Source organism: Candidatus Thermoplasmatota archaeon, assembly GCA_035540375.1.
GTDB lineage: Archaea > Thermoplasmatota > SW-10-69-26 > JACQPN01 > JAJPHT01 > DATLGO01.
Genome location: DATLGO010000045.1, coordinates 1 through 50,944 on the forward strand (window position 1 = coordinate 1; position 50,944 = coordinate 50,944).

The 50,944-nt window shown below is 68.8% G+C and carries 51 protein-coding genes; 28 read left to right on the top strand and 23 right to left on the bottom strand.

The window, feature by feature from the left end:
• The coding region (locus tag VM889_04845; GenBank protein ID HVL47863.1) for a DUF2269 family protein at positions 1-514 on the top strand (514 nt) is incomplete at its 5' end.
• Here the strand turns inward: VM889_04845 and VM889_04850 are convergent.
• Positions 515-1,525, bottom strand: coding sequence for a TRM11 family methyltransferase (locus VM889_04850; protein ID HVL47864.1), 1,011 nt, complete (start codon positions 1,523-1,525; stop codon positions 515-517).
• 51 nt (positions 1,526-1,576) lie between these two features.
• Between VM889_04850 and VM889_04855 the strand changes: the two genes are divergently transcribed.
• From VM889_04855 to VM889_04870, 4 genes are all read left to right on the top strand, one after another.
• Positions 1,577-2,296: an MBL fold metallo-hydrolase gene (locus tag VM889_04855; protein ID HVL47865.1), complete on the top strand. Its 720-nt coding sequence runs from the start codon at positions 1,577-1,579 to the stop codon at positions 2,294-2,296.
• 38 nt (positions 2,297-2,334) lie between these two features.
• Entirely contained in the window at positions 2,335-3,624 is a 1,290-nt protein-coding gene (locus VM889_04860) for a hypothetical protein (protein ID HVL47866.1), read from the top strand.
• A 107-nt stretch (positions 3,625-3,731) separates the two neighbouring features.
• Positions 3,732-4,877, top strand: a complete 1,146-nt coding sequence (locus tag VM889_04865) for a hypothetical protein (GenBank protein ID HVL47867.1) — start codon at positions 3,732-3,734, stop codon at positions 4,875-4,877.
• 21 nt (positions 4,878-4,898) lie between these two features.
• Positions 4,899-5,318: a helix-turn-helix domain-containing protein gene (locus tag VM889_04870; GenBank protein ID HVL47868.1), complete on the top strand. Its 420-nt coding sequence runs from the start codon at positions 4,899-4,901 to the stop codon at positions 5,316-5,318.
• A 105-nt stretch (positions 5,319-5,423) separates the two neighbouring features.
• On the opposite strand, the gene VM889_04875 is transcribed toward VM889_04870, so the two are convergent.
• The 3 genes from VM889_04875 to VM889_04885 all read right to left on the bottom strand — a co-directional run bounded on the left by VM889_04875 (position 5,424) and on the right by VM889_04885 (position 8,398).
• Positions 5,424-6,779, bottom strand: coding sequence for a hemolysin family protein (locus tag VM889_04875; protein HVL47869.1), 1,356 nt, complete (start codon positions 6,777-6,779; stop codon positions 5,424-5,426).
• Between the two features lie 111 nt (positions 6,780-6,890).
• Positions 6,891-7,793, bottom strand: coding sequence for a thiamine-phosphate synthase family protein (locus VM889_04880; protein HVL47870.1), 903 nt, complete (start codon positions 7,791-7,793; stop codon positions 6,891-6,893).
• A 134-nt stretch (positions 7,794-7,927) separates the two neighbouring features.
• Entirely contained in the window at positions 7,928-8,398 is a 471-nt protein-coding gene (locus tag VM889_04885; GenBank protein HVL47871.1) for an Lrp/AsnC family transcriptional regulator, read from the bottom strand.
• Positions 8,399-8,569: 171 nt separating this feature from the next.
• On the opposite strand from VM889_04885, the gene glnA reads away from it, so the two are divergent.
• Positions 8,570-9,913: a type I glutamate--ammonia ligase gene (gene glnA, locus VM889_04890; GenBank protein ID HVL47872.1), complete on the top strand. Its 1,344-nt coding sequence runs from the start codon at positions 8,570-8,572 to the stop codon at positions 9,911-9,913.
• Between the two features lie 359 nt (positions 9,914-10,272).
• Here the strand turns inward: glnA and VM889_04895 are convergent, their stop codons facing one another.
• Both VM889_04895 and VM889_04900 read right to left on the bottom strand, forming a co-directional pair.
• Positions 10,273-10,887: a hypothetical protein gene (locus VM889_04895; protein ID HVL47873.1), complete on the bottom strand. Its 615-nt coding sequence runs from the start codon at positions 10,885-10,887 to the stop codon at positions 10,273-10,275.
• A 38-nt stretch (positions 10,888-10,925) separates the two neighbouring features.
• Complete coding sequence (locus tag VM889_04900) at positions 10,926-11,261, bottom strand: hypothetical protein (protein HVL47874.1); 336 nt, start codon at positions 11,259-11,261, stop codon at positions 10,926-10,928.
• 134 nt (positions 11,262-11,395) lie between these two features.
• On the opposite strand from VM889_04900, the gene VM889_04905 reads away from it, so the two are divergent.
• Entirely contained in the window at positions 11,396-12,181 is a 786-nt protein-coding gene (locus VM889_04905; protein ID HVL47875.1) for an HAD family hydrolase, read from the top strand.
• Positions 12,182-12,263: 82 nt separating this feature from the next.
• Complete coding sequence (locus tag VM889_04910) at positions 12,264-13,121, top strand: hypothetical protein (protein ID HVL47876.1); 858 nt, start codon at positions 12,264-12,266, stop codon at positions 13,119-13,121.
• Positions 13,122-13,124: 3 nt separating this feature from the next.
• Here VM889_04910 and VM889_04915 read toward each other — a convergent pair whose 3' ends face one another.
• Positions 13,125-13,592 carry a protein-tyrosine phosphatase family protein gene (locus VM889_04915; protein HVL47877.1) on the bottom strand — a complete coding sequence of 156 codons (468 nt, stop codon included), beginning with the start codon at positions 13,590-13,592 and terminating at the stop codon, positions 13,125-13,127.
• A gap of 168 nt (positions 13,593-13,760) precedes the next feature.
• Between VM889_04915 and VM889_04920 the strand changes: the two genes are divergently transcribed.
• The 4 genes from VM889_04920 to VM889_04935 are packed head-to-tail and all read left to right on the top strand — an operon-like array spanning position 13,761 to position 17,633.
• A complete protein-coding gene (locus tag VM889_04920) occupies positions 13,761-14,354 on the top strand; it encodes a hypothetical protein (protein ID HVL47878.1) in 594 nt (197 codons plus the stop codon).
• On the top strand, positions 14,354-15,202 hold the full coding sequence (locus tag VM889_04925) for a hypothetical protein (GenBank protein ID HVL47879.1): 849 nt from the start codon (positions 14,354-14,356) through the stop codon (positions 15,200-15,202). The genes VM889_04920 and VM889_04925 overlap by 1 nt, the downstream gene beginning before the upstream one ends.
• A complete protein-coding gene (locus tag VM889_04930) occupies positions 15,199-16,719 on the top strand; it encodes a hypothetical protein (GenBank protein HVL47880.1) in 1,521 nt (506 codons plus the stop codon). Before VM889_04925 ends, VM889_04930 begins: the two co-directional genes overlap by 4 nt.
• Positions 16,720-16,766: 47 nt before the next feature.
• Positions 16,767-17,633 carry a hypothetical protein gene (locus tag VM889_04935; GenBank protein HVL47881.1) on the top strand — a complete coding sequence of 289 codons (867 nt, stop codon included), beginning with the start codon at positions 16,767-16,769 and terminating at the stop codon, positions 17,631-17,633.
• Here VM889_04935 and VM889_04940 read toward each other — a convergent pair.
• Together VM889_04940 and VM889_04945 are read right to left on the bottom strand one after the other, a co-directional pair.
• Positions 17,599-19,017: a tripartite tricarboxylate transporter permease gene (locus VM889_04940; protein ID HVL47882.1), complete on the bottom strand. Its 1,419-nt coding sequence runs from the start codon at positions 19,015-19,017 to the stop codon at positions 17,599-17,601. The two genes, VM889_04935 and VM889_04940, sit on opposite strands and share 35 nt — an antisense overlap.
• Entirely contained in the window at positions 19,014-19,637 is a 624-nt protein-coding gene (locus VM889_04945; GenBank protein ID HVL47883.1) for a hypothetical protein, read from the bottom strand. The genes VM889_04940 and VM889_04945 overlap by 4 nt, the downstream gene beginning before the upstream one ends.
• A 133-nt stretch (positions 19,638-19,770) precedes the next feature.
• Here VM889_04945 and VM889_04950 point away from each other — a divergent pair, with 133 nt between their 5' ends.
• The 7 genes from VM889_04950 (at position 19,771) to VM889_04980 (ending at position 29,206) form a co-directional block, all read left to right on the top strand.
• Positions 19,771-20,538: an NUDIX hydrolase gene (locus VM889_04950; protein HVL47884.1), complete on the top strand. Its 768-nt coding sequence runs from the start codon at positions 19,771-19,773 to the stop codon at positions 20,536-20,538.
• A gap of 68 nt (positions 20,539-20,606) precedes the next feature.
• Positions 20,607-22,484 carry a long-chain fatty acid--CoA ligase gene (locus tag VM889_04955; GenBank protein ID HVL47885.1) on the top strand — a complete coding sequence of 626 codons (1,878 nt, stop codon included), beginning with the start codon at positions 20,607-20,609 and terminating at the stop codon, positions 22,482-22,484.
• Positions 22,485-22,826: 342 nt separating this feature from the next.
• The gene (locus VM889_04960) at positions 22,827-23,612 is read left to right on the top strand and encodes a hypothetical protein (GenBank protein ID HVL47886.1); all 786 of its coding nucleotides are present in this window, start codon (positions 22,827-22,829) and stop codon (positions 23,610-23,612) included.
• Between the two features lie 1,578 nt (positions 23,613-25,190).
• Positions 25,191-26,084, top strand: a complete 894-nt coding sequence (locus VM889_04965; protein HVL47887.1) for an ABC transporter ATP-binding protein — start codon at positions 25,191-25,193, stop codon at positions 26,082-26,084.
• A 62-nt stretch (positions 26,085-26,146) separates the two neighbouring features.
• A complete protein-coding gene (locus VM889_04970; protein ID HVL47888.1) occupies positions 26,147-26,803 on the top strand; it encodes a hypothetical protein in 657 nt (218 codons plus the stop codon).
• Positions 26,793-28,292 carry a hypothetical protein gene (locus VM889_04975; protein HVL47889.1) on the top strand — a complete coding sequence of 500 codons (1,500 nt, stop codon included), beginning with the start codon at positions 26,793-26,795 and terminating at the stop codon, positions 28,290-28,292. Before VM889_04970 ends, VM889_04975 begins: the two co-directional genes overlap by 11 nt.
• Positions 28,293-28,444: 152 nt before the next feature.
• Positions 28,445-29,206 carry a trypsin-like peptidase domain-containing protein gene (locus VM889_04980; GenBank protein HVL47890.1) on the top strand — a complete coding sequence of 254 codons (762 nt, stop codon included), beginning with the start codon at positions 28,445-28,447 and terminating at the stop codon, positions 29,204-29,206.
• Positions 29,207-29,309: 103 nt separating this feature from the next.
• Here the strand turns inward: VM889_04980 and VM889_04985 are convergent, their stop codons facing one another.
• The 3 genes from VM889_04985 to VM889_04995 form a co-directional block, all read right to left on the bottom strand.
• Complete coding sequence (locus VM889_04985; protein HVL47891.1) at positions 29,310-30,614, bottom strand: multicopper oxidase domain-containing protein; 1,305 nt, start codon at positions 30,612-30,614, stop codon at positions 29,310-29,312.
• Positions 30,615-30,986: 372 nt separating this feature from the next.
• Entirely contained in the window at positions 30,987-31,277 is a 291-nt protein-coding gene (locus VM889_04990; GenBank protein ID HVL47892.1) for a translation initiation factor, read from the bottom strand.
• Between the two features lies 1 nt (position 31,278).
• Positions 31,279-34,125 (bottom strand): valine--tRNA ligase, encoded by a 2,847-nt coding sequence (locus VM889_04995; GenBank protein HVL47893.1) that lies wholly within the window; start codon positions 34,123-34,125, stop codon positions 31,279-31,281.
• A 111-nt stretch (positions 34,126-34,236) separates the two neighbouring features.
• Here VM889_04995 and VM889_05000 point away from each other — a divergent pair, with 111 nt between their 5' ends.
• Positions 34,237-35,898 (top strand): hypothetical protein, encoded by a 1,662-nt coding sequence (locus VM889_05000; GenBank protein ID HVL47894.1) that lies wholly within the window; start codon positions 34,237-34,239, stop codon positions 35,896-35,898.
• Here the strand turns inward: VM889_05000 and VM889_05005 are convergent.
• Complete coding sequence (locus tag VM889_05005; protein HVL47895.1) at positions 35,858-36,328, bottom strand: metal-dependent transcriptional regulator; 471 nt, start codon at positions 36,326-36,328, stop codon at positions 35,858-35,860. The two genes, VM889_05000 and VM889_05005, sit on opposite strands and share 41 nt — an antisense overlap.
• 235 nt (positions 36,329-36,563) lie before the next feature.
• On the opposite strand from VM889_05005, the gene VM889_05010 reads away from it, so the two are divergent.
• From VM889_05010 to phnE, 3 genes are read left to right on the top strand one after another with little or no spacing between them, the layout of a single operon-like run.
• Positions 36,564-37,562, top strand: a complete 999-nt coding sequence (locus tag VM889_05010) for a phosphate/phosphite/phosphonate ABC transporter substrate-binding protein (GenBank protein HVL47896.1) — start codon at positions 36,564-36,566, stop codon at positions 37,560-37,562.
• Complete coding sequence (locus tag VM889_05015) at positions 37,562-38,332, top strand: ATP-binding cassette domain-containing protein (protein HVL47897.1); 771 nt, start codon at positions 37,562-37,564, stop codon at positions 38,330-38,332. Before VM889_05010 ends, VM889_05015 begins: the two co-directional genes overlap by 1 nt.
• A complete protein-coding gene (gene phnE / locus VM889_05020; protein HVL47898.1) occupies positions 38,314-39,132 on the top strand; it encodes a phosphonate ABC transporter, permease protein PhnE in 819 nt (272 codons plus the stop codon). Before VM889_05015 ends, phnE begins: the two co-directional genes overlap by 19 nt.
• Positions 39,133-39,342: 210 nt before the next feature.
• Here the strand turns inward: phnE and phaC are convergent, their stop codons facing one another.
• From phaC to VM889_05045, 5 genes are all read right to left on the bottom strand, one after another.
• Complete coding sequence (phaC, locus tag VM889_05025; GenBank protein HVL47899.1) at positions 39,343-40,419, bottom strand: class III poly(R)-hydroxyalkanoic acid synthase subunit PhaC; 1,077 nt, start codon at positions 40,417-40,419, stop codon at positions 39,343-39,345.
• 2 nt (positions 40,420-40,421) lie between these two features.
• Complete coding sequence (locus VM889_05030) at positions 40,422-41,063, bottom strand: poly(R)-hydroxyalkanoic acid synthase subunit PhaE (GenBank protein ID HVL47900.1); 642 nt, start codon at positions 41,061-41,063, stop codon at positions 40,422-40,424.
• Positions 41,064-41,078: 15 nt separating this feature from the next.
• Positions 41,079-41,621: a hypothetical protein gene (locus tag VM889_05035; protein ID HVL47901.1), complete on the bottom strand. Its 543-nt coding sequence runs from the start codon at positions 41,619-41,621 to the stop codon at positions 41,079-41,081.
• 22 nt (positions 41,622-41,643) lie between these two features.
• Positions 41,644-41,955: an AbrB/MazE/SpoVT family DNA-binding domain-containing protein gene (locus tag VM889_05040; GenBank protein HVL47902.1), complete on the bottom strand. Its 312-nt coding sequence runs from the start codon at positions 41,953-41,955 to the stop codon at positions 41,644-41,646.
• 80 nt (positions 41,956-42,035) lie between these two features.
• Positions 42,036-42,653, bottom strand: coding sequence for a MaoC family dehydratase (locus tag VM889_05045; protein HVL47903.1), 618 nt, complete (start codon positions 42,651-42,653; stop codon positions 42,036-42,038).
• Positions 42,654-42,803: 150 nt separating this feature from the next.
• Between VM889_05045 and VM889_05050 the strand changes: the two genes are divergently transcribed.
• Both VM889_05050 and VM889_05055 read left to right on the top strand, forming a co-directional pair.
• A complete protein-coding gene (locus tag VM889_05050) occupies positions 42,804-43,601 on the top strand; it encodes a 3-oxoacyl-ACP reductase family protein (GenBank protein ID HVL47904.1) in 798 nt (265 codons plus the stop codon).
• 62 nt (positions 43,602-43,663) lie between these two features.
• Positions 43,664-44,152 carry a hypothetical protein gene (locus VM889_05055; protein HVL47905.1) on the top strand — a complete coding sequence of 163 codons (489 nt, stop codon included), beginning with the start codon at positions 43,664-43,666 and terminating at the stop codon, positions 44,150-44,152.
• Positions 44,153-44,190: 38 nt separating this feature from the next.
• Here VM889_05055 and VM889_05060 read toward each other — a convergent pair whose 3' ends face one another.
• Entirely contained in the window at positions 44,191-44,607 is a 417-nt protein-coding gene (locus VM889_05060) for a hypothetical protein (GenBank protein ID HVL47906.1), read from the bottom strand.
• A 609-nt stretch (positions 44,608-45,216) separates the two neighbouring features.
• Positions 45,217-46,014 carry a CBS domain-containing protein gene (locus tag VM889_05065; protein ID HVL47907.1) on the bottom strand — a complete coding sequence of 266 codons (798 nt, stop codon included), beginning with the start codon at positions 46,012-46,014 and terminating at the stop codon, positions 45,217-45,219.
• A gap of 83 nt (positions 46,015-46,097) precedes the next feature.
• On the opposite strand from VM889_05065, the gene VM889_05070 reads away from it, so the two are divergent.
• Positions 46,098-47,972 carry an Ig-like domain-containing protein gene (locus VM889_05070; GenBank protein HVL47908.1) on the top strand — a complete coding sequence of 625 codons (1,875 nt, stop codon included), beginning with the start codon at positions 46,098-46,100 and terminating at the stop codon, positions 47,970-47,972.
• On the opposite strand, the gene VM889_05075 is transcribed toward VM889_05070, so the two are convergent.
• From VM889_05075 to VM889_05085, 3 genes are read right to left on the bottom strand one after another with little or no spacing between them, the layout of a single operon-like run.
• Complete coding sequence (locus VM889_05075) at positions 47,895-48,230, bottom strand: RNA repair domain-containing protein (protein HVL47909.1); 336 nt, start codon at positions 48,228-48,230, stop codon at positions 47,895-47,897. The two genes, VM889_05070 and VM889_05075, sit on opposite strands and share 78 nt — an antisense overlap.
• On the bottom strand, positions 48,214-48,885 hold the full coding sequence (locus tag VM889_05080; GenBank protein HVL47910.1) for a YkgJ family cysteine cluster protein: 672 nt from the start codon (positions 48,883-48,885) through the stop codon (positions 48,214-48,216). The genes VM889_05075 and VM889_05080 overlap by 17 nt, the downstream gene beginning before the upstream one ends.
• Entirely contained in the window at positions 48,879-49,544 is a 666-nt protein-coding gene (locus tag VM889_05085; GenBank protein ID HVL47911.1) for an MBL fold metallo-hydrolase, read from the bottom strand. Before VM889_05085 ends, VM889_05080 begins: the two co-directional genes overlap by 7 nt.
• A 102-nt stretch (positions 49,545-49,646) precedes the next feature.
• Here VM889_05085 and VM889_05090 point away from each other — a divergent pair, with 102 nt between their 5' ends.
• Both VM889_05090 and VM889_05095 read left to right on the top strand, forming a co-directional pair.
• Positions 49,647-50,213 (top strand): hypothetical protein, encoded by a 567-nt coding sequence (locus VM889_05090; GenBank protein ID HVL47912.1) that lies wholly within the window; start codon positions 49,647-49,649, stop codon positions 50,211-50,213.
• An 88-nt stretch (positions 50,214-50,301) separates the two neighbouring features.
• Positions 50,302-50,944: radical SAM protein (locus tag VM889_05095; GenBank protein HVL47913.1), on the top strand; the 643-nt coding region annotated here is incomplete at its 3' end.

Sequence of the window (50,944 nt, forward strand, 5' to 3'; positions counted from 1 at the left end):
CCCTTCGCCCCCCGTGGACCCCACCACGGCGGCCTATCTCGTCCTGAAGTCGATCCACGTCATCGCGGCGTCGCTCTTCCTCGGCTACTGGGTGTTCGCGGCGTACTGGAAGGTCTCCACGGACCGCGCGCGCGACCTGCGGGTCATCGCCGCGACGTCGGACCGCCTCCTGCGGGCGGATCGGGCCTTCGTGCTCCCCACGGCGCTCGTCCTCTTCGTGACGGGCTACGTCATCGTGCGGCCGCTCGGGTACTACGGCGGCGCGATCGCGGAGGCGCCGTTCGCGCTCTACGGCCTCTTCATCCTGTTCGGCATCGTCGCGCTCTGGTACTTCGCGGTGAAGCCGGTCGGCGTCAAGCTCGCGGACATCGCGGACGGCGCCGTCGCATCCGACGCGCGCGAGCCGACCCCGGAGTACATCGCGTCGAGCGCGACGTGGCTCCTGCTCGTCGCCCTCATCGTCCTCGCGACGCTCGTCTCGGCCATTCTCATGGTGTGGCGACCCGGGTCGTGATCACGCCTTCCGGTGGACCGCGAACCAGCGCGTGAGGCTCTTGTGCACGCGCCACGGGTGCAGGAGTTCCAAATCGAGGTGGCGCTCCCCGACGCGCGCAAGCGCTTCGCTCGGGTACGTGGCCGCGACGCGGCCGCCCGGCGCGAGCACGTCCGCGGCGCCCGCGAAGAAGCGTTCGTACAAATCTTCGATGGGCTCTCGCTGCAGGCTCGCCGCGCGGCCGAAGGGCGGGTCGGTGACGATGGCGTCGACCCGCGGCGCGACTTCGCGCATGCGCCCCACGTCGGCCGCGACGTACGTCGCGTCGGCAGCGAGGCCGAAATGGGCGAGCGTGATCCGCGTGCCTTCGACCATCCTCGCGTCGACGTCGCTCGCGACGATGCGCGCTCCCACGAGCGCGGCTTCGAGGAGCATGCCGCCCGTGCCGGAGAAGGGGTCGTACACGAGGTCTCCCGGCTTCACGCGCGCGAGGTTCACGAGCGCGCGGACGTGCCTCGGATGCAGCGAGACGGGCGAGAAGAAGGGACGGTGCCTCACCGCGCGCGCGTCGAAGGGCTTGCGGTCGACGCGCTTCACGAGCGCGCCGACGTGGGCGTGTTCGCCGAGGACGATGCGCACCTCGACGTCGGGCGATCCGAGATCCACGACGCCCGTCTCGGCGAGAACGGCGCCCGCGGAGCGAGCGGTGTCCTCAAGCGGCAGTTCGGGGTGGAGGCCGAGCATGCGCGTCCCGCGCACCGCGAAGCGCGCCCCCTCGAGGTTCACCTGGGCGAGCGGGGGCAGGATCGCGCGCGGCGTCGCCGCGGCCGTGTACCAGTGCGCGCTCACCGCGTGGAGGAGCCCGGCGCGATCGGCGATGGCCTTCGCGTCGAGGTCGTCGGCGACGTCGACGAGGATCGCGAGCGCGTCGCGTTCAGCTTCGGTCCCGCCTCCAAGCACGTCGAGGATCGCGAGCGCCTCGGCTCGGGCGAGTTCGGGGTGCTCGCCGGAGAGCTCCAGGACGAGGCGCACGCGGCCCGAGCGTCTCGTCGACCTTAAAACCCGCCGCGCCGATCACGCCGCGTGCGGCTGACCGTCCTCGGGAACGCGGACCGCTACCTCGCGCCGCAGGCCGAGGGTTCGGCCTACCTCGTCGAGGCCGCGGGCCGGCGCGTTCTCCTCGATTGCGGCCACGGAACGCTCGCGCGCGTGCCGGAACCGGAAACTCTTGATGCGGTCGTGATCTCGCACTTCCACTACGATCACGTGATCGACCTCGCGCCGCTCATGAAGTGCCTCCGCGCGGGGACGACGCTCGTGGTTCCGCCGGGCGGCCGCGAAGCGCTCGACCGCTACGCGCGGGCGTTCGAATTCCGGGGGGCGTTCGATGCGCCGGGGCCCGTTTTCGAGGCAGCCGCGGGGGCGGAATTGGCCCTCGAAGCCGGGAGCCTGCTCCTCAAGTTCGCGGCCACCGAACACGGGGTCCCTTCTTTTGCGACCCGCGTCGAGGGCGACCGCCGGTCGCTCGTGTACGCCTCCGATACCGCCCGGTGCGCCGCGCTCGGCCGCCTCGCCCGCGACGCCGATGTCCTCCTCGCGCACACGCTCCTGCCGTCGGTCGAGTCGGGATCCGATCACGCCCGTCGCCATCTGACGGCGCGCTCCGCCGCCGACCTCGCGCGCGATGCGCGGTCGGGGGCTCTCCTTCTCAGCCACCGCTTCCACGAGGTGCCGCGCGCGGCCTATCTCGAAGCCGCGCCCTCCGCCCTCCTCGCGGAAACCGGGCGGACCTACGAGATCTAGCTCGCGAGCCTTATGCCGCGCGCGGGGCATCGCCAATCGTGGCGACGGGCCTTGCGGACCCCTGCAGCCGATGCGGGCGCACGCTTTTGGAGCTCCGCGCGGTCGTCGGCAAGGAGGCCTTGCGCGGGAGCGCGCCGCTTTGCAGCATTCCCGCCTGTCCGCTCGTCGGGCGCGTGGCGGGCCTCGCGTCGGCCATGCCGCCGGGCGCCCGGGATCTCCAGGGGCCGTCGCCCCCCGCGGTCTTCGTGGGGCGGCATGGTTATCCGAACGTCGCGGTCGGTCCGCTCCTGCCCCCTTCGCCGGAGCTCGATCCGCGCCTGTCGGCGACGCCCCGCGACTGGCTTGACCTCGACATCGCGGCGACGCTCGCGATGCGCGCGCGGCTCGTCCGCTCGAAATCGGTCGTCGCGGTCGACGCGCCGCGCGATGCCTCGCGCGCGCTTGACGTGGCGCGCGAGCTCGCGATGTCCGAATCGCCGGTCGACACGGAGGTGACGCTCGCGAAGCCGCGGGCGCTCGACCTCTCGCCGCGCGTCGACGGCATCGCGACGCCGATGGGTCCTAGCGTCGACGTGGTGAGGGCGCGCCTCACGGCGAGCCCGAAGGTTCCGCGCCGGGTCGACGCCGCGGTGGGCGACGTCCACGCGACGGCTTCGGACGTCGCCTGGGAGATGTACGACGCGGGCGTGAGCCCTTACCACATCAGCCGCGTGCTCTCGGTCGGGCTCCTCGGGGAGGCCGCGCGGCGCAGGCTCGTCCCGACGCGATGGAGCATCACCGCGACGGATGATCTCCTGGGCAAGGAGCTCATCGAATCGGTGAAAACGATGGAGACGATCGGCGGGATCGAGTACCGCGCCGCGTCCCTCCACGGAAACCACTTCCACGTCATCCTTCTTCCGCGCGCCTGGAGCTACGAGATGATCGAGGCGTGGGCGACGGGCCGCGGATTCGACACGGCCGTCGACCGCGAGGGGCACTCCGGACGGACCGCCTACGCATCGAACATCACGGGCGCGTACTACGCCGCGCGGCTTTCGATCCTCGAGCACTTGCGCGATCGCGCGCGGCAGGCCGCCGGCTTCGTGTATCGCGAGATCACGGAGGATTACTGGGCTCCGCTCGGCGTTTGGGTGATCCGCGAGGGGGTCCGGCTCGCGATGGAATCGAAGCCGCTCGCGTTCGGGGAGGTGCCGGCCGCGGTCGCGCACGTCCTGCGCCGTTCCCGGTGCCGCGATTGGCCGCGCGAGGCGAAGCTCCTCCAAGAGACCGCGACGCAGAGGACCCTCCGCGATTTCCTCGACGCCTCGGGCGCGCGCCGGTCTTGACGGGTCTGCCCATGGACCTTGCGCGGCCTCCCGGGAAGGTTCAAGCCTCCCGTCGTCGCCTCGTCAACAAGGCTCAAATACCGACGCCTTCGGTTGAGCCCTTGAACATGTCCCGCGCGCTCGTCGTCGTCGTGCTGCTCGCCGCCGCCGTCGCGAGCGCGGGCTGTCTCGGCGCGAAGTCGCCCGCGGCCGGCAGGCCCATCGAGGACGTGAAGCCGCAGACGACGCCGTCCACGCCGACGGCGCCCGTCGTACCGACGCGCCCGCCGCCGGAGGAGCGGTGGCACTTCCACAACTACTGGGGCTCGACTCCCAACATCACGCTTCTCGACGGCCCCGTCTCCATCCCGCTCACGCCGCCGAAGCGCGACGCGACGGGCGTGCGCGCGGGGGAGGTCTTCGTCGGTCTCGAGCATGGCAAGATCGTTCCGCCCGAAACCGGAGCGATCCTCGTCACGATCAACTGGAGCGCCGGCGGCTCGCTGCCCGCGCGTCTCAATCTGTCGTATCGTCCCGCGAACGCGGAGAACTTCACGAGCGTCGGCCCCGTGAAGCCCGGGAACACGACGTCCATCTTCGTGTGGGACGCGATGACGGACATCCCGCACCGCGGCCGCAGCGTCTGGACGTTCCACCTGACGGGCGAACCCGATCGCGCGGGCGGTCTCGCCATCGCGAACGGGACGGTGCGCATGAAGGTCGAAGCGTGGATCGGCCGCCCGATCTTCATCGATCCTCCGCATCTCGACCATTGGAACGGGAGCAAAACGCTCCCCGTCGTCGACCGTTCGCTTGAAGTCTCGGGGGCGAAGGTCGGCGACCGCGGCTACGCTGTCGCCGGCGAGAGCGGTCTGCAGAAGCATCTCGCCGAGTTTAGGGTGGTCGATGGCGACGTCGTCCCCGCGGGGACGAAATACGTCTACGCGCGATTGTCGTGGTCCGGCGCCTCGCCCGCAAGCGCGAAACCTCTCGCGCTCTCGTATGCCGAGGACAATGCGAACACGTCGGGCGCGCCGAAGCCCTTCGCCTCGGGCGACGACTGGCGCGCGTACCGCATCGAGGTCATTCCGCGAATGACGGATTCCCCCTATACCAACCAGTCCACGTGGGCCTTCCGCGTCGCGATCGACCTTCCCGCCGGAGCCTTCGAAGGCGTCGTGAAGCTCCAGGCTTGGGCGACCCGGGTCGAGAGCGACGAGCCGCCCGAGGGCGTGCTGCCGAAGGCCGAGGCGCGCCGCCTTCGCGCGGGCTGACAGGTACCAGACGGGTCCGCAGTGACGTTCCGCAAGGATTCACGTCCTTGCGGGCTTACCAGGCGACACCGCGAGGGTCTCAGCGGCCCGAGGTCGATCATCCTGGACGAACCCCAACTCCTGTCCGCGCTCAAGGAAAATGGTCTCACCGGCTACGCGTCGAAAGCGTACGTCACGCTCCTGCGCCTCAAACGCTCGAAGGTCATGCCGCTCGCCCGCATCAGCGGCATCCCCCGCAACAAGCTCTACCACGTGCTCGTCGACCTCGAAGCCGTCGGCCTCGTCGAGCGCCTTTCGGACGATCCGCTCGAGTACGCGGCGAAGCCTCTTCGACCGTACCTCGAGGCGCGCATCGTCCGGGCCCAAGCGCTTCTCGGCGCGATCGAGCGGATCCCCGTCCCCGTCACGGGCGATTCGCCGGTCGCGGCGCACGGCAACTGAGCGCGTCTCGTCGAAGCGACCCGCGAGGTTGGCGCCCCGGCCGCGACGCGGCCGGTCCGTCGGCGATGCCGGCGGCGCGGTTCTCACGCATCACCGGGCGGGCCGTCAAGGCTCGCCCGCTTCGGGCTCCTGCTCGCCCATCGTCATCGCTGGCGACGCAGGGCGTTTGACGATGCGGACGCGAACGATGCGTCGGTTCACGACCTTCTCGACCGTCATGGTGAACCCTTCGCCCTCGATCGCTTCGCCTTCCTTCGCGAGGCGGCCGAGCTTGATGGAGACGTAGCCCGCGACGGTCTCGTACGGCTCGTCCTCCGGAATCGAGAGGCCGAGCTTCTCGTTCACGTCGGCCACGTGCGTCCGCCCTTCCACGACGGCCGTCGACTCGTCGAGCACGCTGATCGGCTCGCGCCGGAGATCCGTCTCGTCGAAGATGTCGCCGACAATCTCCTCGAGGACGTCCTCGAGGGTCACGAGACCGGCCGTGCCGCCGAACTCGTCGATGACGATCGCCATGTGGACGCGGCGCTCGCGCAGCTCGGAGAGCAGGTCGTCGAGCTTCTTCGTCTCGGGGACGAAGTACGCTTCCTTCATGAGATCGCGCACGTGGAGCTTGCTTCCCTTGCCTTCGAGGAGGGCGAGGAGAATCTCCTTCACGATGACGATGCCGACGACGTTGTCGACGCTGCCCTGGTAGACGGGCAATCGGGAATAGCCGGAATCGAGCACGAACATCCGCACGTGGTCGAGCGTGGCGTCGCCGGGAACGGCGACCATGTCGGGGCGCGGGACCATGACCTCGCGCGCCGTGATGTCGCCGAACTCGATCACGGAGTGGATCATTTCCTCCTCTTCCTCCTCGAGGATGCCCTCCTCCGTTCCGAGCGTGATGAGCGTCTTGAGCTCCTCCTCCGACCGGAAACGCGATTCGCCCTCGTCCGGGTCCGTGCCCGTCGCGCGGAACGCGGCCCTCGAGACGCGCTCGAAGAGCCACACGGGCGCCGCGAGAAGGTCGACGAGGACGCGCATGGCCGGGGCGGCAAGGAGGCTCAGGCGCTCGGCGTACCGCACGGCGAAGGCCTTCGGAAGGACTTCGCCCGCGGCGACGAAGACGACGCCGGCCACGATGATGACGAGGATCTCACCCCAGGTTCCGACCGCGCCGAAGGCGGCCACGGTGGCGACCGCCGTCGCGGCGATCACGAGGAGCGTCTTCGCGGCGATGACCGCGAGCACGAAGCGGCTCGGCTTCTCGAGAAGCTTCTCGACCGCGCCGATGCGCGGGTGCTCCTCCTCGACGAGTTGGCGTCGGCGGATCTTCGAGAAACCGATGAGGGCTCCCTCGCTCGCGGCGAGGATGGCGTGGAGAAGCACGAGGGCCGCGAAGATCGCGGCGTCCGGGAGCAGCCCGCCGACGTTGACGGCGTCCAGCTGGGCGATTGCAAGGGGGGGTGTCGGCATGGAGGCCTTGGAGATCGCAAGAACGGCATTCCGGGAAAGCCTTTGCCTTCGGGGACCCCCGGGGGAGTCGCGCCGCCGCTCCCCTGGAGCCCTGCGGCCCGGGTCGTCGGATCAGGCGAGGAGGCGGGCAAGGGTATGGGCGAGGCCCGAGGCCGATGGGCCCACCATGTAGGTTATCGGCTCGATGCCGAAGTCGCCCCGGTGGTAGAGGACGTCCGGAACGGGCCGGCCCCCCAGGAGGTCCGCGAGCCGCGCGGGGGCCCGATCCACCGTCGCGGGGATCTCCCTCGTCGTGAGGCCTGCGCCGCGCGCCGCCTCGAGGAACGCGTCGGTCGTCGCGAGGTTCACGCACGCCCGCCGGGCCGGGTCCGCGCGGCGGATCGCAAGCAATATCTCGGAGACGTGCTTCGAGGCCCCGAACTCGGGCGGCGCCGCGGAGCGCACGCGCCCGCGCATCTCGAAGAGGCCGCCCGGCACCGCGGCCACGTCGGCCGCGTCTCGGGCCCGCGCGAGGGTCATGGCGACGTTGGAGCCCACGTGCGGGATCGCGGCCGCGAACCCCGGCGCCGCCTCGAGGGTCCGGACGGCCTCGCGCACGTCGGCGAGAACGGATTGCTCCTCGAGGAGATGGCCCCCCGGGGGACGCACGCAGAGATCGCACCCGAGGCCCTTGAGCGCCGGCATGGCCTCCTCGTGCAGCGCGCAGATGGGGCCCCGGTTCTCGAAGGCGCGGACGACGTCCGCGAAGACCGCGAGGGCCTCGATCGGCGCAAGGCGGCTCTCCGCGAAGCCGGCCGCGACCCGTTCGACCGCGTCCTTCAGGCGCGGGTCTCCCGCGAACGTGGGCTCGATCGCCACGCGGGCAAGGAGGTATTTGCTCACGGCCGTCTGCGAAACGCCGAGGTGCTGGGCGATCTCGGTCTGGTTCATCCCGCGCGCCTCGAGCGCGCGGGCGAGGAGCGCGCGGACGGTGGGGACGAAGTGGGACGCGACGATCTCCTCGGGGAAGCGCATTGAACACCCGGTTCAGCACCGGGTTGGGGAATAAGGGTTCCGGAGGCTTCGGCGGGCCCCGAGCGGGGCGGCGCGCGTCCGGAAGCCTGGCGCACGCGGGCCCGCGCCGGGCCGACGACCGCTCCGCTCGCGCCTCAGACGCCGACGCGGCGCTCCTCCTTCATCGTGTTCAGGACGAGCTGCGTCGTTGTGCGCTCGACGTGCGGCATCGAGAGCAGATCCTTGATGAAATCGTTGAGGTCCTCGCGATCGCGGAAACGCGCGATGATGACGGAGTCCCACTCGCCCGTCACGTCGTACACGGCGAAGACGCGGGGATTCTTGCCGATTTTCTGCTGGACCTCGATGAGCTTGCCGTGCGCGATCTTGACGCCGACGATGACGTGGAGGTCGAAACCGAGCCGCGTCGCGTCCACGAGCGGCACGTAGCCGCGGATGATGCCTTCGTCCTCGAGCCGCTTCACGCGGTTCGAGACGGTGGAGAGCGCGAGGCTCAGCTCCCGCGCGATGTCGCGGAAGCTTTTGCGCGCGTTCTCGTTCAACGCCTTCAGGATGCGTCGGTCGACGTCGTCGGGAACGTAACTCTTGCGCGCGCTTTCGGGCACATCCGTGCAATTGCGCACGCGAAGAAAGCGCTTTCGGTCAATCGACCGGAAACATTGAGAAAAAGAAGATATACGATCACCACCCCTCAGGCGTCGTTGCTCCCGCACGGTCGCCGCTAGCCGGTTGGCTTAACCACCGGTGGCGCCTGGGGGCGACGGGAACGTGGGACCATGGCTTCCAATACGACGACTCCGACCCCCGCCGAGGTCCTGAAGGCTGCGAAGGCCGCGAACGTGAAGTTCGTGCGTCTGGTCTTCAGCGACATCAACGGCACGCCCAAGAACGTCGAGCTGCCCGTCGAGCGCCTCGAAGAGGTCCTCGAGCACGGCGTCCAGTTCGACGCCTCGTCGATCGCCGGCTTCGCCGAGATCCACGAGTCGGACATGATCCTCAAGCCGGACCCCGCGACGTGGAACGTCCTCCCCTGGACGAGCGTCGACGGCCGGGCCGCGCGCCTCATCTGCGACGTGTACCTCCCGGACGGCCGCCGCTACGAGGGCGACCCCCGCTACGTCCTGCAGCGCGCGATGAAGAAGGCCGCCGAGGCGGGCTACTCGTTCTACACGGGCCCCGAGTGCGAGTTCTTCCTGTTCAAGCGCGGCCCCGACGGCACGCCCGACGTCACGCCCCACGACGCGGGCGGCTACTTCGACGTCGGCGTGAGCGACTACGGCGAGGACGTCCGCAAGGAGACGGTGCTCTACCTCGAGCAGATGGGCTTCAACATCGAAGCCGCGCACCACGAGGTCGCGCCCGGTCAGCACGAGATCGACTTCAACTACGGCGACGGTCTCGTCTCCGCCGACCGCATCCTCACCCTCAAGTGGGTCACGAAGGTTGTCGCGCAGCGCCACGGCCTCCACGCGAGCTTCATGGCGAAGCCGATCTTCGGCGTGAATGGCTCGGGCATGCACGTCCACCAGTCGCTCTGGAAGGACGGCAAGAACGCGTTCTACGACGAGAACGGCCGCTTCGGCCTCTCGGGCACCGCGTACAACTACCTCGGCGGCCTCCTCACGTACGTCCCCGAGATCACCGCGGTCCTCAACTCCACGGTCAACTCGTACAAGCGCCTGGTTCCCGGTTACGAGGCCCCCTGCTACATCGCGTGGGCCAACAAGAACCGCAGCGCGCTCATCCGCGTCCCCGCCGCCCGCGGCAAGGGCACGCGCCTCGAGCTCCGCTGCCCCGACCCCGCCGGCAACCCGTACCTCCAGACGGCCGTCATGCTCGCGGCCGGCATGGAGGGCGTGAAGAACAAGCTCACGCCCCCCGACCCCGTCGAGCAGGACATCTACCACATGACGCCGGCCGAGAGGAAGAAGAACGGCGTCGGGTCGCTCCCCGGCAGCCTCCGCGAGGCGCTCGACAAGTTCGAGAACTCGAAGATCGTGCGCGACGTCCTCGGCGAGCACATCTTCGACCAGTTCGTCCACGTGAAGAACAAGGAGTGGGACGAGTTCCGCCTCCGCGTCCACCCGTGGGAGCTCGCGAAGTACCTGCCGAAGACCTAGAACAGTTGAGTTCGGGGCCTTCAGCGGTGCACTCCGTGACATGAGTTTCACACCGAGGGCCGCGCTGCGGCGCGGCCCTCGGCTCATGTCACTTCGTGCCAGAGGAGGGGCGCTTCGCGCGCCCCTCCTCTGGACTCCTCCCCCAGCGCCAGGGGCTGCCGCCCCTGGACCCCTCCCAAACCCGCGGTGCTCTCGAACGCGCGCCTCGGGTTGACGGCCCCCCCGGATCTCGGCGTTTGGGTTCATCACCCGCGCGGCCCCCGACTCGCGGGTCTGCTTTTCCTTTTCTCGACATCACCGCGGCGGCCGCTTCGCTCGCAGGGTGCGAGATGAACGTATGATTCCCCGCCGCGTTCGCTCTATGACGCGCCGCTCGCGATGAGGGCGAGGACGGCGGCAAGACCGATCGCGAGGCCGATCCACGACGCGCGCGCAGCGCGGTGCGCGGCTTCCGAGCGCTCGTCCGGCTTCGCGGCGCGAAGCACGCGCTGGGCCGCGGGCCGCGCGTCGACGAACGCGAGCCACAAGGCGCCGGCCGCGAGGGCGGCGCCCGCGAACGTCGCGATCGTCGCGGCGGGACCCGCGAGCATCGGCGTTCCGAGGGCGCCGAGCAGGATGGCGGCGAAGCTGAAGACGAGCGTTCCGACGGGGCCCGCGACGGTCCAGTACGGGCCGCGCTTCGCAAGCCAACCGAGCATCGGGCCCGGGTCCGGATCTCCGGCGAGGCGGCCGTAGAGGAGGCCCGCGCCGGCCCAGAGGCCGAGGAACATGATGGCGACGCCGCGCGTGAGGCCCGCGAAGCGCTCCGGCGCCGGGTCGCGCGCGAGGTCCCACGCGACGACCGCGAGGGCCGAAAGGGAGAACGCGAGCACGACACGCGCCTCGTTGCGCCGCTCCTTCGCGTAGAGGAAGAACGACACGAAGAGGGCGAGGTGGAAGATCACGAGGGCCGCGACCAGGATTCCGCTCGCCATGGACGGCCTCGGAACGGCGCTTCCCCTTATTTACGCCTTCATGCGCGCCGGGCCGCGGAAAGCGCCTCCGCGGTCGCCGCGAGGAGCCTTTCCGCGAGGGCGGCGTCGCCGCCGACGTCCAGCTGCGTCTCGCCCGTCTCGATCTCGAAGACGTGCGCCCACGCGGTCGCGGGCGACCCGAAAAGGAGCGGCCGCGAGCGGATCGCGACGCGCCCCTCCTGGGGCCGCTCCTCCACGATCTCGACCCGCTTCAGCCCGGCGGCCGCGGTCACGAGGGCCGCGAGCACGGCGTCGTGGCCTTCGGCGAAGGCGCGCGACGCGACGCGGGACCCCGCCGTCGTCGGGACGAGGAGGACGAGCGGGAGCGCGCGCATGGGCCGGGCCAAAGCCGCTTCCCTCCATCAAGCCTTCGGGTCCTGCCGCCCGCTCGCCGCCACCGTCCTCGAGGGTGGGCCGGCCCCGCCCATCCCGCAAACCCTTTGTGCGAGGCCGTCCGCTCCGGGGGGCGTTGCGCGCCGAAGCCGTGTTCTTCGACATCGACAACACGCTCTACGATTTCGAGGGGTCCGTCCGCAAGACCCTCGGCCGCCTCGCGCGCGAGTTTCCCGGCGCGCTCTCCCGCTACGCAATCCCCGACCTCGAGGTGCGCTACTGGAACGCGAACGCGTCCATCCCGCAGGAGGTCCGCCTCGGCCTCATCCGGGCCGACCTCATCGCGTACCGCCGCGCGACATGGCTGCGGTTCTTCGAGCAGGAGCGGCTGCCGCGCGACGAGACGCTCGCGGGCAAGCTCGCCGTCGCGTGGGGTCGCGAACGCCACGCGGAGATCCGTTCCTCGATGTTCCCCGGCGCGCGCGCCACGATCGAAGCCCTTCAGCGCCGCTTCGTCGTCGGGATCATCTCGAACGGTCCCTCCCCCATCCAACGCGACAAGCTGCTCGCGATGGAGCTCGCGTCCGCGTTCGAGGACGACCTCGTGCTCATTTCCGGCGAGTTCGGCGCCGACAAGCCCGACCCGAGCATCTTCGAAGCGGCCGCGAAGCGCGCCGCGGTCGATCCGCGCGCGTGCGTGATGGTGGGCGACAGCCTCGAGAACGACATGCCCGCCAAGCGGATCGGCTACACAACCGTCCACTTCACGGGCGCGACGCTTGCGGGCCCTGCCGCCGCGGCCGCGCACCAGGTCTGGAACCCGCGACCGGGTCCGTCGCCCTCGAACCTTTCGGGCGGCGAGACCTGGAAACCCGATCATGTCGCGGCGGACTACGGGACTCTCGCGAAGCTCCTTCGCTAAGCGTGCCTGAGGCGTCCTGCTGTCAAAGTTCCGATCCAGAACCCTTTCGCATACGATCGGTGGTCGCGGCGCGAGGCCGCAGATGGTCCGCCGGTTCTTCTTCGTCGCTCTCGCGCTCGTGGTCCCGACCGTGGTCCTCGCCGCGCCGGTCGAGGAGTGCGCGCCGCCCGAAGGCTCCGTGAGCGCGCCCTCGGGAACGTGGACGCGCGCCCGGTTCGTCGTCGACGACGGGTCGCTCGTCGACGACATGCTCGTCTTCGATACGCCGGCGCCGGGCCTCGGATCCGAGCGGGCCATCACCGCGGTGTTCCTCTGGAAGGAGGGCGCGTATCCTCCGCGCCTCCACCTCGGCGCGGCCGTGACCGGGGGCGAGCTCGACGTCCAATCCGGGCCCACGTCGTCGGCTTCCGCGCTCAATGCCGCGACCCCGTGCTCAGCGGGAGGAGCCTCCGTGGGGCTGCTCCTCTGGCCCGGGAACTGGTCCGTCGTCGTCATGACCGAGTCCGAAAGCGGCCGCGCGACCGGTTCCTACGCGATCCCGGGCCATCCGATGGAGATCGTGGACACGGGCGCCACCCAGTTCATGGGCCCTGAGACGATGACGTGCGACGCGAACGCGCGCCTCGCCTCGCGCAGCGAACTCGCCGCGCAGGCGCTCATCGGCTGCGAGGCCGCCCACGTCGCCGAGGATCCCGCGTTCTTCCTGACGCACGTCCGCCGCGCGCGCGACGCGGACCACACGGTGGACCTCTACGCCCCGAACGCCCAGAAGGTGCACATCCAGCGCCCGAACGTCGCCTTCGCCTGGCGCGCCGCGGCGATGCCCGGCGCGTGGTCGCTCGAGATCCCGCGATGGGTCACGACCGAGACGGGCGCCAAGGCCGAGCACGGCGCCGACAGCGTCATCGGCGTCTTCGCGGGCGTGCCGCTCGACACTTGAGGCTCAGAGGAGCCCGCGCCCCCGCTTCGCGGCGGCCCACCCGTGCACGAACTCCATCTGCCCGGTGCGGCGCATGAGCGACTCGCTCCCGCGCACGCGCCGCCAGAAGTGCAGGAGCGCGTCGCTTGCGCTCCACCCGCGCTCGACGAGCGCGCACGCGACGGCTGTGCCTGTGCGGCCCCAGCCGGCCTTGCAGTGCACGACGACGGGCGCGTCGCCGAGCGTCGCGAGCTCGTCCACGAGGCGCGCCATCTGCGGGCGCGTGGGAGGCGCGTTGTCGGTCCAGAAGTGCGGGGACCACGCGAGCCCCGCGCCCGCGACGAGCGCGGGGTCGACCTCCTCCTCGAGGCTCACGACGCGCCGGATGCCCGCGCGCCGGTAGGCCTCAACGTGCGCGCGCGTCTGGGGGATCGGCGACCGCCAGAGGTTGCCCTCGACGTGCACGAGGCCGCCGAGGTCGTCGAACCACATCGGAGGGGCGAGGGCCCTCCTATATCATGAGCCGCATGTGACCGGGCGGTCTGTGAAATCATGGCGAGGATTTATATGTCAACAAATTCATCGTTTTTCGATGTCCGAGGGGCGCTCGCGAATCGTCTTGGTCTTGATGGCTTTGGCTGCCCCCCCCTGCTTCAAAGCGTGACGGCCGACGGTGTTCAAGGTTGCTTCGAGCGGACGGTTCTTTCATCGTCCCAGCGAAGTGAGCGCGACGTCAGTTTCGGTCCCGTTTCCGTGGCCTGCGACGCCATGTGGGAGCAGGCGGACCAGATGATTGCTGCCGGGTCTGAGTTGTTCTGGATTCACTATCCCCATTGCACTGCTGAAACTTGCCTCGTGGGTATCAACCTCGATGGTTGGCAAGTCGCCCCGTATGACGAGGCGTTCTTTTTCCAGGATACCAAGGGTCAATGCCTGGAAAATAATAGATGCTTTTATGTTGTCAAGGCTTCCGCGGGAACATTGGGGTGGCTTGGACCCGTCAACCTGCATTGTTTGCCGGGAACTCGTACGACGTCCGTTGTGTACGCCGCCCAGTGCGTTCGTGAAGGAGTCTCAGCGGGCCCGGTAGGGGTCGATGTATTGACCCGGCACCCCATCGACGTTCCATTCGGGGAATGTCGAGATGAGCCCGTTGTTCAGAGTGCCCGGGCCGAAGATCCTTTGACCGGCTTCTGGGTCGTCAATACCCGAACTATCACGATCAAAGTGTGCAATTTCATCAAGGTGGACTGATGGTTCGTATCCTCCTGTTTGCGCTGGTTGCCATCGCCCTCGTCTCGTCCACGATGTGGAGCAGCAGCGCCGCAAGCCCAGCAACCACGATTTCGGGCAAGGGTTTCACGAACGGGTGGCGCCTTCTGGAGGTCGACGCCACCGGTGCGGAATTGGGCCTCTACCTCCGGAATGGCTTAGGCAGCCCTTCCGCATTCGGGTATGCGATTTACAATAGAACAGGCGACCTCATGGACCTTGGTTGGACGGCGAGTCCCGGGGACGATGGCCTCCACTTCCATGTCATCGGGACGGACCTGATCGACCTCTCGACGAGCGCGGGCGGCCTTTATCACGCGAAGCCAAGAACGGTTCCCCTTCATGGGGACGGGCCATACAGGGTGCTGTTCTTCGTTGCGGGAGAGACATTCGGCTGGAACTACAGTCTTCATGCTCAAGGGCTCTCGCTCTTGAGCAGCCGCGAGGGTTCAAGTTCGCATCATTTCACTTCGCGTGATTTCGACGGTGTTGCGGCGGCAGGGGCGAGCGAGAATCCAATGGTCGTGCGGGTCCATCACGAAGGGTCTCTCGTTGTCGATGTCGAACACACGCTTTTCGGCTTTGCCTTCGAGGGTGTCAATTTCGATCGGAACGTTTCGAGTCGAACGGCTGGCAACGTGGATCCCGAGTCGCTGCGTCTCGTTCACGCGGACGGCCGGGTGGACGAGTGTGACTGCAGGTTTGACCGGAACCCGCACGGCCCCGGTCGTTACGTGTTTGAGCTTGATGGTTTCTCGGCTGGGAATCCAGGAAGCGAAGAAATTGCCGTCGTCGTCGTGGATGCTCCGATTTGGCAGGTGCAAAAATGAAGAACTCTCTCGCAATCGTCGTGATGTCGCTGACGATGATCGGCCTTTCGATTTCGATTCCGTCGGGGGCGGCGACTGCATCATGTAATGCAACGCCAGCGGGAGTTGGCATCTGCGAATTTCAAAGCGGAACGGTATCGGGGGCATATGTTTGGGACGAAATCCGAGTGCCTCTCGGCGTTCAGCTCACCGTTGACGGTGCCGTAGCGATCCGCGGAATTCTTCGACTCGAAATCGACGGGTCCATCAGCGGAGGATCCTTGATCGAGTTGGTCTCGGACGGCTTCGTCCGCATCGACGGGATCGTCGAAGCAGGCTCAGGTCGAGAGGCGGGCGGCGACGTTCACTTGGCAGGACATCGCGACGGCGTTCTGATCAATGGTCTCGTCGCCTCCGGGGACGGGTTTTCCGGAGCCCCGGCGTCTGCTATTGAAGAGGGACTCATCGGCGCCCGGGCCGTAGGCGAACCCGGGGGGCGCGGAGGTTCAGTCCACGTGACGGGGACGCGCTTGTTCTTCGGTGATGAGGGGCGGATTATCGTTGGAAATGGTGGCCCTGGGGGAGAAGCGCTCGCCATGGTCTCCCCCAGCATGGTTCCCGGGCTAAGTGCTACTGCCATCGGAGGGTTGGGCGGCGCTTCGGGTGTTGTGACACTTCCCGCGGGCGAAGTGGCTTTGTACCTGATCAATGCCGGTCGGATCATCGGGGGCATTGCGGGCGAGGGCGGGAATGCCCTGGCTTGCGTGGGGCGGTTCGCCACGCACAAATGTGGTCCGGATGGCATCTCCGACATGGACGAAGATGATGAGTCCTCTCGCGTCGCGCCCGCAGGTGATGACTACAATTGGCAGGCCGCCAATCCAGAGAGTGCCCGGAACGGAGGAAACGGTTCGAGCGGTCACTCGGCGGAGGCAAAGGGAGGGGATGGTGGTGACGGCCTGATTCGAGGAGGTCGAGGGGGGAGTGCCTTTGCACTCGCAGGCGTCGGGGGAACTGGGGGGATTGGCACGCGCGCTTGCCTTTGCGGAGAAGGATTCTGGGAACAAGTCAATCCTGGTCATGGTGGTAGCGCCGGTGACGGAGGGAGTGCTGGCGCGGAAGGTGGCAAGGGTGGAACGGCGCTCCTCGACGGCGGCCACGGCGGGAATGCTACAGCTTTCGCGGGTGTCGCCGGCCTCATTGGTATCGGGGGCCATGGTGATCACCTTCCCCGCGTGGGTAACTTCGAATGTCCGTCCTACGAATCGAAAGACATTGCTTATTGTTACAGATCCTCCAATGCAGTGTATATTTGCAAGCTTCCAACGTGGGGCGGCCAAGAAGGATTGGCGGGAGCAGTCATGTCGGAAGGAGGCATCGGGGGCTTCGGAGCCCGCGTGCAGGGTCAGGATGGTCTTGAAGCATCCGGCGTAACCGGGAATCCAACGGTGAAGAATTGGGATTGGGACAAACCGTACAATTACGTCCAGGAAGCCGGGAAACCAGGCTATGGTTACCTGTATGGAAGTTGCCACTGAGGCGCACGTGTCGCAAGAATCAATACGGAGATTCGAGTGGACGCCTCATGAAGACTCGGGTCGAACCTTGGCCGATCCTGATCGGGGCCTGCATCCTCCTGTCGATCCCCTACGTACCTGTTGGCATCAGCTCAACATGCAATCAGGACCCATGGGCTGCAAATCTCGAGGGCAGCGAGCACCTCGTCGCGGAATTCGAGATCGAAACCGATCGGGTCGTTGCACTAGATCAGACTCAGATTACGGCTGAATCAGTCGGCAACGCCTTCCTTGCCGTCTTCATCTTCGAGCGCGATACTCCTACAAAGGCGGCTGCAATGACCGTGATGGGAGCCGGTTCACCGCATCTGGCCATCGGAGCCGGGAGTGAAGACGTGAGGCTTTCTTCCGGTCCGAGCTGCAGACCGGACATCTGGCACGCCTCGATCCCGCTTACGAGCGGCTCGTACAAGCTGGTCGCCATCGCGGCTGCGGATCAACCGGGCTTTGCTGCCGGGCTCGCTCTTCGAGGCATAGAACTCGAAAATGTGACCCGGGGGTCGGCCTTGACGTTTCACGAAGCCACGTTCGCATGCGGCGTCAACGCGCGTCTGGAAACCCCCTTTGGGGGATTCCGCGCCCTGGAGGGATGTTCGGAGCGCTACGTGATCGAACACGCCGCATTCTGGGTCATCGCCATTCCCGATGCCCGCTCGGATCTGCGGCAGGCGGATTGGATCTCCCCGGATGGCACGCGGAAGCCTCTTGTGGGACCGAAACAACCCCTGTCGAATGCAGGTCTTGCTGGCCCGTCAGGCGAATACGCGCTTGAAATTCCGCGCTATATCACAGGCCTCCGTCAAGGCGGCGGCATTATGGGCGTCATCGCGGACGTGAATCTCACAGCCACGCCCTCTCGAGCACCGGAAGCGTGAGCGCCGCCATCGCGTGCGTGCGGCGCACGCCCCATCGCCACGGGAGGAGCCCGACCGCGGTGCCCGTCGCGAGCACCACGAGGCCGGGCGCGCCCGTGAACGCCCACGACGCGAGGGCGAGGAGCGCGAGCGCGCCCGCGGGGAGCGCGGCGGGGGGCGTCCGCGCCGCCATGCGCGCGAGGCCCCGCGCGGCGAAGCGCGCGAGCGCGAACCCCAGAAGCGCCCCGACGAGCGCGGCCGTGAGCGCCGTGGTCGCGTCGGGCGGCGCGGGCCAGAGCGGCGACCACCGCTCGGGGGTCGGCGCGGCCGCGAGCGCGCCGCTTCGCGCGCGCCCGAGCGCGAGCCACGCGGCGACGCTCCACGCCATCGCGCCGCCCGCGGCCGCGCCCGTGACGGCAAGCGCCGTCTCGCGGTCCGCGACGCGACCGCGCGCCGCGGCGAACGCGACGGCGACGGCGTGACCGGCGCTGAGCGTCGGGAGGAGGCCGACGAGGCTTGCGCTGAGCGCGCCCGCGGCGAGGGGCCCTGCGCGCGGCGGCGGCACGCGGTCGGCGACGAGCTGCGTCGGCGCGGCCGCGCCGTGGCCGAGCGCGAGGACGAGGGCGGGGGCGCCGAAGAGGCCCGCAAGGAGCGGGAGGAGCATCGTGCCTCCCGGAAGGCCGAGCGGCGATTCGGCGCCGAGCGCGAGCGCCGCCTGGCCGAGGGCGCCCGCAAGGAGCATCACGGCGAGGCCCGGCGCGAGCCCGAGCGCGCGCGAGAGGGGGCCGTGGACGCGCGTCGCGGCGACGGGCGCATCGCGGACGACGTCGCCCTCGATCCAACCGAGGTCGTCCACGAGGCGCGTCCCGTCGGCGAGGGTCGCGACCGCGCCGTCGCGCGCGACGACGCGGCCGGAAACGCGACGCTCGGGCGCGGCGGGCGCGATGCGCCACGCGCGACGGTAGGCGAGCCGCTTCCCGTCGGTCGCGAGGAAGAGCGCGAGGAGCGCGACGAGCGCCCACGGCGTCGCAGCCGAAAGCAACCGCAGCGCGTCGCGGCCCTGGAAAGCCCACGCGAAGAGCGGGAGGAGCGCGAGCGCGAGGAGGAAGCCCGCAAGCGCGCCCGAGACGAGCCGCCGCACGGCTTCGTGGCCGCGGCCCTCGTGGAGGAGCGCGTGCGCGGGCAAGTTCGCGGCGGCCGCGCCCTCGTCGGGGGCGCCGAGGAAGACGCCCGCCGCGAGCGCGGCGAACCCCGCCGAAACGAACGCGGCGACGAGGAACGGCGCGGGCGCGCCCGTCGCGAAGGCGGCGAGCGTGTTCACGTGGAAGCCGGGCGCAAGCGACGAGAGGGCGCCGAGGAAGGCGCCCGCGACCGCCTCCGCGAGCGCGGCCGCGTCGTCGCTCACCGCCAACGGTCCACCTCGAGCGCGTACGCCGCGCGCTTCGCGTCGTAGCGCAGCGTTCCCCAGGCCTCGATGGGACCGGGCTCGGGCGCTCGGACGAAGGCGGCCGCGAGGCTCGCGCCGGCGCCGTCGTGCACGACCCACCCGCCGAGGTGCCGAGTCGCCTCGCCCCGCACCGCGACGGGGAGCCCTTCGAGCGCCCGCGCGCGGGCCGTCACGTCCGCGACGCTCCGAGGCGATTCGGCGGGCTCGAGGCGCGCGAGGTCCGCGGCGCGGGCGGAGAGGGCGGGCGCGCCGTCGGGGCCGCGGCCGGCAAGACCCACGGCGGCCACGCGGTCGCCGCGCGAAAGCGCCGGTTCGGGCGGCGCGTCGAGCCACACGTCCACGCGGCGCGCGTCGTCGACGAGCGCGACGACGGCGCCGCGCGCGTGCACGCGCAGGCTCGCGACGTGGCCCGTGACGCGCACACGGCTCCCTTCGGCGGCGGCGAGGTCCTCGAGCGCGACGTCGCGGGGCGCGGCGAGGCCGGCGATCGCCTGGAGGCCGGCGATGCCCGCGAGCGCAAGGGCGACGAGGACGCGGTCGTGGAGCTTCATCGCCGAGGCGACGCGCGCGAGGATCATGGCGGCTCTCCGGCCTTCGCCGCAGGCGGCCCATCGAGGCGCCATTGCCGACCCCGGCCAGGTCCGGGCATCGGCAGCCCCCTAGTCCGACCCCGAAAAGCCTTTGACCACGGAGCCCCCCAATGCGGCTATCATGCCGACCGACGCGACCCGGGACGTCCTTGCCTCGCCGGGCCGTGCGGCCGGCGCCCCGCGTCGCGGGCCTTCCCCCCGCCGGCTCGCGGACCTGGCGCGCATCGAAGCGCGCTACGGCGTCCCCGAGGAGGTCGCGATCCAGGTGGAGATGAATCCCTGGGAGTACAGCCTCCTGCGCTACAGCAAGCGCGACGGGCGGTACCGCGACACGACGATGCTCATCCCCTGGGAGGGGAAGCTCGTCTGCATCGCGAAGCACGGCTACCCGGACGGCATCGCGCGCCCGCCCTCGGGCGGCGTCGTCCCCGGGGAGCCGCTCGACGCCGCCGCGATGCGCGAAGCCTGGGAGGAGACGGGCCTTCGCGTCCAGATCGACCGCTACCTCCTGCGCGTGCGCTGCGACTTCTCGTCCGGTCGCTCGAAGGAGATGCCTCCGCACGCGCTCGCGGAAGCCTCGACGAGGGGCGCGCGCAACGGCGGCGGCCTCCCGGAGGCGCTCGCCGCATTCGACGCCGAGCATCCGGCGGCCCCGGGCGCGACCGAGTACTGGGAGAGTCACGTCTTCTGGGCGACGCCCCTCGGGGGCGACCTGAAGCCCATCGACACCCGGGAGATCAAGAGCGTCGTCCTCGTGGATCCCGCCCGGCTCGAGGGCACCATCCACCCGCTCATGGAGGCAAGCGGCGTCGGCGGCTTCCGGTACCGGGTGGACCTCCAGAAGCGAGGCCTCGCGGCGGCGCGCGCGGCCGGGCTGCTGCCGAATTGAGGCGTCCACGGGCGCGGCTTCGGGCAACGTTTATAGAGAGCCAGGCTCGTCGCTCGACCGGGAAGACAATGCGCATTTTCGCGGGACCCCCGCTCGACTACAAGGAGACCAGCCTTCCGGCGATGTTCTTCAAGAGCGCGTCCACGTATCCGAGCCGGATCGCGGTGCGCACGCGGCGGAGCGCGTCCGAAGCCTGGGCCGAGCAGACGTTCCGCGAGGCCGCATCCGACGTCAAGGCCGTTGCCGCGGGCCTCGCCGCGATCGGGGTCAAGCCGGGCGAGCGCGTCGCGCTTCTCGGCGAGACGTCGTGGAACTGGACGCTCGCCGACTTCGCGATCATGGCCGCGGGCGGCGTCGTCGTCACCGTCTATCCGACGCTCACGGCGGACCAGATCTCGTATCTTCTCAACGACTCCGAGTCCGTCGCGATCTTCGCCGACAACCCCGACCTCCTCGCGCGCGCCCTCAAGAACGAGTCGCAGCTCGAGCACACGAAGCAGTTCATCCTCTTCGAAGGCCGCCACCCGAAGGCGATGACGATCGACGAGCTTCGCGAGAAGGGCCGCGAGAAGCTCGCGGCGAAGCCCACGCTCGTCGAGGAGCGCATCGCCGCGGTGAAGCCCGACGAGATGGCGACCATCGTGTACACGAGCGGCACGACCGGCGTCCCGAAGGGCGCCGTCCTGACGCACAGGAACTTCTACACGGCGGCCGTCGCCGCAAAGCAGGCGCTCGGCCTCAAGAACTACACGGACACGCTGACCCACCTCGTCTTCCTCCCGCTCGCCCATTGCTATGGACGCCTCGGCGTCTTCCTCCTCTATGAGATGGGCGGAACGGTTTCGTACTCGCATCCCTCGCGCCTCGGCGACGATCTGCGGTCCGTGCAGCCCCAGGTCATCACGTGCGTTCCGCGCCTGTACGAGCGCATGTACGACCAGATCCAGAACGCGATGGCGAAGGAGTCTGGCGCGAAGCAGGCCATCTTCGCGGGCGCGTCCAAAACCGCGAAGGAATACGGCCGCGCGCTCTCGGGCGGCGGCACGCCCGGCGCGCTTCTCTCCGCGAAGCACGCGCTCTTCGAGAAGCTTGTGTACGGCAAGCTCCGCGAGAAGCTCGGCTTCACGAAGCTCATGATCGGCTTCACGGGCGCGGCCGCGATCCGCCCTGAACTCCTCTACTTCTTCCGCGGCATCGGCGTTCCGATCCTCGAGGGCTACGGCCTCACCGAGACGTCGGCCCCGTCGAACGTGAACCTCCCGACGAAGTTCAAGGTCGGCACGGTCGGCCCGCCGTTCCCCGGCATGCAGCAGACGCTCGCCGAGGACGGCGAGGTGCTCATGAAGGGCCCCAACATCTTCGAGGGCTACTACAACCTCGAGAAGGAGACCGCCGAGGCGTTCACGCCGGACGGCTGGTTCCGCTCCGGCGACATCGGGCAGTTCGACGAGGACGGCTACCTCCGCATCATCGACCGCAAGAAGGAGCTCGAGGTCCTGAACACGGGCAAGAAGATTGCGCCCATCGTCGTCGAGGAGAAGCTCAAGTCGAGCCCCTACATCGGCGAGGCGCTCCTCGTCGCGACGGACCAGAAGTACGCGGCCGCGCTCATCCAGCCCAACTACGACCGTCTCGTGGCATGGGCCGAGAGCAAGAACCTCCCGTTCGACCGCAAGGGCGTCATCCAGGACAAGGATCCCACCGGGCAGCTCACCACGTACGGCGTCGGCCGGGACCTCCTCGACCACGCGGACGTCCAGGCGCTCTACAAGGCCGAGGTCGAGCGCATCAACCTCGAATGCGCCGACTTCGAGCGCGTGAAGGCGTTCCGGCTCGTGCCGCACACGTTCACGATCGCCCGCGACGAGCTGACGCCGACGCTCAAGAAGAAGCGCCGTGTCATCCGGGAGCACTACAAGGATCTCATCGCGCAGTGCTTCGCGTGAAGGTGCCGACGTCTCGCGGGCGCCGTAGGGATCTTACAATGCTCCGCCAATAAGCTCTTGAATGAGCCTGCAGTTTGGACACGTCATGGCGAGAGCTAATTTTTCGGCGGCCCGGTCATTGATTTTGTTCATAGCCCCGATGCTCATCCTGACGTCGTCCTTCTCAGGTGTCTCGGGGTCTCCCACGGTCGGCGGCCAGGTGAAACCGACCCCCACGCCCCCCCGCCTGAGGATTCAAAGTACTTTTGTCAGCCGGAGTTTCAGAATGACTGCGCCGACGACCCGCCGCCGCCCCCGCCGGAGCGGCCACCTTACGACGAAAACGGTAGCCGCGACCCCTGTATGACCGAACTCGAGCGGCGTGTCAGTCCGGACACCGACGGGGACGGGATCAAGGACTGCGACGACCCGGACGACGATAACGACGGGGCGACGGACGAACTCGAGGATCACGTGTTCGGAAGGGAAAAGGCCGCGCATATTCAACGCGACCAAGATGGGGATGGAATACCTGACCCAGAAGAGTTCTTTCCGTTGCTGCCTTCTGGCAAGGTCGCGGTTTCTATTCAGCTCCTTAATTATACGCACGATGGCAGTGGCTGCGATCCTTATCCGTGGCTGATCGAGGAGCGCGCTGACCCTTACTTCACAACGTTGCTTGTCGAGGGGCTTCCTGGAGGCGCGGTCGATCTCACAGCCGACACGGCCGTCCAGAATGGATGGTCGAAAAACAATCACGTGGACAACCGGGCTTCAGGGCCAATGGGTCTCTCGTTCCCATTGGTCGGCCTCTCGCCCAGGATTAATGAATGGTATGTCCTCGACCTGCCGCTCTTCATGATCGAGGCGGTTCTGATGGACCATGACGATGGCGTCTTCGACGATCAAATGGATCTGTCCCACGCAAGTGATGAGAAATTGGGTTTCAGCAATCATCGTTTGTCTTACGATCTACCACAAACGAAGTTCATGCAGGGCAACGCCTCTTGCGAGGCCAAATTGAATCTCAAGCTGTCGGACAATGTGCCCTTCAAGGAGGTCGCCATCGCGACAGCCTGGTATCACGCGAAGCTCCAGGGTAGAATAGCCACGTTGACCGATTACAAAGCCGTCTCGCCCGGTGGCTGATCCGATCATCGAAAACCCCTCGGGCGAAAGCGGAAGGGTGTGAATGAAGAGGACTGAAGAACGGCACGCCATACTCACCCGTCACGTGCCGAAAAATCAGCGGTCCGCACTCCGTCTTGCAGGTTGGCTCACGGCCCTCTTCTTGCTTATGGTTCCGACCACAGTTTCGGCCGGCATCGTGTATCCTCATCCCAGAACGCACGCGGAGGCCGGGCCCGTCCAGATCGATCTCTGGATCGCGCATCCGGAGAATGGTTGGCGGACAACCGAGGAATCCAGTTCACTCAAGGGCGCTTTCCTTACGTACTATATTTCATGGCCACGCGGCCCGCCTCGACCCGGCTTCGAAATCCGCTTGATGGACGCCAGCGAGGACGTGCTCGTCGTGGACGACTCTTGGAGGGTTGAACCGGGGCGCCGGCGCGCCGCGAGCGAATGTCCTGGCGATCGATTGTGTGAAACGTACGCCTTCCGGGTTGCGCCCGGGTCGGGAGAACGTTCACGGATCATCTTGACCTTCGAACTCCTCGCCTGGGCCGATCCGGCGACGGGCCGGAAGGATTCATGGCGAGCCTCGTTCGAGGTGGTTGTGAACTTCAAGGGTGAGGGCGTGCCAAGAGGGAGCGAATGGAAGTTGTTCTCCCCCGCCGTCGAGTTGAATTCGCCGCCCACAATGAGAGCCGAGCCTGGGGCGGGTATTGCTGGGGTGGTCGCCGCCGTCCTCGTGGGAGCCGCTCGAACGGCGAAGTCGCGGTTGCGCCGCCACCGGTTGCAGGCCGCGAGCAGTCAAGGCCAGTTAGCCACGAAGCGAGATGATGAGAATGCTCCGAGGTATTAGGTGTGTCATCATGGCGCCTTCGCGCTTCGCCATTCTCACGATCGCTGCAGGAATGTTGCTGCTGTCCCCAATCGCGGACGCGGCCATCGTCTATCCGAAGCCATATATGCATGCAGAGGCGGGCCCAGTCCATGTCGCCCTCTACGTCGCACATCCCGAAAATGGGTGGCGAACGACTGAGACATCCAGTTCGCGTGCAGGCGCCGAGTTGTCTTCTTTCATTTCGTGGCCCCGCGATCCACCGCGTCCTGGTTTTGAATTAAAATTGACGGGCACGAGCGAGGACGTGCTTGTCACGCATGATCATTATCGGGTGGAGCCGGGTCGGCGTCGGCCTTGGGATGAGTGCCCGGGCCAGCGAGCGTGCGAGCCGTTCATTTTTCGTGTCGCGCCGGCTTCGGGTGAAACGACACGCGTAGTTCTCACGTTTGAGCTTCGAGGATGGTCGGATCCCGCGACGGGCAGGAAAGATGCTTGGCGAACCTCCTTCGACGTGGTTGTGAATTTCAAAGGTGAGGGCGTGCCAGAAGGGAGTGAATGGAAGTTGTTTACGCCCGCCGTCGAGTTGAAACCGCCTCCCACGATGCGAGCCGAGCCGGGGGCGGGCGTCATCGTGGGCGTCGTCGCCACGCTCATGGCGGCGTTGGTCGTTCGAACGGTGCGGAGGGTCCGTGCTTCCGGGGTCGAGAGCGGCCATTCGGGGGATTGATCCGACGTCGGAGGCGGCTCCCCCTTCCGTGATGACCATCCGCGCCGTCGGAAAGCGGTTCGGAAGGCGTGACGTGCTTCGCGACGTTTCGTTCGCGCTTTCGCCGGGCGAGGTCGTCGGTCTCGTCGGCCACAATGGGGCGGGTAAATCCACGCTCTTCCGCATCGTGGCGGGGCTCCTGGAACCGGATGCGGGCGGAATCGAATTTTCTCCAACCGGCGCCCGAATCGGTTTCCTCCCGGAGCGTCCGGCGATCTACCCGGAATTGACCCCTCGCGAATTCGTCGCGCATTTCGCCGAACTTGCCGGCCACGATCCGGGGGAGGCATCGCGCCGAGCCGAGGCGCACCTGGACGAAGTCGGGTTGACCGAATACAAGAATACGGTCATGAAACGGTTCAGCAAGGGGATGATGCAGAGGGCGAGCTTGGCTCGGGCTCTCGTCGGTGAACCCGCGATCCTTCTCCTGGACGAGCCCGAGTCGGGCCTGGATCCGATCGCGAGGCGGGACCTCCGGGAAATCGTAGACGCTCGGGTTTCGCGGGGGATGGGCGCGATCCTCGCGAGCCACGATCTCAAGACCGTTCAGTCAACGTGCGATCGGGTCCTGATCCTGAGGAACGGGTCGATCGTGCGGGCCGTGGATGCGCTCGATCGCCGAGCCACCGGTCAGACGTTCGCGCTCCAGGTGCCTGAGGCGCAGGCGGAACGCGCAGCGCGCTTCGCGGCTTCGCTCGCGATGGTGGCCGAGGTTCGGCGACGGAATGGCGTCATGACGGTGGGTTTGCGGAACAACGGTACCCCCGACGCGCTGCTTGCGGCGATGGTGGGGGCGGGCATCTCCATCCTTTTCTTCGGACCGGCGTCGGTCGATCTGGAGGGCGAATACGCGAAGCACGCGGGGGATCTGGCGGAGGTCGGATGAGGGCGCTTCGGATCCTCGCGCGTCGGGAGTTGACGTCAACGTGGCGCGACCCGAGGACGGCCGTGGTGATCGGTGTCATCGTGTTCGTGGGCGTTTTCACCAGCGCGGCGGACCCGCCCCGGTCCTACAGCGATACCGTCGAATCGACGATCGCGCTGACGCTTTTTGCGGTGGCGGTCTCCGTCGCTCTTGCGGGAGGGGACACCTTTGCGCGCGAGCGCGCGATGGATACATCGTCGCTCGTTCGACTCTCGGGGTCGCCGGCTTATGCCGTCGTCGGCGCCAAATGGATTGCCCTGGTCTCGGTCGCCCTCTTCAGCGTCATGATCATGGCGCTCTTCGGAGCCGCGAAAGTCATCGCCTTCGGGATCGCTCCCCCGAAGTGGATCGCTGTCGCCTTTCTCGCCGTCGCCCCCCTCGCCGGGCTCGTCATATCCGCTGCCGTCCTCGCGGTCGCGGCGTGGATGCGGATGCCGCGGGTCGCGACGCCCGTCGCCCTCGTCGCCTCCTTCATCGTTGTGCTCCCCGTCTTCTTGAATCGCGCGCTTTATCCGACGCCGGTCGCGCCCTTGGCCGAGGTCATGCGCGCGCTCGCCTGGGGGGATCCGCTCGACCCTTGGATGCCGGCGATCGGGACGGCGGCCGCCCTTGGCGCCGGTTACGTCGTCGCCGTCATGGGTTATGCGTGGCTGCGGACCGCGCCCCCGGGTGGTGAGTAGGATTTCGTTCAATCGGATGGCGCTCATGCTCATGCTCGTCGCGCTGCCGCTCGCCGCCGCGCAATCCACGCGCGAACCCGAAGCGGAGGTTTACTCGGGTGCGCCCGCCTACAGTGGGCTTCCGAGCGAGGTCGGCCTCTTCGTGCGGGTCACCGGTCTGGAGAACCAGCAAATCATCCTCAACCTCACAAGTGATTATCCGCTCTCGTGGCGAGAGACGACCTTGGCGCTCGACCATGAAGCCACGGCGCGCACGAAGGTCGTGGTGACTTTGCCCCCGGGCCGGACGCACATCGTCGCGCACTTGCGCAGCGTCAATGGCTCCTGGAGCGATCGGCTGCTCGTGAGCGTCGATGCGCTCGACGCGCTCGACGTCCAGATTTCGGTGAACGGACAACCTTTCGGAAACCGCGCATGGGCCATGGTCGGCGACCCGCTCGCCGTCACTGCGCGGGTCACCAACGTCGGGCCGCATCCGTCGCTCGCGCACGACCTAAAGTTGGGTGTCGAGCCGGCGGCGCCCTGGGTTACCGTTCCGCCATTGGAACCTGGGACGACGTTCGAAGCCGAACTATGGACGCAGAACGCGAGCGAGGATTTCGAAGGCGAGTATTTGGCGCTTCGTTGGGGTCAAAAAGGAGGTTGGAGGGCGGAAGCACTTTCGCTCTATGAAAAGGGTATCGTCGAGGTTTCGCCGGCCGTCGTCCGCGTGCAACGCGTCATGGGTCCGACGGTGGGCGTCGCGCTCGCCGCTTCGGACGAAATAAGCGACGCTTGGCAGGTGAACATGACCCTGATCAACCCTGGTGAAAACGAAATCCTGGCCACGGCGATCATCCGCCTTCTCCCTGAGGCTCCTGGCGCGGCGTTGCGGTCGCGCGGAGCTGAATGGCTATGGTCGACGAAGGTTCCCGCTCGCGGATACGTCGAGCGCGTGGAGTTTGCGACGACGTCCGTCGAAGGCCCTCACATCGTGACGGCGTCGCTTCTCGAACCCGGAAGGAGCTATGCTCACGCGAGCGCGGGCGATGCCTCTCCGATCGCGGGTTATCTGACGCTTCCCGTGCGACCGAGGGCCGGCGAGGAGGTCACGGTCCAGGTCCGGGCGCTCGCGCCTCCCGCCTCGGGCGAGGCGCCCTTGCTCAGCGTGTTTCCCGAGACGCATGATCCACCGATCGGGCGCCTCGGTCATTTCGTCACGGAGCGGGATTTCCTGAGTATCCTTTCCATCACGCCTGGAACGGATGGGCGGTCGTGGACGTACACCGTCGTGTTTCCGGTGGCTCAGGCGTTGGACGTGTCCGCGTATTGGAATCTCAACGGCACGCTCATGCCGTTGGCGGCCGTCGAACCCGGTCCCGCGAACGTCGAAGTCGTTCCCGTTGCGCACGACGGGGTCCTCACGCACGCCGCTTGGATCGGGCCCGTCGTGGTGGCGGCTTCCATGTTCCTCTCCGTCCGGATGCGGGTCCGCCCGTCCAGACCGTGATGTGGAAAAAGAGCGCGCTGCGTCGTCCGGGCGCACGGCAAGGATCTCATCGCCCAATGCGTCGTCGGGGCGATGACTCCCGCGGCGCGCCTCCACCGGGGCGACCGCAAGCCTCATGGGGCCTCAAACCACGTCAGGTCCGGAGGCTCAACGTGGGACCCCAGCCCGCCCGTTCCGTCTTCGCCGTCCTCGCGATCACCGCGCTCCTCGCGCCGGCGCTCGCGGGCGTCCCCACGGCGCGCGCCTCGAGCGAGCCCATCCAGCCGGGCGACGCCATCTCTACCTCGATCGGCGGATGCACGCTCAACTTCGTGTTTGATTCCCTCGCAACCGAAGGTCCGCACGTCGGCAAGGTCTGGATCGGGACGGCGGCGCATTGCGTCGCGCGCGAGGGCGAGCGCGTCTGGACGACGGGCATCGGCCCCTTCGGCACGGTCGACTACATGGGCGATTCGAGCGGCGGGGAACGCAATGGGAGGCCAGGCGCGCAGAGCGACTTCGCGCTCATCCTCGTCGATGCGCATCTGCGGGGCAACGTGCGCGCATCCCTCAAGGGGCACCCAACGCTCCCGACGGGCGGCCTGCAGCCGTCCGTCGAGTCGAAGCTCGGGGACCGCGTGCAGTTCTCCGGTTACGGCACCGGGTACAGCCTCACGTTCGCGACGCGCGAGCAGCGGGTCGGTGTGCTCGTCCACCAGGACCTTCTCCGGTATTCGCTCGAAGGCCCCATCATCTACGGCGATTCGGGAGGCCCCGTCGTGCACGCCTCGGGTCGCGCGCTCGGCATCGTGAGCATCATCGACCCGGTCCCCCTCGAAAACTCGCTCGAGGGACACATGCAGGGTCCGACGGTCGAGGGCGTCATCCGGGAGCTCGCGCCGCTCGGTTTCGCGCTCTCGCTCAGAAGCGTCTGATCCGGCGAAACGGCGATCGAGGCCTCGGCCGATGCGCAGGATCGGGCCGCGAGCGCCCGGTTCACCGGTTCGAGGCAGCGGGCGGGTCCGATCCTGACCGTGGTCAAGGCGGGAGCGCCGTGTACCAGCGCACGAAGTGGTGCGCGACGGTGCCGCGCACCTGACCGTCGAGCACCGGGTGGCCCGTGCGCATCGTGGCGTGGCCGTGGCCGCCGCCCGCGCCGGCCTGCGCGGCGAACGATTCGTACACGAACATCGTCATCATGCCGCCGGGCCAGATGTAGTCGTTCTGGAGCGACGTGCCCATGTGGTCGTGCAGGTCCCAGACGCCCGGGTTGTCGCCCTTGACGTAGAGGTCGTACCGCTCGCCAGGCCCGATGAGGACCGAGTCCGCCCAGTAAGGGCTCGCAAGAAGGATGCCGTCCTTGTGCGTGACGAGGAAGTGGTGCCCGTGCAGGTGCATCGCGTGCACCTGGTCGCCCGCGTTGATGAGCCGGATGCGCAGCACCTTGCCGTCGGGCATCATCACGGGCGCTGTCGAGGGGAACGACGCGCCGTTGATGAGGAACGTGTTGTAGTGCGCGCGGTAGGGCGCCTCGGTGTCGGGATACCACGACCGCTTCGGCGTGAGCGGCGAGTCGGGGGCGCGCCCCTTCGCGTCCTGCACCTGCTGGTTGCGGTTCGCGACGTCCTGCGCCTGACGCTTCCCGTAGTCCGCGAAGTCGAACGGGTCGCCCGATTGCGGCATGTTCGTCGTCGACGGGTTGCCGCCTTCCAGGTGGAAGCGGTCCATCTCGTCGAGCATGAGCGTGACCTCCGCGTCGAACGGCGGGTCCGATTTCGGGTCCTGCGGCTCCACGACGAGCGGGCCGTACATGCCCATGTCGAGGTGGTGCTGCACGTCGTAGTGGCAGTGGTACCAATACGTGCCCGCGGGCTTCGCGATGAACGTGTAGACGAATTCCTGGCCGCTGAAGACCGGTTCCTGGGAAACGTAGGGAACGCCGTCCATGTCCCAAGGAACGTGCTGGCCGTGCCAGTGGATCGAGTGCTCGAAGCCGCCCACGAGCGGCCGGAAGCGCACGACGACCTTGTCGCCTTCCGTCACGCGGATCTCGGGGCCGGGGAACTGCGCGCTTTTGGGATCGGGCGAGAACGAGAAACCCCACATCGCCATCTTGGCGCCCGGGTACACCTCGTGCTCCGGCATCGGATGGAGGTAGAGGTCGAACTCCTTCGTGATGCCCGTCTCCTTGACCTTCGATCCGGGCGGGTCGAGGAGCATGGCGGCGGCGCGCGAAGCCGCGTCGGTGGACGCGGGCGCGAGGCCCTCTCCGGCGCCGAGGCACCCCGCGAGGACGATGGAGGACGCGAGGAGGCCGACGAGCGCGAGGCGACGGGGAAGCATGCGGGAGGACTCCGGGAAGACCGTCCGGTCTTGCCTTTCATTCATCCGAGGTCCGATAAAGAGGCTTCTTGTCTGCGTCTTGACCATGCCGGCCGGGCCTCAGGGGCACCGGGCAAAGCGGCATGAAGGTCCTCCCCGGGGACGAGGGGCGTCCCTCGGGGATCGGGGAAGGCGCCGAGCGGCGCAGAACGAGGTGAAGGGGAAAGGACCGGCCGCAGGGCGAGACTTCACCCCCAGAAGGAAGGATCGTGAAGTCCTGACGGCCGGTCCCTCCTTGGGAGCGGGGGAGGTTGGATCCCCCGCCCTCGGGGGCAGGCAAGCCGACAGGAGCGAGGTGGGGGATGCCTTTGTTGGCTCAAGCCTTTGATGAATCTAAGACTCCACGATGTATCCTTTCCGCTCAAGGATTTCGCGGACCTTGCGGCGGTGGTCGCCCTGCAGCTCGATGACCTGTCCGCGAGACGTCCCGCCGCTTGCGACCGCCGATTTCAGCTCCGTCGTAAGGTCCGCGATCGCGTGGTCCGGGAGGCCCTCGACGTCGAGCACAGTGACGTTCTTCCCGTAGCGGCGCGCCTCCACGCGGAGCCGGAACTTGGCCTCGCTGACCTCGAGGTCCCCGAAGGGGTCGAGCTCGTCCGGGAGACCGCCGATCTTCGGCGTCATCTCAGCCCTCCCTCAGGAGCAGCGTCGCGCCGCCCGCCTCGATCGGCTCCACGTCGTGCCCATGCAGGCTGGGGCGCGTCTTCACGACGTATTCGCCCGGCTCGAGCCGGAACGTCGCGCCGCTTGCCACCTTGATTTCGAGACCGTCGGGACCGGCGAGGGAGGGCTTCATGGCCTTCAGCGCCTCCACGATGGCCCTCGCGTCTTGTTTGTATTTCGGTCCGATCTTCGCCTGGACGGGCTCCACGGCGACGGGGTGCTGCTCGAGCTCGGAGGCGTCCACGAACTTCACGCCCGCGACGCGCGTCGTGCCGATGATGTCGCCTTCGCCCGCTTCGAGCGCGCGGCGCACGTTCTCGGGCGCGATGATCTCGATCACGGGCAGCGCGGCGTTCAGCGCCACCTTGCGGCTGCTCTTCCAGTTTCGCACCGCGGCGATGACCTCCTTCACGGCCGCGCCCGCCTCGAGCGCGGAGGCGTCCTCCGCAACGGGCGTCGGCCACGCGGCGACGTGCACGCTCCTTGCGCCGTCGAACCGCGCGAACTGGCCCATGTACGCCTCCTCCGTGGAGAACACGAGGACGGGCGCGAGGAGCTTCGTGACGCCCGCGCCGACGGTCGCGAGGGTCCACCGCGCGGCGTCGCGCGTCGGGTCGTCCTCCGCGTAGATGCGGTATTTCACGCTCTCTAGGTAGTGGTCCGCGAGGACGTGCCAGAGGAAGTTCTCCGTGTCGAGGAGCGCGCGGCGGTAGTCGTAGTCGTCCCACGCCTCGGTCGCCGAGCGCGCAAGGCGCGAGAACTCCGCGAGGACCCAGCGGTCCATCACGGTGAAGCGGAGGTTCGGCAGCCCCTTCGTCGCGGGCGGAGGCGTCCAGCCCTCGAGCGCCTTGCCGATGAACGCCGCGACGTTGCGCAGCTTCGTCGCGAGGCGCTGGCCGCGCGTGAGGTCCTTCGGGTTGTAGATGATGTCCTCGCCGAGGCTCGCGCCCTGGGCCGACCAGTATCGGAGCGCGTCGCCCGAGTAGTCGCGGATGACGTCGAGCGGCTCGACGATGTCGCCCTTGCTCTTGGACATCTTCTTGCCCTTCCCGAGCTTCACGAAGCCCGAGATCATCGTGTCGCGCCACGGGATCGTGCCGTGGTGGAAGTGCGCCTTCACGACCGTGTTGAACGCCCAGAACGAGATGATCTCGTGCGCCTGGGCGCGCAGGTCCATCGGCATGAGGCGCTTGAGCGCGGGGTGCGTGGAGACGTCCCCGAGCGTCGCGCCGGGCGCGCCGAGACGGTCCGCGGCCGCGAGGATGCCGATCTGCGGCGTGAGCGAGGACGTCGCCCACGTGTCCATGACGTCGCTTTCGCCCTTGAACGCGGACCCGCCACACTTCGCGCACGCGCCCTTCGGCTTGTCCACGAGCGGATCGACGGGGAGTTCGTCGCCCTTTGCGACGCGCGCCTCGCCGCAGCCTTCGCAGTACCACACGGGGAACGGCACGCCGAAGTAGCGCTGGCGCGAGATGCACCAGTCCCACTTCAGGCCCTTCACCCAGTTGTCGTAGCGCACGCGCATGTACTCCGGGTGCCACTTCACGGCCTCGCCGTTCGCGAGGAACTGGTCCTTCATGTCAAGGTAGCTCACGAACCACTGCTTCGTCACGAGGAACTCGATCGGCGTGCCGCAGCGCTCGTGAACGTTCACCGCGTGCTCGATCGTCTTCGTGTGGAGGAGGCGGCCCGACTCCTTGAGGTCGGCCGTTATCGCCGCGCGCGCGGCCTCGATGCCGAGGCCCGCGTACTGGCCCGCCACGTCCGTCATCTTCCCGTTCGGGCCGATGGAGATCCTGAGGGGCAGCTTGTTCGCGGCCCACCAGTCGATGTCCGTGAGGTCGCCGAACGTGCAGTTCATCACGACGCCCGTGCCGGTCTCCTTGTCGACCTTGTCGCTCGTGAGCACCGGCACCTCGGCGCCGCCGACCGGCACGCGCACCTTCTTGCCGACGAGGTGCTTCGTGCGCGCGTCGTCCGGGTGCACGAAGATGGCGACGCAGCTCGGGATGAGCTCGGGCCGCGTCGTGGAGATGACGATCTTCCCTTCCGCGCCCTGGTGGTAGTGTACGACTTCGCGCGGCTTCGAGTTCGCCTCGGGGCCGGGCTTCAGCTCGACGTGGACGAGCTTGTCGCCGTGCTTGAAGCCGCCCTCCGGCGACGCGGCGCCCGCGACGAGGTCGAACGCGATGTCGTTGAACGTGCTCGGGAGGCTCTTGTCCTCCATCTCGGCCTGCGCGATCGCGGTCGCGCAATCGGGGCACCAGATCGTCGGGCGCTCGGCGCGGTACGCGCGGCCCTTCGCGTGGAGGTCCAGGAACGAGGCCTGGGAGATCTTCACCACGGGCTTGTCGATCGTGCGGTAGAGGATCGACCAGTCGCAGCTCATGCCGATGCGGCGCCACGACGTCTCCATCTCGGCTTCGGCCTTCTTCGTCTCCTCGAGGCAGAGGCGGATGAACTCCTGCCGGCCGACGTCCGCGAGCTTCACGCCGAGCGTGCGCTCCGTGTAGCGCTCCGTCGGGAGGCCGTTGTCGTCGAAACCGAACGGATAGTAGAGGTTGAACCCGCGCATGCGCTTGTAGCGCGCGACGAAGTCCATCTGGTTGTACGAGTAGGCGTGCCCGATGTGCATCTTGCCCGATACGGTCGGCGGCGGCGTGTCGATCGAGAAAACCGGCCTCGTCCGGTCCGCGAAGTCGAAGCGGTAGACGCCTTCGCGCTCCCAGGTGGCGAGCCACTTCTCCTCCATGGCGGCAATGGCCGGGTCGGTCTGGGGCGCGTCGTCCTTCTCCGCGTCAGGCATCGGGTCGGAAAAGGCCGCATCGTGCTTAAAAGGGTTAACGGGGGCGGGCGTCGTCGGGCGAGCACCCGCCACGAAGCAAAAGCCCAAGTCCCGTCCCACCCTCGTGGAGCCGTGCGCCTTCGAGCCCTCGCCCTCGTGGCCCTCCTCCTCGCCCCGCTCGCCGCGGCGCAGGACGCGGGCGGCGGGGGTTCCTCCGGCAACACGGACCCGCCGCCCTCGGCGGCACGCTTCATCGTCGGCGCGCTCGAGACGGGCGTCGCGCGCGGGCTCCTCGCGGAGAACGCGAGCCGCGCGGCCGATCCCGTGCGGCAGGCGTGGAGCCGCTTCAACACGAGCCTCGCGGGCGCCCTCCCCGAGGTCGCGGAGCGCCGCGCGCTCGTGGATCCACTCTTCGCGCGGACGCTCGCGGAGGCCCTCGCGTTGAACGCGACCGGCGCGCGCGTGTACGGGAACGCCGTCGAAACGTGCCTCGCGGCCGCGCTCGTCCCCGCCGCCGAGAACGACGCGGCGATGGGCGCGATCCACGCCATCCTATCCCCGACCGGCGCGTCGAAATGGCTCCACGACGGCGCGCACGCCGTCGAACTCGGGGCGCCGCCGCAGGACGCGGACGCGCTTCGGGCGTGGCTCTCCGAGAGCGCGCTCGTCGCGGCGCTGCGCAGCGAAGGATCGGGCGATCCCGTCTTCGCGCGCGCCGCGGCCGGGCGCGCTGCGTGCCTCGCGCGCGCGGCGGGCGCCGCGGGCGAGCCGGTCGCGCGCCTCGAAGCGCGGCGCGACGAGGCCGCCCCCCGCCCCACGCCCCTCGGACAGGCATCCCATCTCGTCGCCGAACTCGGCCGCGCGTTCGTGGCGACGCACGGGGCGACGCGGGTCGCGAACTGGCTTGTGGCGGACGACGAGCGCGGGTACGCCGCGGCCTGGGCGCGCGACCCCGCGACGGCCTTCGCGCGGCCGTGCGGGCTGTGCGTGGCGGGCGCGATCCTCCAAGGCATCGGGACCGATCTGTCGGAGGCCTCGCTGATCGCGGGCCGCGAGAGCGTCACGCTTGCGCTCCTCATGCGGGATGGAGAGTCCCCGGCGGTCCTCTCCGCGCGCTTCGCGATCCTGCGCGCCGCGCAGGCCCGCCTCGGAACGGGCGCGCTCGAACGAGGCCCGGGCCTCACGCTCCATGTCCCGCCGACGCTGAACGCGACCGACGGCGCCGTTGTCATTCCCGTCACGCTTGCGGGAGGTGCCCCCGGGGAGCGCTTTTCGATGACGCTCCGCGCAAACGGGGCGGGGGGCGCGTCGTTCGCCGGCTATGCGTCGAGCGCGGCCTACGTCCATCTCCAGCCGTCGGAGGCCCGCGCCAACGGGTCATTCTCCGAGGCCTTTCTGGACGTCGTCGTGGACCCCTGGCCCGAGCGCGGCCCGCTCGTCGTCGCGGCGCTCACGTTCGAAGTCCCTGGGAATTCGACCGCCTGGTCCGTGGCCGTCGAGGCCGCGCGCGTCGCGGACGAATACGCGAAGCTGCGTCCCGTCGCGCGCGCGGCGGGCACGGACGGGTTCGATCCGCTCGGGGCCGTGTTCACGCGGGGCGCTCCGCTCGCGTCGTCTCCCCGAAACGACACGGGACCGCAGACGCCGGTCCACGAGTGCGACGAAGGCGGCGCGATGGGCCTCTGCGTGCCGCCGAAGCCGAGCCCGCAGGCGATGCCGTTTGCGGCCGCCGGGGTCGTCGTCGCGCTCCTTCTCACCGTCGCGCTCGCGCGCAGCAGGCGCCGGGCGGGATAGCGCCGCCGAGCGGCGACTCGGTCGGGTGGCCGAGCGTCGCGCACATCCACCGCTCGACCTCCTCGGGGAGCACGTGCTCCATCTCGCAGGCGTACTCCGCGACGCGGGGGCCCTTGAGGCCGACCTCGCGCGTGAGGAACGTCTCGAGGAGGCGGTGCTTGCGCACGACGCCGCGCGCGAGGGTGAGGCCCTTCGCGGTGAGCTCGACGCCATGGTAAGGCTCGTATTCGAGGTAGCCCGCGCCCGCGAGGCGCTGGATCATCTCGGTCGCGGACGAGGGCGCGACGCGCCACCCGTGGGCGACGTCGGTGGTCCGCGCGCGTCCGCCCTGCTCCGTGAGGACGAATACCGTCTCAAGGTACATTTCGACGTTCTCGGACAGGGGGGACGCCGTCTTTTCGGCGCCCGCCGTCTTGCCGCGGACCCGCACGCTTCGCCCAAGGGGCTCGCGCCAGATAAATCGCATGGGCCCCCCGGGAGGGGGCCGCGACGGCGGCGGCAGGAGGGGCGAAGGGTTAAAGTCGGGGTCGCGTATGCAGCCGCAGTTTCGGACACCCGAAACCCCGTTCTCCGATGATTTCGGTGCGCCGAAATCTTGGCGGGTGTCGATTTCGGGTGTCCGAAAAAATAGCGCCGAGATTTCGGCGAACCGAAACGTGATCCCGATGACCCGCGAAACGACCCGTCTCTCCACGCCCGTGCTCGTCGCCCTCGCCATCCTCATCGGCGCCGTGGGCGCCTCGGCCGGCTACATGCTTTCGAACGAAGGCGCCAAGGGCGCCGTCCTCGGCGGCGGCCCGGCGGACGGCGCGCGCGAGAAGATCGTCCTCGCCATCACCCCGTCCGACAGCAGCGCGGCCATCCAGGCCCGCGCCACGGAGCTCGAGGCCTTCCTGGAAAACCGCACCGGATACGATTTCGAGATCATCATCCCGCTCTCGTACGCGGGCGTCGTCGAGGCGCTCCGCCATGGCCACGCCGACATCGCGTTCATGGGCGCCTGGCAGGCGCGCCTCGCGCACGACCTCGGCGGGGCGCGGATCGCGCTCGCGGAGAACCGCGAAGTCATCATCGACGGCGCGATGACGGTGGCTCCGTACTACTATTCCTACTACGTCGTCCGAGACGACAGCCCGTACCAGACCCTGGAGGATCTCCGCGGCAAGTCGGTCGCGTACTCGAGCCTCACGTCCACCTCGGGCTACGTGTATCCTGTGGCCCGCCTCGTCGAGCTCGGCCTCGTCCCCGCCGCGTCGGGCAAGGTCGAAGCCGACCCCGGCGCGTTCTTCGGCAAGGTCACGATCGCGGGCGGCTACGGCCAGGCCTGGGAAGCCCTGAAGACGGGCCAGGCCGACGTCGCCGTCATCGCGGGCGACGTGCGCGCGTCGCTCTTCGAAGAGGTCATGAACGGCACGCGCATCGTCGAGACGCAGGGGCCCATCCCCTCCCACGCTGTCGTGTTCTCCAAGAAATTCGACGGCGAGCGCGCCGACGCCACGAAGGCCGCGCTGCTCGAGCTCAAGGGCGAGCGCAAGGACCTCATGCGCAAGCTCGTGTCCGGCATCTTCGTCGAATTCGTCGAGACGACGACCGAGCAGCACACGGCGCCCCTCGGGGCCGCGCTCGGCCGCGTCGGGTTCCGCCTCCAGGAGAAGATCGGCTGATGACGATCCTCGCCGCGCCCGAGATGGAGACGTCCGCAAACCCGCTCGCCATCGAGGCGCGCGGGGTCCGCTTCGCCCACCGCGGCGGACGCGAGACGCTCGCGGGCGTCGACCTCTCGGTCCCGCGCGGCGGGGCCGTCGCCCTCCTCGGCGCCTCCGGCGCGGGGAAGACGACGCTTCTCAAGGTTCTCGCGGGCCTCGCGACGCCCAGAACCGGCGCCGTCACGCTTCGCCTTCCGGACGCCGCTTCACCCGCCGCGCACCGCGCGAAGGGTCGCGTCGGTTACATCCCGCAGCATCTCGGGCTCGTCCGCGCGCGGCGCGTTTTGGACAACGTCCTCGCGGGCTCGCTCGCGCGCGTCGCGCCGTGGCGCGCGATGCTCGGCGACTTCCCCGCCGACGAGGTGGACGCGGCGCTCGAGGCGCTCGACGCCGTCGGCCTGCGGGCGAAGGCCGGGGAGCGCGCATCCCGCCTCTCGGGCGGCGAGCGGCAGCGCGTCGCGATCGCGCGGGCCCTCGTGCAGCGGCCGGGCGTGCTCTTTGCGGACGAGTTTGTCTCGAATCTCGACGCGGTGAACGCCTCGGCGGTCCTCGACCACGTCGGGCGCCTGCGGCGCGAGGGCGTCGCCGTCGTCATGGCGCTGCACAACGTCGAACTCGCGCTCGCGCACGCCGATTCGCTCGTCGTGCTCGCGGACGGCCGCGTCCTGGACGAGGTCGATCCCGCGACGACGAGCGCCGAGGAGATCCGATGCCTGCTCCGGGCGTGAACGGCGACTCGGACGCGCGCCGCATCGGCCTCGCGCTCACCGCGGCCACGCTCGCGGGCATCCTCGTGTGGTCCCTCCTCGACGTCGGCTTCTCCTTCTCCCGCCTCGCGCAAGGCGCTTCGAACCTGGGCACGCTCGCGCACGACCTCTTCCCGCCCGACCTGGATCCCGACCTGATGGCGACCCTCGCGGAGGCGCTCGTCGAAACGGTCCAGATGGCCTATCTCGGAACCGTGATCGGCGCGGCCCTCGCTCTCCCGCTCGCCGTGGTCGCGGCCCGCACGCTCGGGCCGCCCCTGGTCGCGCCCGTTGTGCGCAAGCTCCTCGCGGTCATCCGGACAATTCCCTCGCTCCTGTGGGCCCTCGTGTTCGTCATCATGGTCGGCCTCGGCCCCCTCGCGGGCACCCTCGGCCTCGCGCTCTACACGCTCGGCTATCTCGGGAAGCTCTTCTACGAGGCCATCGAAGGCGTCGACCCCGAAGTCATCGAAGCCGTCCGGTCGACGGGCGCTTCCCGATGGCAGCTCGCGCGGCACGCCATCCTCCCGGAGGCGGGCAACGCCCTCCTCAGCCAGGCGATGTTCGTCTTCGAGTACAACGTGCGGGCCTCGAGCATCCTCGGGTTCGTGGGCGCGGGCGGCATCGGATTCTACCTCTTCCGCTACATGCAGCTCTTCGAGTACAGGAAGCTCGCGACGGCGTTGCTCCTGCTGCTTGTCGCCGTCCTGCTCATCGAGGGCGCCGGAGGGCTCGTTCGCCGGCGGTTCCTGCCGGAAGCGGGCCCGACGCCCGCGGCTTGACGGCCCCTTGTACAAGAAGCGACAAGACCCCCGGGCGGCGAGGACGACTCAAGCCCGGCCGCGCAAGCGGCTTCGGCCCGGACCCGCCACGTCACCCCGATTGCGCCGACGCGGTCACCGGAAACGGTGCGCGCCCGCCCGGCGTCCCTTCACTCCCCCAAGCAAGCTGTTCGCCCGCGGCGGGTCCGGGTCGGGGCTTCTTTCCGATTCTCACGCCGGCTCGGCGTGCCTCGCGAACCACTCGACGACCCTGGGCCAGAGATCGCGGTGCGATCGCGACGAGACGCTGAGCCCGATGTGGCCGCTCGGCGCCTCGAACTTCGTCTTGTCCGTCGCGTTCGGCAGGCGCTCGACGAAGGCTTCGGTCGAAATCGCCGGCACGAGGTGGTCGCCGAGGCCCGTGATGGTGCACACGGGCATGTCGAGCGCCTCGAGCGCGACCCGCCGACCGCCGATCTCCATCGTTCCTTCAGCGAGGCGGTTGCGCTGGTAGAGATCCTTGATATACTGCCGGTAGGTCTCGCCGGGGAGGTCCGGCCCCTCGGCGAGCCACTTCTCCATCCGGAAGTAGTTCTCGACCGCCTTCGGGTCGTCCGCGATCTGGTAGAGCGAGATGAGCTTCCCCATCGTGTTCTCGAACGGCTTGAGCATCGAGAAGCCCCCGTTCAGGAACTCGGGCGGGATGTTGCCGAGCGCATCCGTGAGCGTGTCCACGTCGAAGTGCTCCTCCGCCGCCCACTGCTTGAGAAGCGAAGGATCCTTCGAGAAGTCTAACGGGGCGGCCATGAGCGCGAGGGCGCGCACCCGCTCCGGACGGAAGCTCGCGTACATCACGGCCATCGCGCCCCCCATGCAGTAGCCCAGGATGGACGCATCCTCCGTTCCCGCCTCGCGGCACGCGGCGCGCACCGCGTTGTGGATGTAGCGGTTCACGTAGTCGTCGAGCGTGAGGTGCCGGTCGAGCGGGGTCGGGGAACCCCAGTCGATGAGATAGACGTCGTGGCCGCCTTCGAGGAGCCGGTGAACGACGCTGCGGTCGGGCTGAAGGTCGAGGATGGTCGGTCTGTTCACGAGGGCGTACACGATGACAATCGGCGTCTTGTGTCGTCGCTCGGCGAGCGGTCGGTATCTCAGGACCCGGACCTTGTTCTCCTTCCACACGACGTCCGCGGGCGTCTCTCCCACTTCGACCCGGGGCGGGTTCAGGTAGAGCTGCATCGCCTTCGCGCCGCGGTTGACCACGTCGACGTACGGCGCGAGCGGAGCGCCGGAGACATCCGCGGACATCGTCACTTCGATCCCGCCTTGTCGCGGTCGTCCGCGCGCTCGCGCGACCGGCCTCCGCGCGCCTTTGCCGGCGCGGTGGCCTTGGAGGGAACGATCTCGTCCTCGACGAGGAGCGCGAGGTCATGGACGCGTCGTTCGAGCTCGATGAGCCGCTTTCCGACCTCCTCGACATCCGTGTGCGTCGCGAATCCCATCTCGCGGAGCTGGTTGGCGCCCGTCCGGCGGGCCTCTCCCCGGGCCTGCGAGACGGCGTTCACCCATTCCCCCGTCAGGGCCGCGAACGAGGCGTCGGAGACGACCGCCTGCGCGAGCTCGGAGGCGGCCTTCGACCACAGGTCAACGTAGGCGTCGGGCGTCACGAGCTGACCCTTCTGCATCGCCTCCTGCGTGCGGCGCGTGGCCTCGTTCATGGTCTCGAGCCAGATGCGGCCAACGTCCGCGAAGGGGGCGCCCGCAAGGGCGGCGCGCGGCGAGTCGACGGGAACGCGAAACGCCCGTTGGGTGTCCGCGGAGGTCTTCTGGAGATCCGCGAGCGAACGCGCCCACGCGTCCATGAACGCGCGGCCCACCTGGAGGTTGAACGCGACCGCCTGCTCCGCGGCGCGGGCGAAAGGCTCGACGCTGGTCGTCGGTGTCTCGGGCATGGGGTCACCGCGTCGTCACATCGAAGGACCGCGCGAGAGCGCCGAGCCGGCCTCTCCCGTCGCGTTGAGGGCCGCCTGCGTCGCGTCGAAGAAGGCCGAAACCCAGGCGCCGGTCACGCGGGCGGCCATGGCCGACGCGTCCTGGACGCCGGACTCCAGGGAGCGGATCGACTCCTTCGAGCGCGTCTCGACCTCGTTCAGCGCCTGCTCGTACTGCGAAACGCCCTTGTTCGTCACGTCCCGCATCGTCTCGCCCGCCCGGATCGCCGTCTGCTGGATCTCGTTCATCGCGCTCGCGGCGTCGCGGGCGAGGCGGTCGGCGGCCGGCGGCGCCAGTCCCGGCATGGCGCTCATGAGGCCCGTCGTCGACCGGGTGAGCGCCGCGGTGTCCATGAGCGGCTGCGGCGTGCGCAGGGCGACCTCCATCGCGCGCGAGAGCGTCGTGAGGCCCGTGCGCTGGAGCGCGATCGAGAACTCGAGGCCCGCGCGCGCGGTCTCGAGGACGTTCTTGTGCAGAGCGAGCTGCGCGCCGTAGGCCGCGCCGACCGCTTCCGCCACTCGCGTCCTTGTCTCCTGCAGATCAGTCTTCGTCGTGGGGTTCGGCATGATGATTCACCTGGTTGCGATGGCGTCCGAGCGGAATCACGACGACCTGCACGAGGTCGCCCTCGTCGAGCCCGATCGCTTCCCGTTCCGCGTCCGGAATCGATATGCGTCCGCTCTTCTGGACGCGGGTCTTGAAGACGGCGTTCGCGCCGGCCATCGAGAGCCAATGGCGTCGCCATTCGTCGGCGACCTGCTGTTGGGTCTCGGCGGCGCGGGCGAGCATCTGGAAAGGCGTCGCCCAGAGGGTTGCCGGACTCGCGCCTCGGACAGGCTCGTTCGGCGCCATGCGAGGGCGCTAGCGTCCGCGCAGGGAAAAGGTTGGCGCCAACCGGTGGCTTTCCTTGGCTCCTTGAGAGGACAAGGACGCTATGGCTCGGGCCCGAGGAGCACCTTCGCTTCGCCGTCGGCGATGACGGTGCCGTCTTCAAGGAGGCATTCGGTCCGAAGGCGCGCCCAGGACTTGCCTTCTGGACGCTCCGTGACCGTGATCCGGGCGGTGATGACGTCGCCGGGCCGGGCGGGACCGATGAAGCGCAGCTCCTGCGAGAGGTAGATGACAAGCCCGGGGAGCCGCGAGAGCGCCGCGCTGATGAACGCGCCCGTGAGCATGCCGTGCGCGATGCGGCCGCCGAACCGTGATTTCGCGGCGTAATCCTCGTCGAAATGCAGGCGCGCGACGTCGCCGCTCACGTCGCCGAAGGCCTCGATGAGGTCCGTGGTGACGCGGCGCGTGAACTCCAGGCGGTATCCGACGGCGACATCGGCGATGGAGCCCTGCGCCTTCTCAGCCGCGGGACCGTGTCCCGGCGTCTCGGCCGGATCCCCGCGCACCTCCGGCGCCGCGGAGGTGCCCGTGGGCGCGAGACCGAGGAGGTAGCGCGTCGACCGCAGCCAGTGATCCGAAGCTGCGCGGAGCGCGGCGGACTGCGCGGCGACGACGGTCGAGGTCCACGCGAGGGCCGGATTCGTTGAGGCGTGCGTCATGGCCTGGGCCTGCCGTTCGCGAACCGACCTGCCAACGGGTAAAACCTTTGCCGCACACCCATCGAAATTGGTAGGCGCAACAATCTTGCATCCGGGCGCGATCGGACGGGGCACCGCCTCATCCGGGCGGTCCATGGGAGGGTGATCCTTGTGGCATCCGTGACGCATCCTTACGCTACCGTCTCCACCTCGCGCCCGCGGCTCCTCGAGGGAGCAAACGCCTTCGTGACCGGAGCATCGCGCGGCATCGGCCGGGCGATCGCGCTCGCCCTCGCGGAAAACGGCGCGAATGTCGCCATCAATTACAACCGGTCGGAGGAATCCGCGGCCGAGGTCGCGAAGCGGTCTCGCGAGAACGGCGTCAAGACTTGCATCGTCAAGGGCGACGTGACTTCCGTCGACGACCTCGCGCGCATGAAGCGGGAGGTGAACGCCTCGCTCGGCATCGTCGATGTCCTCGTCAACAACGCCGGCATCAACATGGACGCCTCTTTCAAGAAGATGTCCCTCGACCAGTGGAGGTCCGTGGTCGATACGAACCTCACGGCGGCGTTCAATGTCACGAAGACGTTCCTCGAGGACGTCACCGCCTCTCCGGGCCGCCGCCGGATCGTGAACGTCGCGTCCTTCGTCGGCCAGCGCGGCAACTTCGGCCAGACGAACTACGCCGCCTCGAAGGGCGGCATCATTGCGTTCACCCGCGCGCTCGCCGTCGAGCTCGCGCGCGACAACGTGAACGTGAATGCCGTCGCGCCCGGATTCATCGAGACGGAGATGCTCATGGGGGTTCCGGAGCGCGTGCGGGAGAAGCTCCTCGCCGAGATCCCGGTGCGCCGGTTCGGCCGCCCCGAGGACGTCGCGAACGCCGTCGTCTTCCTTGCCTCGCCCAACGCGGACTACCTCACGGGCGAGGTGCTGAACGTGAACGGCGGGATCTACATGGGCTGAGCCGCGGTGGCGCCGCGCCGGGGCGTCGCAACCTAGTTGTCGCTTCACGCCTTCGTCTTTCCGTGGCCCGCGTTCCCGTGCGCATCGCCGAAGGCCGGCTCGACCCCGCGCTCGCCGAGACCTACGTCTGGAACTGCGGCGAGCACGTCGCGGCCAAGACGGGCATCTGTCTCGAGGAGTGCTGCGGGGCATGCTATTTCCTCGCCCCGGGCACGGGCTGTCAGCTCAAATCGATGCGGCCGCTCAGGTGCAAGACCTATCCCCTCATTCCCCAGAAGGATCGGGTCATCGTGCACAGCCGCTGCCCGGAGTCGAAAGCGTTCATCGCGGCGCTCGAGCGGCGCGATCCGAAAGCGCTCGCGTTCCTCGACGTGGCCGTCGCCCTTGGAGACATGGTCCAGGAAAAGGGCGACGACAACAGCCTGGAGATCGCCTGGCTCATGCGGTACACGCGCGACGGGTACGGCGGGCGCGTCGTCTGGAAGCGCGGAAAGGGGATCACCGTCCCTGAGAAGAAGCGGGGCCGGGCGAAGCGCCCGGCCGCGGTGTGATTCCCGCGTGGACCCCGCGAAGCGTCGCGGAGACGGCGTCAGACGGCCTGTCCGCCGCGGGGCTGCGTCATTGCGTCGCGGTTCATCATCGCCACCGCGAGCGTGACCGCGCCCACCACGATGTGGAGGACGTTGTCCACGACGCCAACGTGCCAGACGCCGATGTCGGGGGCCACGAAGCCGCCGAGCCCGACGACGACGAACGCGACGCCGAGGATGTTCGCGAGGTTCCTCGCCATCGCTTCGTCGCGGATGCCGAAGGCGATGCCGAGCGTCACGATGCCGAGGACCCAATGGAGGACCATCTCGCCTTCCTCGAGATGGATCGGGATCGTGTGCGGCTCGCCCGTGAACTGCGGGACGAGGCCGAGCACGCCCAGAAGGATCAGCACCGCGCCCAGGGCGGTGAGCCACGCTCGCACGACCGTCTTGCCCATGATCGTCTTCTCCGTCATTGGTCAACCCACCTGTGCCGCACGTGGCGGCACCCATTCGAGCGGGCCGCCCGGGGATGAAGCCGCCGAAATCGATTCACCCTGACCATCGTCGTCATGATCGGCAAATCGCGGCTTTGTGACGGCGCAATCGCAAACAGCCGGTCCCATGCCGACTATATGGGGCCAGCGGCGGAGGACGGCCGGGGTCCTTAGGGGAAGTGTCGCAAACCTTAAGCCCGAGCCGTGCGGTCGATCGCTTGTCGAAAGCGGCGCGACGGCGCGCCGCGCGATCCGTTGCCGGATCGTTGCTGGAGATCGCCGTCACCGAGTGGGCCCCGTCAAGCCTCCCGCCTCCCTCCTCCTCGGGGCCCACTCATGACTTTCATGCCGGCCGTGTCGGGGGCCGATCGGGGCCTTCCTCCGCCGCCTTCGGATGCCTTGCCGGCCTCCCGGGGACGGCCGCTCGCCTCGCGCCACAATCCTTAATATCGGCATGCGCGTCGATCGCCTCGGGTTTCCACCCGCTCCGGCGCATCATGCCGGGCGCCACCCCGGGGACGACGTTCTCACGAACGCTAGCCTCCCTCCCCTCCTCCCCCCGGGGGCGTTGATGGCCAAGCGGAGCCGCTATTCCTTCTCGCGCTTGAGGAGCCGACTCGTGATCTCGACGAGCGGGTGCTGGCCGAAGTCGTTGATCTCCACGTCCTTGAGCGCGTTCAGGCCGGAAGCGCGCGCGTTGCGCTCGAGGCCCAATTCGAGGTCCCGGTCGAGCGTCAGCACGTAGGCGTCGAGCTTGTCGAGGCCCAATTGGAGGGCCGCGAGCGCGCGATGATGACCGTCCACCAGGATCGGCTGGGGACGCTTGTCGATGATCATGATCGGCTCGGCGAGGCCGCGCTGGATCTCGCGCTTGCGACCTTCGAGCTCGTCCGCGTAGATGCGCTTCTGGGTCGGAAGCAGGTTCGCAAGCGGCACGACGGATCGGTCGATCGCGACCTCGAGACCGTAGAGGCTCTCGAGCGTCTCCTTGAGCTTGAGCATCTTGCGCGGGGTCACGCGCTCGATGTGGCTTCGGATGATGTCGGTCGTCGAGACGATGCCGACCATCTTCCCCGTGTCCTCCACGACGGGAAGCTCCTTCACGCCCATGCGGAACAGGATGCGCGCGGCATCCTCGATGTCCATCTCCGGGTGGGCCACCACGGTTCCATGCGCGATGATGTCGCGCAGCTGGCGGTCTCGCTTGTCGAGGTTGCGAAGCAACTCTTTGGGCGTGATGAAGCCGACGAGCCTGTCGCCGTCGGCCACAGGGAGACCGACGTGCCCCTCGCGGACGACCTTCTCGATCGCGGCCTGCACGGTGATGTCCGGGCGGAGGCTCACGACCTCGCGGGTCATGTAGTCCTTCACGAGGGGTTTCTTCACGCGGCGCGGCTAGGGCGCGTGGGTTCCTTTAACCTTTGGCGTTCGTCCGGAGGCCTCAAGACGCCCTGACTTCTTCCGAGGCCATGCGCGTCGCGCTCGTGGCCCTCGCCCTTGTCACCGTCCCCCTCGCGTTCGAGAGCGCCGGGGCCGCGACCGCGGGCGTGTCGATCCAGGGATTCGCCTACGCGCCGAATCCGCTCACGATCGCGGTGGGCGACACCGTGACGTGGACGAACATGGACGGCGCGCCGCACACGGCGACCTCAAGCTCAGGACCGGCCTCGTTCAACACGGGCACCATCTCGAACGGCCAATCGCGCTCGCACACGTTCACGACGGCGGGCACGTACAGCTACTTCTGCTCGATCCATCCCTCGATGACCGCATCGCTCACGGTGCAGGGACCGCCCGCGAACGCGGCGCCGAGCGTCGCGTTCTCGACCCCGGCCTCCGGCGCGACCGTGTCAGGCACCGTGAGCGTGACCGGCACCGCGTCCGACGCGGACGGCGACGCCCTCACGATCACGCTCGCGATCGACGGCGGCGCGCCGTTCGCCGTCACCGGCTCCACGTCGTGGTCATATTCGTGGGACACGACCGGCGTCGCGGACGGCGCGCACACGCTGCGCGTCACGGCCAATGATGGGAAGATGACCTCCTCCGCGACGCGCGCGGTCACCGTCTCGAACGCGCCGCCGAACGCCGCGCCGGTCGTGAGCATCGAAACGCCCGCGGAGGGCGCGACCGTGACGGGCGTCGTGCGCGTCGCGGGCGCCGCGAGCGACGCGGACGGGGACGCGCTCACGGTCACGCTCGCCATCGACGGCGGGACCCCCATCCCGGTGACCGGCGGCGTCTCCTGGGCCTACTCCTGGAACACCGCGTCCGCCAGCGAGGGGACCCACACGCTCGTGGCGACCGTCTCGGACGGAAAAACCACCGCGTCGTCCGCGACGCGCACCGTCCACGTCGCGCGCCCGCCGCCGCAGAACCGCGCGCCCGTCGTCGCCATCACCGAGCCCGTCGACGGCGCCACGGTCACGGGCGTGGTCCAGGTGCGCGGCACCGCCTCCGACCCGGACGGAGAATCCTTCACCGTTCGCCTGCGCGTCGATGGCGGCGCGCCCGTCGCCGTCGCGGGCGGCGCGTCGTGGAACTACACATGGGACACGACCGCACTTGCGCCCGGCGCGCACACGCTCCTCGCCGTCGCCGACGACGGCCGGGCGACGTCGACATCCGCCACCGTGACCGTGACCGTGCGCGAGGCGCCGCCCCCGAACCGGCCGCCGAACATTGTCATCCTCTCGCCGAGCGAGGGCGCGCGTGTGTCGGGCGTCGTGGACGTTCGCGGCATCGCGAGCGACCCTGATGGCACGCCCGTTGTCGTCCGAATCCAGGTCGACAACGATCTCCCAACAATCGTGCCGCACGGGAGCTGGACGTACACATGGGACACGCACGACCTCGAGCCCGGCTCCCACACGCTCGTCGCGACCGCGGACGATGGGCGTCTTGCCACGAGCGTCGCGATCGTCGTGGAGGTCGTCGCTCCGACGGCGAACCGGGCGCCTACGCTCCGCATCCTCTCGCCCGCGAACGGTAGCCTCGTTTCGGGCGTCGTCGTCATCGAGGGCGAGGCGACGGATCCCGACGCCGACGATGTCTTCTACCAGATCGGCATCGACGACGGTTCCTGGTTCGCGCTTCCCTCGGGCGCGTCGTTCTCGTACGCTTGGAACGCGACGCTCGAAGCGCCGGGACCCCATGTGATCACGATCCGCGCGGGCGATGGAAAAGGAGGGGCCGCCACGGCCGTGCTGACGCTCCTCGTCGAGGCGCCCGACCTCATCGCCGGAGGTCCGTCCGGCGATGGGCCTTCAGCGACCCCCGGCCTCGCGCCCCTCGTCGTCGCGCTCGTCGGCCTCGTCATCGCCGCCCTGCGGCGGCGATCGTGAGCGCCGCTCCCACAGGGGCTCGCCCGCCTCCACGATGCGGAAGACGCGGTGGTAGGGGATCATCGCCGTGCCGCCCATGCCCCGCTCGCGCGGCGCGCGGACCTCCATGAAGCTCGCGTGGAGCGCGACGACGTCCGAGCCGCGCACGATCCGCGTGTCGTTCGCCACGCCCCGGTGCACGTACCACACCTCCACGGTTGCGAGGTCGCGGTCGGCGCGCCACTTCAGTTCGTTCAGGACCTCACGCGGACCGTGCACGCGCGCGGCCTCCCGGAGCGTAGTCGAGCACGTCCACGCGCGGCCAGCGCGCGCCGAGCTTCCGGGCCGCTGCGAAGGAGAGCCCGGCGCGGAACCGCGCGCGCGGGTCGTCGAGGAGCGCAAGGGCGCGCGCCTCGCGGGCCGCGTCCTCGGCGTCGAGCGCGCGGCGCGCGGCGGCCTCGCCGCCGAAGTAGACGGGAAACGATGCAAGGCCCGTCCGCTGCTTCGCGCGCGCAGGAGGCCCCTCGGGGCAGAGCGGCGCGAGTCGCCACGGCGCGGGACTCGAGACTGGGAAGGCGCGGCACACGAGCGGGCGGTCGTCATACACGGTGCAGCGGAAGCCGTCGAGGAAGGTGCACGGCGCGTGCGCAAGATGCCACGCGACGACGACCACGCGGCGGGCGCGCGCGTCGAGGAGGAACGTGCGCGGATGGAGCTTGAGCCGCAACCCGCGCGACTTCGCGACGGCCTTGAGGCGCGCGGCTTCCGGGGGTGAGACGACGAGGCCGTTCGGACCGTCCTCGCACGTGTAGACGCCCATCTCCGCCATCGCGTCGATGAAGGCCCGTTCCTCCGCAGCGGCCTCGGGCGTGCGCTCGGGCTGGAGCCGGCAGCACTTCGCGCAGTCGCTCGGACACGCGAAGCCCGTCACCACGCGCCCCCTTCGAGCATGAGGCGCGCGTTGTCGAGGCTCTCGAGGATGGCCTCACGCGCCCCTCCGATCACGGGCCGCATGTGACCCGGATAGAGGTCGCGCGCGTCGAGCGCCGCGAGGCGCTCGATGGAGCGCACGAGCGCCTGCGGGTCGCACCCGGGGAAGTCGACGCGCCCGAAGGATCCGCCCTCGAACACGACGTCGCCCGCAAAAAGCGCGCGCGACTCCGGCTCCCAGAGCGCCGTGTGCGCGGGCGAGTGGCCCGGAACGAGCAGGACCTCGAAGCGGCGGCCGCCGACCTCGATCGCGTCGCCCTCCCGGACTTCGATCACGTCGCACGGCGGCTGGTCGGCGCCCATCGCGGCGCCGAGCGTGAGCGTCGCGTCCCCCTCGCGCACCGCGCGGGCTTCGTCGGCGTGGATCGTGGGCGTCACGCCGGTGAGGCGGCGCATCGCGGCGGCGCCCCGCACGTGGTCGACGTGCCAGTGGGTGAGGTGGAACTTGCGGACGCGCGCGACGTCGATCGCGGCGCGGACGGCGCGTTCGACCGCGGGGAAGTCGAGCCCGCTCGAAGCGTCGACGACGAGCGCCTCGTCGCCGAGGTCGACGACGTGGACGTTGACCTCGAAGGGCGCCGAGACGACGGTCTTGACTTTCACGCGCGGGCGATCATCGGCTTTCCGGATGAGCCTTCCCGGCGCTCCGTCCGGAAAGCAACGTTCTTACGGCGCGCGAACGCTTGCCTGCCTGGAGTCGGGATCATGGCTGAACCGCGTTCCCCAAGGGGCCAGAAACTGAACCTCGGCGTCGCCTCGACGACGCTTTCTACCGTCGCCCCGCCCTCGATGGCGCCCGCGCCGGCCGCCGCCCAGCAGGGCCGCCCGACGGGGGTGACCATCCTCGGCGTGCTCGAGTTCATCGCCGGAGGCTTCGCCATCCTGATCGGCCTCGGGATGTTTGCCGGCGGCGCGATCTTCGGCTCGCTCATGGCCTCGAGCGGCGCCGAAGCGGGTGGCGCGGTCGGCGGCATGTTCGCCGCGCTCTTCGGCATCCTCGGGTTCATCCTGCTCGGGCTCGGTGCGCTCTACATCGCGCTTGGCGCGGGCACGATGGGCGGGAAGCCCTGGGCGTGGACCGCCACCATCGTCCTCCAATGGATCGGCGCCGTGTTCGCCGTCCTCTCGCTCGTGGCCGGCGACATGAGCGCGGTCCTCTCGCTCGCGATCGCGGGCCTGATCCTCTGGTACTACTACGAGCCCGGGCCGAAGGCCTGGTTCGGCAAGAGCGACAAGACCGCTCCCTGGGCGAGCCTCGTCGGCAACAAGTGATCGGACGTGGGGCGGCTGGGAGGCCGCCCCCCGTTTCTCCTTTTCTCCACCGGAACCGTGAAGTAGCGGGCCCCTTCTGGGCCGGAGCATGACCGCCCCCGACGGGAAGCCCTCCGCGCTGAAGCTCCTGCGCGACCGGCCCGCGGGCGGGTTCATCCAGGGGAAGCTCCCCGTCGGATGCGTGATGTGCGAGCAGGGCAAGAAGATGGTCCTGTTCGTCACAGGCGTGTGCCACTACAAGTGCTTCTACTGTCCCATCAGCGAGGAGCGCCGCATGGCGACCGACGCGTGGGCGAACGAAAAGCGCGTCGCCGCCGACGACCTCGCGGCCATCGCGGCGGAAGCCCGCACGATCGGAGCGACCGGCACGGGTCTCACGGGCGGCGACCCGATGTACGACCCCGAGCGGACGCTGCGCTACATCCGATTCCTCAAAAGCGAGTTCGGCCCGAAGCACCACATCCACATGTACACGCAGATTCCCTTCGACGCGAAGTGGCTGCGTCCCCTCGCGGAGGCGGGGCTCGACGAGATGCGGTTCCACCCGCCCGACGAGACGTGGGTGGACCCGGACGCGCCGGAGCACGCGCACTACAAGCGCCTCTGGCTCGAAGCGAAAAAGCTCGAGGACGAGGGCCTCTGGAGCGTCGGCTTCGAAATCCCCTGCATCCCCGGCAGCGTCGAGCAGATGACGCGCCTCGTCGGGTGGCTCGCGCGGCACGGGTTCAAGT

Coding starts and splice junctions, on each gene's coding strand:
- VM889_04865 (HVL47867.1), top strand. CDS start 3,732: ATGTCCCGCGCGCTCGTCGTCGTCGTGCTGCTCGCCGCCGCCGTCGCG.
- VM889_05040 (HVL47902.1), bottom strand. CDS start 41,955: ATGGCGCCGAACGAGCCTGTCCGAGGCGCGAGTCCGGCAACCCTCTGG.
- VM889_05070 (HVL47908.1), top strand. CDS start 46,098: ATGCGCGTCGCGCTCGTGGCCCTCGCCCTTGTCACCGTCCCCCTCGCG.
- VM889_04930 (HVL47880.1), top strand. CDS start 15,199: ATGAAGAACTCTCTCGCAATCGTCGTGATGTCGCTGACGATGATCGGC.
- VM889_04925 (HVL47879.1), top strand. CDS start 14,354: ATGGTTCGTATCCTCCTGTTTGCGCTGGTTGCCATCGCCCTCGTCTCG.
- VM889_04990 (HVL47892.1), bottom strand. CDS start 31,277: ATGACGCCGAAGATCGGCGGTCTCCCGGACGAGCTCGACCCCTTCGGG.
- VM889_04915 (HVL47877.1), bottom strand. CDS start 13,592: ATGTGGTTCGACGACCTCGGCGGCCTCGTGCACGTCGAGGGCAACCTC.
- VM889_04910 (HVL47876.1), top strand. CDS start 12,264: ATGGTCCGCCGGTTCTTCTTCGTCGCTCTCGCGCTCGTGGTCCCGACC.
- VM889_04900 (HVL47874.1), bottom strand. CDS start 11,261: ATGCGCGCGCTCCCGCTCGTCCTCCTCGTCCCGACGACGGCGGGGTCC.
- VM889_05015 (HVL47897.1), top strand. CDS start 37,562: ATGACGATCCTCGCCGCGCCCGAGATGGAGACGTCCGCAAACCCGCTC.
- VM889_05010 (HVL47896.1), top strand. CDS start 36,564: ATGACCCGCGAAACGACCCGTCTCTCCACGCCCGTGCTCGTCGCCCTC.
- VM889_05090 (HVL47912.1), top strand. CDS start 49,647: ATGGCTGAACCGCGTTCCCCAAGGGGCCAGAAACTGAACCTCGGCGTC.
- VM889_04895 (HVL47873.1), bottom strand. CDS start 10,887: ATGGCGAGCGGAATCCTGGTCGCGGCCCTCGTGATCTTCCACCTCGCC.
- VM889_04880 (HVL47870.1), bottom strand. CDS start 7,793: ATGCGCTTCCCCGAGGAGATCGTCGCGTCCCACTTCGTCCCCACCGTC.
- VM889_04950 (HVL47884.1), top strand. CDS start 19,771: ATGCCGACCGACGCGACCCGGGACGTCCTTGCCTCGCCGGGCCGTGCG.
- VM889_04945 (HVL47883.1), bottom strand. CDS start 19,637: ATGATCCTCGCGCGCGTCGCCTCGGCGATGAAGCTCCACGACCGCGTC.
- VM889_05045 (HVL47903.1), bottom strand. CDS start 42,653: ATGACGCACGCCTCAACGAATCCGGCCCTCGCGTGGACCTCGACCGTC.
- VM889_04875 (HVL47869.1), bottom strand. CDS start 6,779: ATGCCGACACCCCCCCTTGCAATCGCCCAGCTGGACGCCGTCAACGTC.
- VM889_05060 (HVL47906.1), bottom strand. CDS start 44,607: ATGACGGAGAAGACGATCATGGGCAAGACGGTCGTGCGAGCGTGGCTC.
- phaC (HVL47899.1), bottom strand. CDS start 40,419: ATGTCCGCGGATGTCTCCGGCGCTCCGCTCGCGCCGTACGTCGACGTG.
- glnA (HVL47872.1), top strand. CDS start 8,570: ATGGCTTCCAATACGACGACTCCGACCCCCGCCGAGGTCCTGAAGGCT.
- VM889_05030 (HVL47900.1), bottom strand. CDS start 41,063: ATGCCCGAGACACCGACGACCAGCGTCGAGCCTTTCGCCCGCGCCGCG.
- VM889_04960 (HVL47886.1), top strand. CDS start 22,827: ATGACCGAACTCGAGCGGCGTGTCAGTCCGGACACCGACGGGGACGGG.
- VM889_04935 (HVL47881.1), top strand. CDS start 16,767: ATGAAGACTCGGGTCGAACCTTGGCCGATCCTGATCGGGGCCTGCATC.
- VM889_04965 (HVL47887.1), top strand. CDS start 25,191: ATGACCATCCGCGCCGTCGGAAAGCGGTTCGGAAGGCGTGACGTGCTT.
- VM889_04985 (HVL47891.1), bottom strand. CDS start 30,614: ATGCTTCCCCGTCGCCTCGCGCTCGTCGGCCTCCTCGCGTCCTCCATC.
- VM889_04955 (HVL47885.1), top strand. CDS start 20,607: ATGCGCATTTTCGCGGGACCCCCGCTCGACTACAAGGAGACCAGCCTT.
- phnE (HVL47898.1), top strand. CDS start 38,314: ATGCCTGCTCCGGGCGTGAACGGCGACTCGGACGCGCGCCGCATCGGC.
- VM889_04995 (HVL47893.1), bottom strand. CDS start 34,125: ATGCCTGACGCGGAGAAGGACGACGCGCCCCAGACCGACCCGGCCATT.